This is a genomic window from Pseudomonas sp. 22490 (genome assembly GCF_052044465.1).
In the GTDB taxonomy this organism is placed as follows: domain Bacteria; phylum Pseudomonadota; class Gammaproteobacteria; order Pseudomonadales; family Pseudomonadaceae; genus Pseudomonas; species Pseudomonas aeruginosa.
Genome location: NZ_JBQENS010000047.1, coordinates 1 through 43,504, shown reverse-complemented (window position 1 = coordinate 43,504; position 43,504 = coordinate 1). Strand labels below are relative to the sequence as shown.

Genomic DNA, 43,504 nt, shown 5'->3' with positions numbered 1-43,504 from the left:
TGCATGGCGCGGCCCATGTCGGTGAGCGGTTGCATCAGTACGCGGATCAGCATGCCGAGGAGAAGCATGATGCCGACCACCGCGATTAGCGTGGCGACGATCGCCGAAGTGCGGAATTCGCTGAGCATCGAATAGGCGGTGTCGCGGTCGAGGACCAGGGCGACGTACCAGGTCACGCCGGGCAGTCCCTTCACCGGGGTGAAGGAAACGAACTGGCTGCGACCGTCGAGTTCCACCTCGTGGACCCCGGGGACGATGTTCGGTGCGCCTTTGGGATAGGCTTCGGCGAGGGTCTTCAGGACCAGCCCGGAGTCGGGGTGGAGGAGGATCTTGCCGGCGTCGCTGACCAGGAAGGCGTAGCCGGCACCGTCGAACTTCAGGGAATTGAGGATCGCGGTCAGGGTCTCCAGCTTCATGTCGCCGGCGGCGACGCCCAGCAGTTGACCGGCGTGCCGCACCGGCAGCGACATGGCGAGGATCTGCTCGCCGGTGCCGGCATCGACGAAAGGTTCGGTGACGATCAGCCGGTCGGCCGCCAGCGCGTCCTTGTACCAGGCGCGGGTACGTGGGTCGTAACCTTCCGGCATGGCGTCGTAGGGGCGCATGGTGAAGGTGCCGCTGGCCGCCTCGCCAAGATAGACCGACGCGAAATTGCGGCTGAAGACGGGCTGTTCCAGTTGCCTTGCGATATTCGCCTCGTCGGGCTGGTCGAGCAGCGCCAGTTGCGAGGCCAGGCCTTCCACCAGGTGCATGCGGCCTTCCAGCCAGCTCTGGATGTTGCTGGCGGTCAGGGTGCCGATTTCCCCGAGGTAGTTTTCCGTGTCCGTGCGCACGGCCTCGCGCTGTCGGTAATCGTTGTAGAGGATGAAGCAGCTGAAGGCGAAAACTACCACCAGCGCGGCGGCGAGAAGGATTTTCTTGGCAAACGACAGCGAGCGAAGCATGAGCGATGCGTCCTGGCAAAAGCCTCAAGAAGGGCGGGGAGCCCAGGCCACCAGGTAGGGAGCTTGCGGGGGAAAGCCATGATCCAGCGCCTGAACGGCAGGCTTTGTAGCACAGTGCCATTACAAAGGCAAAATAGTGGCGTCATGAAAATGGCGCCACTATGGGAAGCGACCGGGAAAGCGCTCGCGTCAGTTCGCTGTCGGAGCCAGCCCGCCGACTTTTTCGCCGACTCCGTCGAAGAAGGCTTTCAGCCCGCCGACGATACCACTGTCCGTGGGACTCAATACGGCAATCAGAGCCACCGCGATCAAACCTGCGATAACCGCGTATTCGATGGCATTTGCCCCTTCTTCGTCCGCCAGGAATGCGCGAAGTTTGCAATACACGAGCAGAGTCAGGTTCTTCATTCTTGTTTGCTCCTCGAACGCGGCAATCACCGAGACAGAGCCCTGCCTCCACGCTGAGGCTAGGCCGATGATGGCGTTTTGCAACAACTAAATGGCATTAGTAGGAGTGGATTAGTCGCAAGGTTATATGGCGAGTTACAAGGCTTGGACTACATCTAATGACAAATTGACATTGATTATTCCAAGTCTAGATTCAGGCCTATCGCCGCATGGTCGAAGTTATGAACTTTGGTTCTTGAATAACGACTGTCTCCAGTCGATAACCCAATGTACCTGCCATGGAAAGCCAGTCCCGGAGTATGGCCATGACACGGACAGCAAGACGCCACTTTTTCTTTTTCGTTCATCGGCGATCGCCGGTGATTTTCCGTTCATCGACCTGTCCGGACGCATAGCAGGGGTCTGCCCATGAATAGCAAGGTGCTGATGGCCCTGGCCGGCCTGCTGCTGCTCGGTGCGGTGTTGCTCGGATACCTCGGCGTATCCATCGGCCGCGCGCCATCGAACGCGCACGCTCCATCCGTGGCGCCGGCTTCGGCGACGGTGGACGCTTCGCTGGAAAAGCTCGAACGCAAGCCGGTGCTGGTGGCCAGTCGCGATCTCCCGGCGCTGGCGGTGATCGGCAAGGACGACCTGAGCGTCGAGCTGTTGCGGACCGCACCGGTCGGTAGCTACGACAGGCCCGAGGCGTTGCTCGGCAAGCGGGTCTGGGTCGCGGTGCCGGCCGGCAGCATTCTTTCCGCCGCGGCCCTCGAACCCGGCGGTCCGCTGGCCCGGACCATCCGTCCGGACGAGCGGGCGATGGCGATCGCTGTGGACGAAGTGGTCGGCGGCGGCGGCTTCGTCCTGCCCGGCGACTATGTCGACGTGATGCTCTTCGTGCGTGACGAGCGGGACGGCGAATCGACCCCGCTGGCGCAACTGGTGTTGCCCGGCGTCCGGGTACTGACCTACGGCGAGCGGATCGCCGTGGGCAGCGATGGACAGGACCGCTCGAACCAGGAAAAGGACCCGCGTCCGCCGCGTACCGCGGTGCTGGCGGTACCGGAGGACGGCGTGGCGCGGCTGATGCTGGCGAGCCAGGCCGGTTCGCTGCGCCTGGCCATCCGCAGCAAGGACGAAGAACTCTACCGCAGGGAGCAGGAAGGCGCGCTGCTGCAAGCGTCGCTGGGCGCGCCGAGCGCGGCGCTGAGTCTCGACCAACTGCTGGAGCGCCGCAAACCGACGGCGCCGAGCGTGCGCAGCGCGGCTCCGCGCGTGCCGGTGGCCAACGGGGTCACGGTCTACCGTGGCAGCGCCATGACCCATGAAGTGCCTTGAGGGGAGCCGGCATATGCATCGGAGCACCGGGATAGGCGTGTCGCGCTGGCTGGGAGGGCTGCTGGGGGTGGCGTTGGCGCTGCCGGCACTGGCTTTGCCGCAGGGCTGCATCGAGTTGCTGGCGCAGGCGCCGCGGGTCGACGTCGTCCAGGGACAACAGCGTGACCTGCGCCTGGCGGTGCCGATCGAACGGCTGGCCATCGGCGATCCGAAGATCGCCGACGTACAGTTGCTGGATCGTCGCGGCTTCCTGGTCACCGGTAAGGAACAGGGCTCCACCAGCCTGCTGATCTGGACCGGCTGCAGTCCCGAGCCGTTGCGCAGCCTGGTGGAGGTCGAGGGACGCGGTAGCGTCGATACCCGCGGTGCTCCAGCGTTCACCGTCGGCGCCGCAGAGGAGCTGCCGAACCAGGTGCAGACCGATATCCGCTTCGTCGAGGTCAGCCGCAGCAAGCTGAAGCAGGCCAGCACCTCGTTCGTCCGCCGCGGCGGCAACCTCTGGGTGCTCGGTGCGCCGGGCAGCCTCGGCGACATCAAGGTCAATGCCGACGGCAGCGGCCTGGGCGGCACCTTCGGCACCGGCAGCTCGGGATTCAACCTGATCTTCGGCGGCGGCAAGTGGTTGAGCTTCATGAATGCCCTGGAGGGCAGCGGCTTCGCCTATACCCTGGCGCGCCCGAGCCTGGTGGCGATGAGCGGGCAGAGCGCGTCGTTCCTCGCCGGCGGCGAGTTTCCGATCCCGGTGCCGAACGGCACCAACGACAACGTCACCATCGAATACAAGGAGTTCGGCATCCGCCTGACCCTCACCCCGACGGTGATGAACAACCGCCGCATCGCTCTCAAGGTGGCGCCGGAGGTCAGCGAACTGGACTACAGCGCCGGCATCCAGAGCGGCGGGGTGGCGGTGCCGGCACTGCGCGTCCGGCGCACCGACACCAGCGTGATGCTGGCCGACGGCGAGAGCTTCGTGATCAGCGGGCTGACCAGCAGCAACTCGGTGAGCAACGTCGACAAGTTTCCCTGGCTGGGCGACATCCCGATCCTCGGTGCGTTCTTCCGCTCGACCAAGCTGGACAAGGACGACCGCGAGCTGCTGATGATCGTCACCCCGCACCTGGTCCAGCCGCTGGCCGCCGACGCACAGTTGCCGGACCTGCCCGGCGAGGGCCTGCGGCACTACGATCCGGGGTTCTCGCGCCTGTACTTCCTCGAGCGCGGCGAGTACGACGGCCAGCAGAACGACACCGGTCTGTCGGATTAGGAGGCGCGCATGAACCAGAACTTCGTGGCGCTGACCCAGCATCCCGGCGAACTCGACTGGTTGCAGAACAGCCTGGCGTCCGCCGGCCAGGTGGTTCCGGCAGGCAGCGCCAGCCTGGAGGAGCTGCTGGCGCTGCTCGACGTCACCGCCGCCGGGGTGCTGTTCATCAGCCTCGGCAAAAGCAACCTGGTGTCCCAGGGCGCGCTGGTCGAGGGATTGGTATCGGCGCGGCCGATGCTCTCGGTGGTGGCCATCGGCGACGGCCTGGACAACCAGTTGGTGCTGGCGGCGATGCGCGCCGGCGCGCGCGACTTCATCACCTACGGCGCCCGCGCCAGCGAGCTGACCGGGCTGATCCGGCGCCTCGGCGGACGCCTGCCCAGCGTGCCGGTGAGCGCGGCGCGCCAGGGCGAGCTGCTGACCCTGGTCAGCGCCCGACCGGACGCCGACGGCGCCTTCGTCGCCTTGCACCTGGCCAAGGCGTTGCAGGAGCAGACGCCGAACCAGGTCCTGCTGCTGGACGTCGGCCAGCCCACCGGCGAGGCGCTGGCGATCCTCGGCCTGGACTCGGCCTTCACCTTCAGCGATGCCTTGCGCAACCTGCGGCGCCTCGACCAGACCCTGATCGACAGCGCCTTCACCCGCCTCGACAGCGGCCTGCGGATACTCAGCCTGACCGACGAGCCCGGCGTGCTGGAGCGAGTCACCACCGCCGAACTCTATCTGTTGCTGGGCAACCTGCGCGGGGCGTTCAGCCATGTGGTGGTCAACCTCACCGGGCTGCCCGAGGGCGAGCTGAGCAACCAGCTGCTGGTGCAGGCCAACCGCGTGCTGTGGATGGTCGACCAGAGCGTGCCGTCCTGCAAGAAGGGCCTGGAGCGCCTGCGCCGCCTGCGCGAGCGCAACCTGCCGTTGCCCTCCATCGAGTTGCTGATCGAGCGCTACCTGCCCAATGTGGCGCCGGACCAGCAGGCCCTAAGCCGGATGTTCGACCTCGATCTGTTCGGTGTCCTGCCGTTGTCCCCGGAATCGCGCCTGCGCGCGAAGAACCTCGGCAAGAGCCTGTTCGAGGTGGCGCCGCGCGACCCATTGGCGGCCAAGCTGCGGCAACTGGCGGACAGCCTGTGCGTGACACGCGGCGAGCGCCGTTCGCTGCTGTCCTGGCTCGGCCGGGCCAAGGCGGCGCTGCTATGAGCACGGGATTCGGCGCGCGTCCTGACGGCGGTGCCTTCCACTCCCGCCAGGAGCAGGACATCCAGGCGCTGAAGCTGCGCCTGCACCGCTACATCATCGACGAGATCGACGAAGACGGCATGAACCTGCTGGAGGGCGCGCGCTCCGCCGTGGTCCAGTACGTCTCGGAAAAGGTCTGCGAATACGGCTCGCGCCATCAACTGGCGATCTCCCGCTACGAACTGGACCGCCTGGCCGAAGAGGTGGTCGACGAACTCACCGGCTTCGGCCCGCTGGAGATCCTCCTGCGCGATCCCGGCGTCTCGGAAATCCTCGTCAACGGGCCGGGCCGGGTGTTCGTCGAGCGGGAAGGGCGGCTCTACCAGAGCGACCTGCGCTTCATCGACGACCACCATGTGCTGCGGGTGATCCAGCGTATCCTCGCGCCCCTCGGCCGACGCCTGGACGAGTCCAGCCCGATGGTCGACGCGCGCCTGCCGGACGGCAGCCGGGTCAACGCGATCATTCCCCCGGTGGCGCTGGACGGGCCGTGCATCTCGATCCGCAAGTTCAGCCAGGAGCTGCTGCGCAGTGCCGACCTGCTGGCCTACCAGAGCGTCGACGAAGCCTTGCTCGAGTTCCTCCGCCAGGCGGTCTCGCGCCGCTGCAACATCCTCATCAGTGGCGGCACCGGCACCGGCAAGACCACCTTGCTCAACGTCATCAGCGGCTTCATCGACGAACGCGAGCGGATCGTCACCATCGAGGACACCGCCGAGCTGCAACTCGGCCACGACCACGTGGTGCGCCTGGAGACCCGTCCGCCGAACGCCGAGGGCTACGGCGAGGTGACCGCCCGCGACCTGATCCGCAACGCCCTGCGGATGCGCCCGGACCGGATCATCCTCGGCGAGATCCGCGGCGTCGAGGTACTCGACGTGCTGCAGGCGATGAACACCGGCCACGACGGCTCGATGAGCACGGTGCACGCCAACTCGGCGATGGATTCGCTGCTGCGCATGGAGATGCTGGTCGGCCTGACCGGCAACAGGCTGCCGGAGCAGACCTTGCGCCTGATGATCTGCGCCGCGCTGGACGTGGTGGTGCAGATCACCCGCCTGGCCAGCGGTCGGCGTTGCATCAGCGAAGTGCTGGAGGTGCTGGAGGTGCGCGACGGCGTGTACGTCACCAATACCCTGTTCAGTCTCGACCGGCGCGGTAGCGGGCAGTTCGTCCGCCAGGCCGCGCCGGTCGGGCAGAAATTCCGCCAGGCGCTGCTGTGAACGGCGCGCAACTGCTGGTGCTGTTCAGCGGCGTGCTAGCTTTCGCCGCGCTGGCCCTGGCGTTCATGGGCTGGCGCGCCGGGCGCAACGAACTGGTGGTTGAACGGCTGCTGGGACGCCAGGAGGCGGTCGCGGTGCGGCCGCGCAGCAGTCACTGGCTGGCTCGCCAGATGCGTCGCGCCGGTATCCAGCGCCCGCGCCCGTGGTTGTTCGGGGCGGCAGTGCTCGCGCTGCTGCTGGTCTGGAGCGGATTGGGCCTGTTCGGCACCATCGGCGCGCTAGGCGGCCTGCTACTGGCGGCGCTGTCCTGCCGCGTCGCCCTGGGCATGCTCTACCAGCGCCGCCTGAAGCGAATGATCCGGCAGATGCCGCGTTTCCTCGACCAGGTGGTGCGCAGCCTGCACGCCGGGCGCACGCTGGGCGACGCGCTGATGCAGGCAGTGGAGAATGCCGAGGAGCCGCTGCGCGACATCTTCACCCTGGCGCGCAACCACGTGCTTCTCGGCATCCACCTGCCGGAGGCGTTGCAGGAAGTCGCCGAACTCTACGAGGTTGAGGAGCTGCGCATCCTCGCCCTAGGCGTCTCGGTCAACCACCGTTATGGCGGCAATACCAGCGACCTGCTGGACAGCATCGTCAAGCTCATCCACGAGCGCGAGAAGCTCAGCCGGCAGTTGCACGCGATGACCGGCGAGACACGGATCAGCGCCTATGTCCTGGCCGGCGTGCCGAGCGCCCTGGGCGGCTACATCCTGGCGAGCAACCCGGGCTATCTGCTGAACATGTGGGCCGACGGCACCGGGCGTTTCCTGCTGCTGGCCTCGCTCGGGCTGCAACTGCTCGGCTGCTATGCGCTGTGGCGCATGCTCAAGAGCGTCTAGGAGGTGGCCATGCAGGCACAGTGGCTGATTTTCGCGGCGCTCCTGATGGCGGTCGGCGGTGCCTTGTTGCTGTTGCTCCAGGCGCGCAACGGCAGCCGCGAGCAGCGCCTGATCGAGAGGCGCCTGGGAGCGCTGGCCAACCCTGGCGGCTCGACCAGGTGGCTGGCCGGCATGACCGAGCGGATGGACGACAGCTTCTGGGTGCGGCGCCTGCAACTGATGGACAGCGAGGCCCGCCAGTTGCTGCAACAGGCCGGCTGGCACGAGAGTCGCTACCGGACCCTGTACCTGATCTCGGTGTTCCTCACGCCGCTGCTGTTCGTTCTCCTGGTCTTGCTGGTCAAGCTGCTGCGCGCCGAGAGCGAGGCGTCCTACGCGGTGCCGCTGCTGTTCGCCGCCGGCATCGGTTTCCTCCTGCCCAAGCAGGTGCTCAAGCACTTCGCCAAGGCGCGCCGGGCGCTGATCGCCGACGAGATGATCCTGTTCGTGCAACTGATCCGCATCCTCTTCGACGCCGGCCTGACCGTGGAGCAGACGCTGCGCGTGGTCTGCCTGGAAGGCCGCGGGATCACCCCGCAACTGGCCCGCGAGCTGGACCTGGCGCTGACCCGTGCCGACAACGGCATCGACCTGGCGGAAGAGCTGGAGGCGCTTGCCCGGCGCCTGCAGGTGGACCCGCTGAACGACTGCTGCGGCGTGCTACGGCAGATGTTGCGTCAGGGCGGCAGTGCGCGCAGCACCCTGCTGACGCTCAAGCAACTGTTCGAAGACCGGCGCCTGACCACCTTGCAGGAACGCATCGGCAAGCTGTCGGCGAAGATGAGCCTGGTGATGATGGTGCTGCTGTTCCCGGCGCTGCTGATCGTCCTCGCCGGTCCGGGTGTCATCGCGATCACCAAGGCCTTGGGAGGACTGGGATGAAAGCACTGATCGGCATTGGCCTGTGCGCCGCCCTGCTCGGCGGTTGCGCCGCGCTGCCGGGGCGGGACGGCCCACGGGAGTGTTCGCAGCAGCTCGGCCAGGAGCAGGAACTGCAGATGAACATGGTCCGCGACATGATCCGCGAGGGCCGCCTGCATGCGGCCCTGGCCAACCTGGAAAGCATGCCGCCGGGGTTGCTCGACGTGCGCGAGGAAAGGGCGCTGATCCTGCGCCGGATCGGCGACCCGCGGGCCAGGGCCGAGTACCAGGCGCTGCTGGAAACCTGCAAGGCAGCCGAGGCGCACCACGGCCTCGGCCTGCTCGCCCTGCGCAATGGCGACAGCGCCCGGGCGGTCCTCGAGCTGCGCGAGGCGGCGCGCCTGCGGCCGACCGAGAGCCGCTTCCGCAACGACCTGGGGGTCGCCCTGCTCAAGCGCGGCGACCGTGTCGGCGCGCGCTTCGAATTCATCACTGCGCTGGAGTTGCAGCAGGGTGGCAAGCTGCCGGCGACCAACCTGCTCGGCCTGCTGTACCTGCAAGGCGACCGGGAAGATGCGCAGCGCCTGATCGAGCGTTTGCAGCTGGATGCCCGGGACATCCGCGCGGCCGAGGCGCGGGCGCGCAGCTGGGGTGCCGTACCGACACCTGACGCGGCGCCGGCAAGCGACGACCCGCTGGCGGAACTGCCGGCGGAGGCGAATATGCATACCGCGATGGCCAACGAGGCGCCCTGAGCCGGCGCCGGAGAGGTGAACCATGCACGAGCGAATCCTGTTCGGCGTCTTGCTGCTCCTGTCCGGCCCGGCCTGGGCCGCGGACACGCCGGCGGTCCGTCCTGCCGCGCCAGCGACGGCCGAACCGCAGACCGCCACCCGCGCCTGGCTGGCCATCCAGGCGACCGGCCGGGCCGCCAGCCCGGTTCGGCAAAGCGCGACCGCCGCCGAGCGCCAGCGTGCCTACCAGCGCTACCTGAAAAGCTATGAGCACGAGATTCCCGAGTACCTGCTGGAAGATCGCGGCTTCGGCGAGAGCAAGAACTGACGGTTCCTGGCGGAGGGGCAGGGCATGAACGGATGGCCTGCAAGACAGCGCGGGGCGATCGGCATCCTGGCGGCGACCACCCTGCTGCTGGCCTTGATCTGCCTGTTGCTGGTGGTGGATACCGGGCGGCTCTACCTGGAGCAGCGCAACCTGCAGCGAGTGGCGGACGTGGCGGCGCTGGAGAGTGCCTCCCAGGGAGCCTTGTGCGGCGACCAGAGTTCTGCCCAGGCGACGTCTTTCGCCAAGGCCAGCGCGATGCTCAACGGGTTCGATGCGGACGCCGCCGGCTCCAGCCTGTCGGCGGAGGTCGGCGGCGTGCTGAGTGCCGGCGGCCTGCGCAGTTTCATAGCCAGCGCGTCGAACGCGGCTGCCGCCAACGAGGCGGTGCATGTCGAGGTGACCAAGAGCGTTCCCGGCAGCCTGGTCGCCAACCTCGGGGGACTGTTCGGCGGCGGCAATGCCAACGTCGATCTCCGCGCAGAGGCCGTGGCGCGACGCCTGCCGAACGCCACGATTTCCGCAGGCACGGGGCTGGCGAGCGTGAACAGTGGCCAATCGGCGTTGCTCAACCCCATCCTGAGCGGATTGCTGGGCACCCACATCGATCTCTCGGCGGCGGCCTACAACGGTATCGCCGACGCGAAGCTCAGTGTGCTGGACATTCTCGGCGCGGATGGAATGGGCTTGATCGGGGTCGATACCAGCCTGGGGACCATCGAACAGTTGTTGAATACCAACGTCGGCTTGCAGCAGGTACTCGCCGCCAGCGTGAACGTCCTGGCGAAGAACGGCGTAGCCTCGGTCGAGGTCCTGAGAGCGCAATTGGTGGGGGTAAAGTCGGCCACGTTGAAACTGGGAGACTTGCTGGGGCTGAGCGCCGGCGAGGTGAACAGCATGTCGCAGCTGGATACGGCGATCAATGCGCTGGATCTCATCATGGCGGTTGCCCAGGTCGCCAACAAGAATTCCGCGGTCGCCGTGAACCTGGGTATCCCTGGATTGGCCAATGCACGGCTCACGGTCGTAGAGCCGAAGAGGATCGTCTCCGGGCCGCCAGGGCAGGATGAGAGCGGTGCCTGGCGCACGGAGGTGCGCCAGTCCCAGGTACGACTTACGGCGGACATCGATTCCGGGTTCCTGTCCATTCTCGCCACCACGAAACTGCAACTGGCCATCGAAGGCGCGTCGGGAGCCGTCTGGCTGAAAAGCATGGCCTGTACCCGCCCGGATACCGCGTTGGACTTCGGCTGGAGAAGCAGCGGAGCGACGATAAAGATCGGCAGTCCGGCCAACATCGATCAGGTCGGCTCGATTCTGGTGCTTGGCGGCTTGGTGCGATTGGATCTCAAGCTCGATACCTCGATCGCCGGCAGCTCGGGCGATACGCGATTCAACGTGAAAGCCGACGGTTCCGATCTCGTCCAGAGCCGCAGGTTGCCGGAAAGCGGCTTTCTCGCCAGTACCCTGAAAACCAGCATCAACGTCAATCCCGTGGTGCTCGGACTGTGCTTGCCTTTGCTGTGCGGCTCGACGGCGCTCACCGACCTCATCGTGAATTCCGTGGTGGCACCTCTGGTCGATGGGCTGCTGACGCCGATCCTGAATCTGGTCCTGCCCTTGCTGGGGGTACAACTTGGATACATCGACGCGGAGATTCTGAAGGTCGATGTCGGCAGGGCGGAACTGCTGATCTAGCAGGTCCGCCGGGCCATCGCGCCTGTCAGTGCACCACCGCTCCGCTGCCCTGCTGCATCGCCGCAGGCGACAGGGCCAGCGCCAGCTGTGTGCGGTTGTGCATATGCATCAGGCGCAGCACCTGGGAGACGTACAGCTTCACCGTGTTCTCGGTGATGCCCAGTTCGTAGGCGATCTGGTAGTTGGTCAGGCCCTTGCTCACCAGCCGCGCCACCGCCTGCTGGCGGGGCGACAGCTTGCCGAACAGCGGATTGCTCGGGGACACCTGGCTTTCCGCGACCGACGCCGGCGGCGCGGACGGCTGGCTGTCTTCGCTCTTGAGGGCACTCGGCTGGCTGTTGCCGTGTACCTCGTACTTGATCTTGTGGATGTCGCGGTAGATCGAGTTCAGCGATTCGGCGAGGTATTCCAGGCGCTGGTTGACGTGGCTCAGGCTCAACTGGCTGCGGACGCGCTCGTGCAGGCGGTTCTCCAGGCGTTCGAGGCCATGCAGCAGTTCCTGCGGCGCCACCGGTTTCTGGTAGTAGTCGGCGGCGCCGACCCGCATGGCCTCGATCACTTCCTGGCGGCCATCGTGACCGGTGAGGATGATCGATTCGAAGAACCTGCCGTTGCCGGCGACTTCCTTGAGGCTCTCGATCAGGCGGATACCGTTGTCCTGCCCCAGGTAGAGGTCGCAGATGACCAGGCCGATGTTCGGGTCGGCCTGGAAGCTGGCGATCGCCGACTCCCGGTGGGTGCTGGTTACGCAACGGTAGCCACTGTTTTCCAGCAGTTCGCGGAGTTCCGAGGTCACCTGGGGTTCATCATCGATGATCAAGACGCTGAAATGCCGCGAGGCCGGTTTGTCCATGGTCATACGCTCCATTTGCTTATTTTGTTTTTAACAGGGGACGTGCATTGGAATGCAGCCATACCGAATGGTATTAGCCATAAGCATATAGTCGCTAAGTGAGGTCTTCCGCAAGTTTACTCAGATAATTTTACTGATAATCAGATGTGCCAAAAGGCCGGCGCTCATGGCGAATATAAAAGGGAATGACTTGTTTTTTGACGGTGCCCTTCGAAGGCGAACTTCTTCATTCATTGCGGACTTTTCTACCGAACGTTTGAATAACTTTACGAGGATGAATAGCGCGATGCACAGCAGGCAGCCGAAGGCCAGGCTATAGAGCACCGTAAGTGGGTCGCTGGCCAGCCCCAGTGCGGCCAGATACTTGACGTCGGCAGCGCCGAGCCTGCCGAGAAGGTAGCCGGGAAGGCTGAGGCAGACGCCTATAAAAAGTGCGGTCATTGCCATATTAACCGTAGCACCGGTCAGGCTTGACTCTTTCACATATAAATAAACAAAGGAAATAAGAAATCCGCCCAGGATAAGCCAGTTGGAGACGCGCAAACGTTTGATGTCCTGATATCCGCAAAAGCTTGCCCACAAGGCCAGTGCTAATTGCTCCATCCTGTTCTTCAGCCTTTTTTCGACATCTGGATTAATACCTTTTCAGTAACGTTGGCGGAGCGAATGACGACTAGTATTAAGGATGCGGATCGGGGATGTCAGCTCATGCTCGGAAAAGCTTCCCGGCGACGCCAGCACGGCGCCGTCGCCATCGAATTCACAGCGATCTTCCTGCTGTTTTTCGCGCTGGTCTACGGTCTGATCAGCTACAGCATTCCTTTGCTCATGTTGCAGTCGTTCAACGATGCCGCTGCCGTGGGGGCCCGTGCGGCGATCGCTGTCGATCCCTCCGATGCGGGCTACGAGAGCCTCGCCGAAGCCCGTGCCAGGGACGAGTTGCTCGCACGCCTGGACTGGATGCCGGCGGCCTGGCGAGCGAACCTCCAGCCTTGTGCCGGTAATGGCCAGTACGCCGACTACGTCAGCGCCACGTCGCGGATCGAGGTCTGCGTGCAGTACCCGTACGGCGATCCGGGCAAGGCGATCATCCCCGTGCTGAGCTTCCCCGGCATCGGCGCGATTCCCAACCTGCCGCAGACGCTGAAGGCGAGTGCCAACCTGTTGCTGTGAGGTAGTCGCATGTTCGAATTTTCCCGCTCGTCGTCCGCCGAGGCCGAGAGACCGGAACCCTTTTCGCAGGAAGGCCCCGCCCTCTGGAGCGCTTCGCTGAGGAGTTGGGACCTGTGCTTCGAGATGGACGAACAGGACCGCGTGATCCGGGTCGGCGGGCGGCAGGCGTATCGTCTGCAGTGCGCCCATGGGCTTGGCGAACAGCCGCGGCCTTTCGCCGAGTATCTGGAGCGGCGCGCCCCCGGTGCGCCGACGCTGGCCGGCCTGCGCCGGGGCGAGCGTCTCGACCTGACGCTGCGCAGCGATGCCGCCGCGCCATTGACCTGTCGTTTCCAGCCGATGCAGCCGCTCGACGGCCTGGGACGCTCGCTGCTGCTGGGCATGGACATCTCCGACCTCAACTGGCAGTCCGACAACCAGCAGCACCAGTTGCAGAGCCTGAGCCTAGGCAAGCTGATCCTTTCGCGTCTGCGCCATGTCTCCCACGGACACCTGGCGGAGGCGGTCCAGGAGATTCTCGAATCGCTCTCCGGCGCGTTCCAGATGCAGGCTATCGCCCTGCTGCTGGGCGACGGCAAGGGTTTCTGCACGGTCTTCGCCAGTCATGTGCGGCCTGGCAGCGACAGTTTGCTGCGACCGACCCTGCAACTCGCCGACGACGACCTGCGCGAAGGGGCGGGCGCGCGCTTGCTACGCCGTGGCGAAGGCGCCTCGACGCTGCTCCGGCAGATCGGCGAGGACGCGCTCTACCTGGTGCCGGCGGCGATGCGCGGTGGCCGCCTGGGGGCATTGCTGGTGCGGCCGATGTCGCTGGAGCAGCTCGCCCAGGGGCCCGCGCCGCAGGACTGGCAATACCTCGCGGAACTGCTGGCGAACCAGGTGGCGGACCGCTGCGAACTCCACGAGCAGCACGACAGTTCGCGCAAGCTGGGGCTGTTGCAGGAGATGATCGGCGGCGGCTGGTGGCGTTACTGGGCGGAGCAGGAACTCTTCGAACTGGCGCCGGCCTTGCACGACAGCCTGGGGTTGACCGGCGAGTATCGTCGGGTGCCGTTGGAACACCTGCAGGGCCTGCTGCAACCGGCGGATGCCGACGAGTTCGGCCTGCGCCTGCGTGCCAGCCTGCGCAGCGGCCAGGCGCTGGCCCAGGACCTTTGCCTGCGTCAGCCGGATAGCCGCGGCGAGCGCCGCTGGCTGCGCATCGAGGGCCGGCCGCTGGGACGCGGCAGTGCCCTGGGGCTGTCCGGCGTGCTGCTCGACATCAGCGAAGGCCGGCGCCAGGAGGAACGGGCACAGGCGGCCCACGCGCGGTTGCGCAGCCTGATCGACAGTGCGCCGGTGGTGATCTATGTCCAGCGGGTCGAGCAGGGGCACCTGGTGCCGGAGTTCTACAGCGAAAGCGCGAGCAACCTGCTCGGCCTCGACCTGCAGGGACAGAGTTGGCAGGCGCTCGCCGAGCGGGTGCATCCGGATGATCTGGAGGCCTTTTTCGCCCGCGGCCGCGAGTTGCTTCGCGAGGGCCGGGTGAAGACCCGCTATCGCCTCGCCGATGGCCAGGGCAACTGGCACTGGCTCTACGACGAAGCCAAGCTGCTGCGCGATGCCCAGGGCCTGCCCAGCGAGGCGGTGGGCCTGTGGCTGGACGTGACCGAGCAGCACCTGGCGGCACAGCGTATCGCCGAGAGCGAGGAACGCTACCGGGTCCTGGTGGAGGATTCGCCGGCGCTGATCTGTCGCTATACCGCCGACCTGGTGCTGACCTACGTGAACCGGACCTTCGCCGATAGCCTCGCGACCAGCCCGGAGCGCCTGGTCGGTCGCCGACTCGACGAGTGGCTGGCGGCGGAAGACGCCAGCGCCTTGCGCGCGCGTCTGCTGGGTTCGCCGCGGGAGGGCGCCAGCGAGGTGCCGGAACTGCGCTTCAACCTGCCGGGGCAACGTTTTCTCTGGCTGGTGTGGGCCGAGCGACCGTTGTTCGACGCCCGGGGCGAATTGTGCGAGGTACAGGCGGTGGGACGCGACAACACGCCGGTGCGTCGGGCCCAGCAGCAACTGGCGCAAGGCGCCAAGATGGCCAGCCTGGGGGAGATGGTCAGCGGCCTCGCCCACGAGGTGAAGCAGCCGCTGCACGTGCTGCGCATGACCCTCTTCAACATGCGCCAGCGGATGAACAGCGTCGGCCTCGACGGCGACTACCTGGGCGAGAAACTGGAGCGCATGGATGCCCAGGTCCTGCGCGTCGACCGCCTGGTCAGCCACCTCGGCGTGTTCAGCCGCAAGTCGGCGCTGGAGGCGCTGCCGTTCGACCCCTATACCGCCTTCGAAGGCGCCCTGGGGCTGCTCGGCGAGGGGCTGCGTCAGCACGCCATCGAGGTGGAGTGCCCGGCGCCGACGCAGCGGATGGTGGTACGAGGGCAGGCGGACCAGCTGGAACAGGTGATCATCAACCTGCTCGCCAACGCCCGCGATGCCCTGCTCGGCAATCTTGGCCTGGCCAGCCGGCGCATTCGCCTGGAGCAGGTGGCCTGCCGCGAACCGGGCTGGGTCGAATTGCACGTGCACGACAACGGCGGCGGGATCGAACCGCTCCTGCTGGAGCGGATATTCGAACCCTTCTTCACCACCAAGGTGGAGGGCAAGGGTACCGGCCTGGGTCTCTCGGTCAGCCACGATCTGGTGCGCAACATGGGCGGTAGCCTGACGGCGGCCAACCAGGGGGAGGGCGCGTTGTTCGTGGTTCGCTTGCCGCTGGCGGCGCTGCCCGCCGAGGCGGGCGGATGACGTCGGTGGGAGCGCGGCAAAAAAAACGCCTGCGGACAAGCAGGCGTTTTTTTCAACCGGCGAGGCGGCTCAGATGAATTGCGAGGCCAGCCAGAACAGGCCGGCGGACAGCGCCATCGAAGTCGGCAGGGTGAGCACCCAGGCCATCAGGATGTTGCGCACAGTGCCGCCGTGCAGGCCGCTCTTGTTCGCCACCATGGTCCCGGCCACGCCGGAGGACAGTACATGGGTGGTGGACACCGGCAGGCTGTAGATGTTGGCCATGCCGATGGCGGCGGCGGCGGTGATCTGCGCGCTCATGCCCTGGGCGTAGGTCATGCCCTGCTTGCCGATCTTCTCGCCGACGGTGAGCACTACGCGCTTCCAGCCGACCATGGTGCCGATGCCGAGAGCCAGGGCCACCGCGATGATGACCCAGAACGGCGCGTATTCGGTGGTCGCGGTCAGGTCCTTGCGTAGCTTCTCGAGGTCGGCCTTCTCCCGCGCCGGCAGGTCGGACAGCTTGCCGACCTTCTTCGCGGTGTCGTCCAGGCACAGCAGGTAGCGACGCACCTGCACGCGCTCGTCGGCGTCCAGGTCGTTATAGCTGGGCACGCCCTGTAGGTCGCGGAGCAACGCGTGGATGGTCGGCTCGGTCTGTTTCGGATCGCAGCGATAGAACTGCGGCATCTCGCTGCCATTGCTCTTGCCCAGGGCCAGCATGTCGCCGAGGGTATCGGTGTGGCGCTGGTAGAACTGACTGAGGTGCAGGGCGGCGTCGCGGGTGCGCTCGATCTGGTAGGTGGTGCTGTTCAGGTCGAGGACGAACTTGGCCGGGACGATGCCGATCAGTACCAGCATGATCAGGCCGATACCCTTCTGGCCGTCGTTGGAGCCATGGACGAAGCTTACCGCCATGGCGGAAAGCACCAGCACCAGGCGGTTCCAGAACGGCGGGTGCTTCTTCTCGTCGAGTTCGCGACGGGTTTCTGGGGTCTTGTGCATCTTCGACAGCGGACGCCACCACTTCAGTCCGAGCAGGACCAGCGCGGCGACCATGAAGCCGGCCAGCGGCGAGAAGATCAGCGACAGGCCGATGTCGATCGCCTTCTGCCAGTTGATCCCTTCGGCCAGCGGCACGTCGGTGATCAGCGCATTGGCCAGGCCGACACCGAGGATCGAGCCGATCAGGGTGTGCGAGCTGGAGGCCGGGATGCCGAAGTACCAGGTGCCGAGGTTCCAGGCGATGGCGGCGGCGAGCAGGGAGAAGACCATCGCCAGGCCATGGCCGGTGTTCACGTTGATCAGCAGCTCCACCGGCAGCAGGTGAACGATGGCGTAGGCCACGCCGACACCGCCGAGCAGCACGCCGAGGAAGTTGAACACACCGGAGAGCATCACCGCCCGGTAGGGGGACATCGCTTTGGTGTAGATGACGGTGGCCACCGCGTTGGCAGTGTCGTGGAAGCCGTTGATGAACTCGAAGGTGAGGACGAAGGCCAGGGCCAGCACCAGGCTGATACCCACCCAGGCATCGAGCCCGCTGAAAAGATCGAACATGTGAGAAACCGGTCAGAGACGGGGCGGCGATTATGCCAGATGCGTTTTTATCCGTCTGGAACTCCGGAAGGTTGCCATTGTCGCGGGCAACGCCCCGTCGCATCGGGCTTTGCGGGAAAAACGAAACAGATTGAAACGCTTCGTTATCCGTCGCTCTCCTGTCGGTTGGAGGTAAATGGAATGGGGTTCGCTGCTTCCTGCCCGGCCTTGAGACGCTCTTCTTCGATCTTCTGCAGTTCTCTGTCGAACGCCTGATCCTGAACGGTTGGGCGCTTGCGCCAGGGCTTGCGGTCGGGTTCCGGCTGGGCGGCATAAAGCGTCACTTCGCCGCCGTACACGTCCTTGTAACGCTGTTCCTCGCGCGCCAGCGCGGCACGCAATTCGTCTTTCGTCACGGGTGGTCCTGAGTCCAAAAAGAGCGGGCCCGATAGCGACCAGGCTGGGCGGAAGCGGGGTCCGGCCAGCGCCGGTTGGGAGTCTAGTCGACCGCTACCGGCTGTAAATGGGCGCGGAATTATAACGTGGGCTCCGGGCTTGTCATACGGTGTCGGCCGACGGACGGCAGGACGGAAGTTCTTCGAGCGACCCCTGGAAATGCGGCGAAGCCCCCATGGATCAAGGCCTGGCCGACGCGTCCGGGGTGTTCTCCGCCTTTCGTCGCGGCCTGCGCTAGTCGAATGCCAGCCATTGGCCATACCACTAAGGAACGATGGCGGCGCTTCCGGGGGCGGGCTACAAACCGGACTACAAGTCAAATAAAGAAGCCCCGCCGTCGCCCGTCCGACCCCAGGGTCATGACGCAACGCCCCGGAGGCCGGAGATTTACTCATGCAGCCCGCTCGTTCCCGCATCCTCTTCGTCTGCCTGTTGCAGAGCCTGGCCCTGGTTCTCCTGCTGGTCGGCGCCCGGCATGGCTGGCTGCCGCTGTACCTGGCCCTGCCGCTCGGCGTGGTGCTGCTCTGGTTGCCCTGGCTGCTTCCCGGCAACCGCACGGCGGTGGCGACCGTCGGCGAGCCCGACATCGCCCGGCTGGCTCGCGACCTGTCCCATAACACCAGCCAGAACGCCTTGTCGGCCGCCGGCGTGGCGTTCTCGGTGAAGCGCCTGGCGGAGAAGCTGCAATCCCAGCTCGACGCCGCCGAACAGATCGTCGGCAGCGCCGAAGTGATGATCCACACCGAGCGCGCCACCTCCAATCTGGCGCGCCAGGCCATGGACGCCGCCACCCGGGCGCGCGCCGGCAGCGACGAAGGCCAGGTGCTGCTGGCCTCGACCATCGAGCGCATGCATCGGCTCAGCGAGCGGATGGGCGCCAGCCGCGAGGCGATCGAGGCGCTGAACCAGCGCAGCGAGGACATCCAGCGGGTCACCCTGGTGATCCAGGGCATCGCCAGCCAGACCAACCTGCTGGCCCTCAACGCGGCCATCGAGGCGGCCCGCGCCGGCGAGCATGGGCGCGGCTTCGCGGTGGTTGCCGAAGAGGTGCGCGGCCTGGCCGGACGTACCGCCGAGGCCACCGAGGAAGTCGGCCAGATGGTCGCCGAGATCCAGCGCCAGACCAGCGAGGTGGTCGAGCAGATCCGCCAGCTTTCCGAAGAGTTGGGGGAAGGGGTCGGCCAGGTCGAGCTGACCGGTCGGCAACTGGAAGGCATTGCCGAACTGGCGGCCGGGGTGGAAAGCCAGATTACCGAGATCGCCCAGGGCGCCGAGATCAACCGCAGCCAACTCGCCAGCCTGTTCGCCGCGGTCGAGCAGGTGCGCGGCGACCTCAGCGCCAGCGAGGAACAGACCCTGCGCCTCGGCGAAGCTGCCAGCCAGTTGGAGAACCAGGCCGAGGTGATCAGCGAGCGCCTCGCCGAGGTCAGCCTGGACGCCTACCACCAGTCGGTCTACGACCTCGCCCGGGAGGGCGCGGCGGCTATCGCCGCTCGCTTCGAGGAGGACGTGCGCAGCGGGCGCATCGACCTCGACGACCTGTTCGACCGCAGCTACCAGCCGTTGCCCAATACCCAGCCGACCAAGTACCGGACCCGCTTCGACAGCTACACCGACCAGGTCCTGCCGGGCATCCAGGAGCAGTTGCTGGAGCGCAACCGCAACCTGGTGTTCGCCATCGCCTGTACCCCCGAAGGCTACGTGCCCACCCACAATCGCGCCTTCGCCCATCCGCCCAGCGGCGACCCGCAGACGGACGCGTTGCGCAGCCGCAGCAAGCGCCTGTTCAACGACCGCACCGGGATTCGCTGCGGCAGCCACCAGCAGCCGCTGTTGCTACAGACCTACACCCGTGACACCGGCGAGCTGATGCACGATCTTTCGGTGCCGATCTTCATCCACGGCAAGCACTGGGGCGGCCTGCGCCTCGGCTACCGGCCGGAGGGCGCGGAGCCGGGCAAGGCGGCCGCGCCGGCGGCGCAGGGGCTGAGCCTGGCCTTGAACGGCTAGCCGGCTGCGGCGATCAGGCCGCTGGCCACGGCGCAGGCGAGCACCACTTGCCAGGGCGGCGTCTTCCAGGCGAGCAGGGCCAGCAGGGCGAAGAGCAGCAGGGCGAAGTCGGCGGGGCGCAGGATGCCTTCGGTCCAGAGCGGCTGGTACAGCGCCGCCAGCAGCAGGCCGACCACCGCCGCGTTGACCCCGGCCAGCGTTGCCCGTACCCGCTGTTCGTGGCGCAGGCGTTCCCAGAATGGCAAGGCACCGGCGACCAGCAGGAACGACGGCAGGAAGATCGCCAGCAGGCACAGCAGCGCGCCGCTCCAGCCGTTCGGCGCCGGGCCCGAGGCTGCGCCGAGGAACGCGGCGAAGGTGAAGAGCGGGCCCGGCACCGCCTGGGCGGCCGCGTAGCCGGCGAGGAAGGTATCGCCGTCGACCCAGCCGTTGGGCACCACTTCCGCCTGTAGCAGCGGCAGCACCACATGGCCGCCGCCGAACACCAGCGAGCCGGCCCGGTAGAACGCATCGAGCAGGCGCAGCCAGTGTTCCGGCCAGAGGCGTGCGGCCAGCGGCAGGCAGACCAGCAGCACGGCGAACAGGGCGAGGAGCAGCAGCGCGCCGCGGTAGCCAATGGCGATCGGCAGCCGCTCGTGGCCTTCCCCGGCTTCCGTTTTCAACAGGGCGAGGCCGGCCAGGCCGGCACCGGCGATCACCGCGACCTGGGCCCAGGCAGTGGGCCAGGCCAGCACGCTCGCGCAGGACAGCGCCATCAGCGCCAGGCGCGGGCGATCCGGACACAGGCTGCGGCCCATGCCCCAGACCGCCTGGGCCACCACCGCCACCGCGGCGATCTTCAGGCCATGCAGCACGCCCTCGGGCAACAGCGTGCCCCAGCGTCCCAGGCCGAGAGCGAAGAGTACCAGCAGCAGCGCCGAGGGCAGGGTGAAACCGAGCCAGGCGGCGAGGGCGCCGGGGTAGCCGCAGCGGGCCAGGCCGAGGGCCATGCCGACCTGGCTGCTGGCGGGGCCGGGGAGGAACTGGCAGAGGGCGACCAGGTCGGCGTAGCTGCTTTCGCTCAGCCAGCCGCGGCGGCGGACGAACTCGTCGCGGAAATAGCCGAGGTGGGCGATGGGCCCGCCGAAGGCGCTGCAGCCCAGCTTGAGAAAGGCGAGGAACACCGCGAGGGCAGTGTCGGGATGGCGGCTGGCGGTTGGCATGCGAACTCCGGATGGCGGCTGCTGCGAGCATAGCCGCAACGCATGCACGGCGGGTTACAGCATCGGCATGTCCTGGGCGCGGCTGGCCAGGCGGTATTGTTCCGGCGTGGTGCCGGCCAGCCGGCGGAACATCGAGATGAACGCCGAGGGGCTGCTGTAGCCGAGGTCGAAGGCGATCTGCTGGATCCCCCTGCCGGCTTCCAGCGCCTCGATGGCCGCGAGGAAGCGCAGGCGTTGGCGCCATTCGCCGAAGGTCATGCCCAGTTCGCGCTGGCAGTGTCGGGCCAGGGTTCGCTCGGTGCTGTGCACCTGCTGCGCCCATTGCGCCAGCGAGCGGTTGTCGCCCGGCTCGGCCTGCAGTGCGTCGAGCACCTCGCGCAGCGCCGGGGTACGGCCGTAGGGCAGGTAGTCGTCGTGGGGCTGGGCGCATTCCAGCTGGTCCATGACGACCCGGGCCAGGCGCAGGTCCTGCGCCGAGGTCGGCAGGTTGACCCCGCGCTCGGCGAAGTCCGAGAGGATCGCCTTGAGGATCGCGCTGATCGCCAGGGTGCAGGGTGTCGCCGGCAGGCGTCGTGACAGCTCGGTGGAGAGGTACAGCGAGCGGTAGACGATGGCCTGGCTGTTGTAGCAGCTGTGCACCCGCTCCGGTGGTATCCATACCGCGTATTGCGGAGGCGAGAGGAAGCGCTGGCCGTCGATCTCCAGCTGCATCACGCCATGGGCTGCATAGTTGAGCTGGCCCCAGGCGTGGGTGTGCGGCGGCGAGTGGGTGTCGGCGCCGAACTCGTCATAGCGGAAATAGACGTCGAAAGACTGCCCCTGGAGATCGGGAAGGCGCAGCAGGGTGGTGGTCGACATGTCCGAACCTACGGGTGGTTTGTCTGGAATTCATTATACGTCTGTATTCGGACTGGCTCAGAATGCCCCTGTATTCCTTTTTCATAGTGCGGAACCTCCCATGCAATACCTGTTTCCCCTGCTGGCCGTGTTCATCTGGGCCGGCAACACCGTCGTCAGCAAGCTCGCCGTGGGGATCATCCAGCCCGCCGAGATCGGTTTCTTCCGCTGGCTGTTGGTCGGCCTGGCGCTGACGCCTTTCATGCTTGGCCCGGTGCTGCGCAACCGCCGCTACATCCTCGCCAACCTCGGCAAGTTCGTGGTCCTCGGCCTGCTCGGCATGGCCGTCTACCAGAGCCTGGCCTACTACGCGGCGGCGCTGACCAGCGCCACCAACATGGGCATCATCCTGTCGCTGATGCCCCTGATGTCGCTGGGCCTGGCCAGCAGCATCCTGGCCCACCGGCTGAACGCCGGGGCGCTGCTCGGCGCGCTGGTGTCGCTGGCCGGCGTGGTGCTGGTGATTTCCCAGGGCCATCTCGGCGCTTTGCTGGAGCATGGAGTGAACCTCGGCGACGCGATGATGATCGTCGCCACCCTGGCCTATGCGGTGTACAGCGTGCTGCTGAAGAAATGGAGCCTGAAGCTGCCGGCCATGCAACTGCTCTACCTGCAGGTGCTGGTGGCGATCCTCGCCCTGCTGCCGCTGTACCTGCTGTCGCCGCGCACCGGCCTGAACGCCGCCAACCTGCCGCTGGTGCTGTACGCCGCGCTGTTCGCCTCGATCGTCGCCGCGCTGGCCTGGATGCACGGTGTCGCCCGTCTCGGGCCGAGCCGGATGGCGCTGTTCTTCAACCTGCTGCCGATCATCACCGCCTGCATCGCCACCCTGGTGCTCGGCGAGCGCCTGACCGTCCATCACCTGGTCGGCGGCGCGCTGACCCTGGCCGGGGTCCTTCTGGCCGAGTTCTGGCAGCGCCGCCCGGCCCGCCTGCGCTCGGCAACCTGCTGATTTCCCGGCAACTTCCTCGCGATTACGGCGCACGGAGGCGCCGCTACTGGCTATCATAGGCAGCGCTCCCCGCGTGGGAGCCGAGCCGTGCCAGCCTGGAAGAGGAAGAATCGTGGTCGAAGTGTTTTCCGTGCAGGATGGGCTGGACGCCGAGCGCGCCCTGCTCGACGAGGTGTGTGGCGGTGCCCGCGAGCATGGCCTGTTGCTCTGGCAGCCCTGCGATCGGGCGCTGGTCATGCCGCGCCGGATGGAGCGCCTGGAAGGATTCGCGCCGGCCAGCGCAGCGGTCGCCGAACGCGGCTGGCCGGTGCTGCTGCGCGATACCGGCGGCGAGCCGGTGCCGCAATCGCCGGGCGTGCTGAACATCGCCCTGTCCTATGCGCTGGGGCCCGGCGACAACGAGCAGACCCGTATCGAAACCGCCTACCTGCGGCTGTGCCAGCCGATCTGCGACTGGCTCCGCGAGCGCGGCCTGGACGCCGGCGTGGGCGCCGTGGCCGGTTCCTTCTGCGACGGCCGCTACAATGTCACCCTGGATGGGCGCAAGCTCGCCGGGACCGCGCAACGCTGGCGGCGCAACGGCGCCGGCCGGCCGGTGGTGCTGGCGCACGCGGCGCTGCTGGTCGGCGCCGAGCGCGAGGAGATGGTCGAGGTGGTCAACACCTTCACCCGCCGTTGCGCCAGTGCCCCGGATTGCCAGGCGGACAGCCATCTCGGCCTGAGCGAGCGCTGGAGCGATTTCCGCATGGCCGACAGCCTCGAACTGGAACGACGCTTCGTCGCCGCCCGATCCTGACCTCTTTCGCCAGAGCCTTGCGCCAGGAATAGCCGTACCGATGCCAGAACCCTTGGGAACCACCGCCCTCACGCCTGGATTCATGATCGTCCACGGCAATCGCCTGGACGACCTGCGCGACCTCGCCGTTTCCTGGATGCGCCGCTATCCGCTGGCGCCGCTGGAAAGCGAGCGGGTCCTGGTGCACAGCAACGGCATCGCCCAATGGTTGAAGCTGGCATTGGCCGAAGATCCCCGCGAGGACGGTGGCGGCGGTGGCGGCATCGCCGCGGCGCTGGAGGTGCAGTTGCCGGCGCAGTTCCTCTGGCAGGCCTATCGCGCGGTGCTGGGCCGCGAAAGCATTCCCGAGGTTTCCGAATTGGACAAGGCGCCGCTGACCTGGCGCCTGATGCGTCTGCTTCCCGGATTGCTGGAGCGTCCCGAGTTCCGCACCCTGCAACGTTTCCTCGCCGACGATGCCGACCTGCGCAAGCGTCATCAACTGGCCGAGCGCCTGGCCGACCTGTTCGACCAGTACCAGGTCTATCGCGGCGACTGGCTCGACGACTGGAGCCAGGGCCGCGACCAGTTGCGCACGGCGAACGGGCAGGCGCGCCCGCTCGGTGCCGACGAGCGCTGGCAGGCCGAATTGTGGCGCGCGCTGCTCGCCGACGTCGGTGCCGATAGCCTGGCCCGCAGCCGCTCCGGCGTGCACCGGCGCTTCATCGAGGCGCTGCGCTTCGCCAGCGCGGCGCCGCGCGCGTTGCCGCGACGAGTAGTGGTGTTCGGGATTTCCTCGATGCCGGCGCAGACCCTCGAGGCGCTGGCCGCCCTGGCCAGGTTCAGCCAGGTGCTGCTCTGCGTGCACAACCCCTGTCGCCACCACTGGGCCGACATCGTCGCCGACAAGGACCTGTTGCGCCACGAGTACCGCCGCCAGCAGCGCCGCGCCGGCGTCCCCGCCGACCTCGACGAGGACCGCCAGCACCAGCATGCCCAGCCGTTGCTGGCGGCCTGGGGCAAGCAGGGCCGCGACTACATCAACCTGCTCGACAGCTACGACGACCCGGACAGCTATCGGAATCTGTTCGGCGAGGTCAACGGCGGGCGCATCGACCTGTTCAGCGAGGAGGCCCCGCACGGGCTGCTCGGCCAGTTGCAGGACGATATCCTCGAACTGCGCCCGTTGGCGGAAACCCGCGAGCACTGGCCGCCGGTGGCGCCGCGGAGCGACGCCTCGATCCGCTTCCATGTGGCCCACAGCGCGCAGCGCGAAGTGGAGATCCTCCACGACCAGTTGCTCGCCCGCTTCAACGCCGATCCGAGCCTGAAGCCGCGCGACGTGATCGTCATGGTCCCCGACATCAACGCCTACGCGCCGCACATCGAGGCGGTGTTCGGCCAGGTGCCGCGCGACGACCAGCGCTTCATTCCCTATACCCTGGCCGACCAGGGACAGCGCGGTCGCGAGCCGCTGCTGATCGCCCTGGAGCACCTGCTGAAACTGCCCGACAGCCGTTTCGCCGTGAGCGAGATCCTCGACCTGCTGGACGTCCCGGCATTGCGCCGGCGTTTCGGCGTCGACGAGGCCGACCTGGCGACCCTGCACCGCTGGATCGAAGGCGCCGGCGTGCGCTGGGGGCTGGATGCCGCGCAGCGCGAGCGTCTCGGCCTGCCAGCGGGACTGGAGGGCAACAGTTGGCGCTTCGGTCTGCGGCGCATGCTGCTCGGCTACGCGGTCGGCGAAGGCGCGGCCCTGCAAGGCATCCAGCCCTACGATGAGGTCGGTGGCCTGGACGCCGCCCTGGCAGGCCCGCTGGCTGTGCTGCTGGAGCGCCTCGAGGTGGCCTACGCCGAGCTGGCCGAACCGGCCACCCCGGCGCAGTGGGGCGAGCGCCTGCAAGCCCTGCTCACGGTGTTCTTCGAGGCCCACGACGAGCGCGACGAACTGCTCCTCACCCAGCTCCTGCAACTGCTCGAGCGCTGGCAGGAACACTGCGCCTGTGCGGCCTTCGCCGAGCCGCTGCCGATCAGCGTGATACGCGAGGCCTGGCTCGGCGGCCTGGACCAGGGCGGCCTGAACCAGCGCTTCCTGGCTGGCGCGGTGAGTTTCTGCACGTTGATGCCGATGCGCGCGATCCCGTTCCGGCTGGTCTGCCTGCTTGGCATGAACGATGGCGACTACCCCCGCCAGCAGTCGCCGCTGGATTTCGACCTGATGCGCAACGACTACCGCCCCGGCGACCGCTCGCGGCGCGAGGACGACCGCTACCTGCTGCTCGAGGCGCTGCTCTCGGCGCGCGAGCAGCTCTACGTGAGCTGGGTGGGGCGGAGTATCCGCGACAATGGCGAGCGGCCGCCCTCGGTGCTGATCGGCCAGTTGCGCGATCACCTGGCGGCCGGCTGGCGTCTGGACCCGGACGGCGACGGCGAGGCGCTGCTGCGTGCCCTGACCCAGGAGCATCCGCTGCAGCCGTTCAGCCGTCGGTATTTTCACGATGCGCCGGAGCAGGGCGTCGATGGCCTGTTCACCTACGCCCGCGAGTGGCGCGAGGTCCATAGCGAGGACGACATCGCCGTTCCCGACGCCGAAGCGTCCCTGCCGCCGCTTGAACTGGAGGGCGCACTGGGGCTGCGAGCGCTGGCGGAGTTCCTCGCCAACCCGGTGAATGCGTTCTTCCAGCAGCGGCTCAAGGTGCGTTTCGACGACGAGCAATTGACCGGCAACGACGAAGAACCTTTCGAACTGGACGCGCTGGACAACTGGAAGCTGCAATTCGAGCTGACCGAACGCATGAAGCGCTGGGTCGAGCGGGACTGGGATGCCGAGGGCCTGCCGGCGCAGTTGCAGGCCCAGGTCGAGCGACTGCGGCGACAGGGTCGCCTGCCGCTGGCGGCGTTCGGCGAGTTCTCCGCGCGCCATTTGCTGCAACCGCTGCCCGACCTGCTCTGGCGCTACCGCCAGGAAATCGAGCGCTGGCCGGAGGCGGTCGAGCAGCAGCAGGAGTTGCGCCATCGCCATCCGTCCGGGCTGGAGCTGGAGGACTGGCTCGGCGGCTTGCGTCGCGACGCTTCCGGGCGCCTGGCGCGCCTGCAGTTGCTCAGCGGCAAGCTCCATGAAGGGCGCGGCTTCAAGTGGCACAGCCTGGTGCGCCACTGGTTGCAGCACCTCGCCCTGCAACGTCTCGGCCAGCCGGTGAGCAGCGTGCTGGTGAGCCAGACCGGCACCCTGGAGATTCCGCCGTTGCCGAGCGAGCGTGCCGGCGAGTACCTCGACCAGTTGATCGACGCCTGGCGCCAGGGCATGCGCCAGCCGTTGCCGGTGGCCTGCCGGACCGCTTTCGCCTGGCTCGCCAGTGGTGGCGCCGCAGAGCCCGAGAAAGCCATGCGCGAGGCGCGCAAGCGCTACGAGGGAGGGTTCGGCATGGGGGGCGAGGTGGACGCCTCGCCGACGCTGGCTCGGGTCTATCCGGACTTCGACAGGCTGCTCGCCAGCGGTGAGTTCGCGCACTGGGCCGAGCAGCTCTACGCGCCGCTGCTGGCTGCCCTGGGACGTGGCGCGGAGGAGCAGGCATGAGCCAGCAGCAGATGCCCGTGGCCCTCGATCCGCTGGACTTCCCGTTGCACGGCAGCCGCCTGATCGAGGCCAGCGCCGGTACCGGCAAGACGTTCACCATCGCCCTGCTATACGTACGCCTGGTCCTCGACCATGGCGGCGAGAACGCTTTCGGCCGGCCGCTGAGCCCGCCGGAAATCCTCGTGGTGACCTTCACCGATGCGGCGACCCAGGAACTCCGCGAGCGTATCCGCAGCCGCCTGGGCGAAGCGGCGCGTTGTTTCGCCGAGCCGCAGGAGCGCCACGACGGCCTGCTGGTCGCGTTGCGCCAGCAGTATCCCGCCGAGCGCTGGCCGGGCTGCGCGCGCCTGCTGCGCCTGGCCGCGGAGTGGATGGACGAGGCCGCGGTATCGACCATCCACAGTTGGTGCTACCGGATGCTGCGCGAGCACGCCTTCGACAGCGGCAGCCTGTTCACCCAGAACCTGGAAACCGACCAGAGCGAATTGCTCGCCGAAGTGGTACGGGACTACTGGCGGCGTAACTTCTACGGCCTGACGGCTCCGGCGGCGCAAGCCGTGGCCAGTTGCTACAGCGGGCCGGAGGCGCTGGGCAAGGCCTTGCAGCCGCTGCTGGCGCGGCAGGACGCCGACTTCCGCTACGCCGACCAGGCGCTGAGTGCGCCCGAGTCACTGACAGCCTTGCTGGAGCAGGGCGGCGACTGGTATCGCCAGCTCGACCAACTGGACGCGCAGGCCCGCGCCGCCTGGCGCGCAGCGCGCGTCGAACTGGAAGCGCTGCTGCGCGACCTGCGTCCCTACCTGAACGGCAACAGCTATCGCGGCAAGGACAGCGACGAGACCTTCGACGCCTGGCTGCAAGCGTTGGCGGACTGGAGCGAGGGCGGCGAGCAGCCGGCCAACCTCGGCAAGTTCGGCCAGACCCGGATCAAGCTCACCGCCAAGCGCGTGGCGCCCAAGCATGCCGCGCTAAGGGCCATCGACGCCTGGGCCGCGCATCAGGAAGAGCGTCCCGATCTCGCTCCCCACCTGTTGTTGCACGCGTTGGGCGAAGTCGGGCACGAACTGGAGATCGAGAAGCAGCGGCGTGCCGAGATCGGCTTCGACGACCTGCTCAGCCGCCTCGACCGCGCCTTGCAGGGGCCTGGTGGCGAGCGCCTGGCGCAATTGATCCGCGAGCAGTTCCCGGTGGCGCTGATCGACGAGTTCCAGGATACCGACCCGGTGCAGTACCGGATCTTCGAGCGCATCTACCGGATCGCCGCCGATCCCGACGAGCCCCAGGCGCGGGAAACCGGCCTGTTCATGATCGGCGACCCCAAGCAGGCGATCTACGCCTTCCGCGGTGCCGACATCCATACCTACCTGCGCGCCCGCGAGGCCACTCGCGGGCGGCATTACACCCTTGGCAAGAACTTCCGCTCGACCGCCGCTATGGTGGCGGCCGCCAACCGCTGCTTCGCCTTCGCCGAAGAGCATCCGCGCGGCGCCTTCCGTTTCGCCCGCGAGGGGCTGGAAAACCCGGTGCCGTTCCATGCGGTGGACGCCCAGGGGCGCGCCGAACGTTTGTTGATCGACGGTGCCGAGGCGCCAGCGATGACGTTCTGGAACCTTGATGTCGAAGCCGGCGTGCTCGGCTCCGCGGCGTATCGCCAGGAAATGGCCGAGCGCAGCGCCAGCGCCATCCGCCGCTGGCTGAGCCTGGCCGACCTGGGCCGCGCCGGCTTCGCCGACGAGCAGGGCGGCTGGCGGGCGTTGCGCCCGGCGGATATCGCCATCCTCGTCCGCGGTCGCGCCGAGGCCGAGGCGATCCGCAGCGCGTTGGCGGCGCGACGACTGGCCAGCGTCTACCTGTCCGACCGCGACTCGGTGTTCGACAGCCAGGAGGCCATCGACCTGCTGCACTGGCTGCGCGCCTGCGCCGATCCCGGTGCCGATACGCTGCTGCGGGTCGCCCTGGCTACCCGCAGCCTGCACCTGGACTGGGCGACCCTGGAACGATTGAACCAGGACGAACTGTTCTGGGAACGGATGGTCCTGCGCTTCCGCGACTATCGCCGGTCCTGGCAGGCCCAGGGCGTATTGCCGATGCTGCGGCGCCTGCTCGCCGACTTCGAACTGCCGGCGCGCCTGCTGCGGCATGCCGATGGCGAGCGCAGCCTGACCAACCTGCTGCACCTGGCCGAGTGGCTGCAGCGCGCGGCGGTGGAGCTGGACGGTGAGCACGCGCTGATCCGCCATCTGGCCGAGCAGGTGCAGAGTCCGGGGAGCGAAGAGATCCTCCGCCTGGAAAGCGACGCCGACCTGATCAAGGTGGTGACCATCCACAAGTCCAAGGGGCTGGAATACCCCTTGGTGCTGCTGCCCTTCATCTGCAGCTGGAGGGAGCTGGACGGCAACAGCGGCGCGCCGGCGAGTTTCCACGAGGATGGCGCTGCAGGGCGGGTCATCGAGCTGGCGCGGCGCAAGGAGCAGGCTGCGCGGGCCTACGAGCAGGCCAACGACGAGCGCCTCGGCGAAGACATGCGCCTGCTCTACGTGGCCCTGACCCGCGCCCGCCATTCGGTGTGGCTGGGCATCGCGCCGCTGGTGGCGAGCAACAGCAAGTCGCCGGAGTTGCACAAGGGGGCCCTGGGCTACCTGCTTGCCGGCGGCGCGACCATCGGCAGCGATGGCCTCGGACAATGCCTCGCCGCGTTGCGCGGCGAGTGCCGGGAGATTGTCGTCGAGCCGGCCCCCGAGGCGGACGCCGAACGCTATGTCGCAGGGCGCGGCCAGGGCCTTGGGCAGGCCCGCGAAACCCGCCGCAGCAGCCGCGAGAAGTGGTGGGTCGCCAGCTATTCCGGCCTGCAATTGCAGGCCTCCGCCGGGCTGGACGATGACGAGGTGTTGGAGAGCGACGAATCGCAGGAGCCGATCAGCGCCGAGGAAGCCACCTTCCACGAAGAAGGCCGTTCCGCCGAACAGCCGCCGGTCGCGCACGCCAGCGAGATGCGCGACGACCTGCATCGCTTCCCGCGCGGACCGGCTCCCGGCACCTTCCTCCACGGGCTGCTCGAATGGGCCGGCCGCGAAGGCTTCGAGGTGGCGCGCGCCGATGCCCAGCGGCGCCGCGAACTGGTCGCGCGACGCTGCGATCTGCGTGGCTGGAAGGACTGGGCCGAACCGCTCGACCTGTGGCTGGAGCAGTATCTCGCCGAACCGCTGCGCTGGCCCGGTGGCGAAACCAGCCTGGCCGGGCTGGTCGCCTACCAGGTGGAAATGGAGTTCTGGTTCGCCACCCACCAGGTCCAGGCCGAGGCGATCGACGCCCTGGTCCGGCGCCATACCCTCGGCGGCGCGGCGCGTCCGGCGCTGGCGCCGACCCTGCTGAACGGCATGTTCAAGGGCTTCGTCGACCTGGTCTTCGAGCACCAGGGGCGTTTCTACGTGGCCGACTACAAGTCCAACTGGCTGGGCGCCGACGACGGCGCCTACAGCCCGGAAGCGATGACCGCCGCGGTGCTGGAGAACCGTTATGACCTGCAGTACGTGTTGTACCTGCTGGCCCTGCACCGGCAGTTGAAGGCGCGCCTGCCCGACTACGACTACGACCGCCACATGGGCGGCGCCGTGTACCTGTTCCTCCGCGGCGCCCGCGCGGCGACCCAGGGCCTGCACTTCGAGCGCCCGCCGCGGGAACTGATCGAACGCCTGGACGCGCTGTTCAGCGGCCAGCCGGGAGCCGAGCGATGAATCCGACCCTCAAGCAACTGGCCGGCGAAGTCCGCGATGGCCGCGACGACCAGGTAGCGCAACCGCTGGCGGCACGCCACGACCTGCTGCGCCAGCTCGACCTGTGGGTGGCGCGCGGCTGGCTACGGGCGCTGGACCGGGCGTTCGTCGCCTTCCTCGTCGAGTTGCAGCCGCAGGCCGATCCCCGGGTGCTGCTGGCGGCGGCGCTGACCAGCCACCAACTGGGCCACGGTCACGTCTGCCTGGACCTGGAGGCGACCCTCGGCGCGCCCGACGCGGCACTGTCGCTGCCGCCGGAAGGCGACGAAGGCCGCGATGTGCTGTTGCCGTCGCAACTGCTGCACGGCGTGCGCCTCGACGCCTGGCGCGAGGCCCTGGCGGCGTCACCGCTGGTGGAGGTGGTCGACGAGCGCCCAGGCGATCCCGAGCCGAGCGAGACGGCGACCTCGCCGCTGGTGCTTTGCGCCCAGCGTCTCTACCTGCGTCGTTATTGGCGGCACGAGTTGGAGATCGCCCTGGCCCTGCGCGAGCGCCTGGGTCGGCAGGCGCCCCTGGCCGCAGACCTGGCGCCGCGCCTGGCCGCGCTGTTCGCGCAGGCGCCTACGGAAGACGGCCAGCGCGTCACCGACTGGCAGAAGCTGGCCTGCGCCCTGGCGGCCCGCGGCTATTTCAGCCTGATCACCGGCGGTCCCGGTACCGGCAAGACCACCACCGTGGTGCGCCTGCTCGGTCTGCTCCAGGCACCGGCGGTAGCCGCCGGCCAGCCGCTGCGCATCCGCCTCGCGGCGCCCACCGGCAAGGCCGCGGCGCGTCTCTCCGAATCCATCGGCCAGCAGGTCCGGGCCCTGCCGCTGGCGGAAGACGTGTTGCAGGCGATCCCCGCCGAGGTCACTACCCTGCACCGTCTGCTTGGCAGCCGTCCGGATACCCGGCACTTCCGCCACCACCGGGACAACCCTTTGGCGCTGGACGTGCTGGTGGTGGATGAGGCCTCGATGATCGACCTGGAAATGATGGCCAGCCTGCTCGATGCGCTACCGCCGCAGGCGCGCCTGATCCTGCTCGGCGACAAGGACCAGTTGGCCTCGGTAGAGGCCGGCGCGGTGCTCGGCGATCTCTGCCGGGATGCCGAGGAGGGCTGGTACAGCGCCGAGACCCGCGCCTGGTTGCAGCGGGTCAGCGGCGAAACCTGGCAGGGCTTGCGCGAAGGTTCGGCGCAGGCGCATCCGCTGGCGCAACAGACCGTCATGCTGCGGCATTCCCGGCGCTTCGGCGCGAGCAGCGGGATCGGGCGCCTGGCGCGGTTGGTCAACCGGCAACAGGCCGGCGACGCGCGCGCGCTGCTGGACAGTCCGCCCGCCGACCTCTTCGACCTGCGCCTGCGCGGGGAGCGCGATGCAGCCTTCGCCCGGCTGTTCGTCGACGGTCATCCGCAGGCGCCGGGCACGCCGTACGGCTACCGGCACTACCTGCAACGCCTGGCCGAGGGCCGCCCGGCCGCCGGACTGGCGCTGGAGGATGGCGCCTGGGAGCGCTGGGCGCAGTCGGTACTGACGGCTTTCGACGCCTTCCGCCTGCTCTGCGCGCTGCGCCGCGGCCCATGGGGCGTGGAAGGACTGAACCAGCGGGTAGCGGCAGAACTGCTGCGCCTTGGCCTGATCGAGGCCGATCACGGCTGGTACGAGGGGCGGCCGGTACTGGTGACGCGCAACGACTACAGCCTGGGGCTGATGAACGGCGATATCGGCATCGCCCTGCGCCTGCCCGAGCGCAACGACGACGGCAGCCTGCGCTTCGCGCTGCGCGTGGCCTTCCCGCGCAACGACGGTAGCGGCGGCGTGCGCTTCGTCCTGCCGAGCCGCCTGGTCGAGGTGGACACCGTGTTCGCCATGACCGTGCACAAGTCGCAGGGTTCGGAGTTCGCCCATACCGCGCTGGTCCTGCCGGACGCGCTGAACCCGGTGCTGACCAAGGAGCTGGTGTACACCGGTATCACCCGCGCCCGCGACTGGTTCAGCCTGGTGGAAAGCCTGCCCGGGGTGTTCGAGGAAGCAGTGCGGCGCAAGGTGCGCCGGCTCAGCGGGCTGATGCTGCATCTGCGGCCGGAAAGGGAAGAGCAGCCGCCGCATGCTCCGGGTGAACAGACCGAGCTGCCGTTCTGACGTGCCGCCTGGGCGGTCGGCTCAGCCGACCACCTTCAGGCTGCTCATGCCGTTGCCCTCGCGCTGGACCCGCACCTGGACCGGGATCCGTTCGTGCATTTCCTGGACGTGGGAAATCACCGCCACCTTGCGCCCCTGGGCCTGCAGGTTGTCCAGGGCATCCATCGCCAGTTGCAGGGATTCCGGGTCGAGGCTGCCGAAGCCTTCGTCGATGAACAGCGACTCGATGCGCAGCTTGCTCGATGCCATCGAGGCCAGGCCGAGCGCCAGGGCCAGGGAAATCAGGAAGGTCTCGCCGCCGGAGAGCGAATACACCGAGCGCAGTTCGTCGCCCATCTCGGTGTCCACCACCAGCAGGCCCAGTTCGCTGCCGCCGCGCTGCAGGCGGTAGCGCCGCGCCAACTGGCGCAACTGCACGTTGCTGTGCTGCACCAGCAGGTCGAGGTTGTAGCCCTGGGCGATGCGGCGGAACTTGTCGCCGCTGGACGAACCGATCAGTTCGTTCAGGCGGCCCCATCTGCGGAACTCGGCGCGGGCTCGCTCCAGTTCGGCAAGCAGCGCCTGGCTCTGCTCGCGGCGCTGGTTGTCGGCCTGCAACTGGCTGTAGGTATCCAGGTAGGCCTGTTCGCTGGCGGCCAGGCGTTCGCGCTGTTGCCGCAGGTTGTCTTCCAGCGCCTCGCGGTCGGTTTCCGGCCGCTGCCGGCGATGCTGGAGCAGTTGCGCCTGGCGCTCTGCTTCCAGCGTCTGCTGGCGGGTGATCTCCTCTTGCAGTCGCTGCAATTGCTCCCGCCATTGCGTCGCCTGTTCCTCGGAAAGGCCGAGCAGGGCGTCGAGGCGGCTGTCGTCGAGGTTGTCCTGGCGTTCGCGCCAGGCCTGCCAGTCGGCCTGAAGGCGCTGGAACTCATCCTGTTGGCGCTGCCGTTGCTGCTGCAGGTGTTCCAGGGCTTCGGCGAGTCGCAGTTGTTCCTCGCGCAGCGAATCCAGGGGCGCCTGGAGCGTCTCGACGGCGCTCTGCGCCGCTTGCGCGGCGTGCTCCAGCGATAGCTGCCAGTCCTGGGCGCAGGCGTGCTGGCCCAGGTGAGCGCCGAGGCGTCCGTTCAGTTCGGCGAGTTCCGCCTGGGCCCTTTCCTCTGCCTGACGGGCTTCGTTGCGTTGCTCGTCGCTTTGCTTCAGTTGCCAGCTCGATTCATCGCAGCGCTGCTTGAGCTCCTGCAGACGCTGTTCGATTTGCTGAAGCCGCGCCTGTTGCTGCCGGCGTTGCTCGATGGACTCGCCGAGTGCCTGGAAAGTCCGCAGCGGATCTGCCTGCCAGCGCTGCCAGTGCTCGTCGGAGAGCAATGGACGCAATTGCTGGCTGTCCTCCTCGACCTGCTGCTGCAAATGTTCGTAGCGCTGCCGTTGTTCCGTCAGCGCCTGCTGGCGCTGTTGCAGGATCGTCTCGGCGGCCCGCAGTTCCTGCTGCAATTGCTGGGTCTGGCGCTGGCGGGCGATCAGCCGGTCGAAGTCTCGTTGGCACTGCTGGCGCTGCCCTGCCAGGTCGTCCAGGCGTTGTGCCAGCCACTCCAACTGCGCGGACGGCTGCAGGAGTCGCAGTTCTTCCGGCAGCGTCCATTGGTCCAGTTGCCGATCGAGCGCGGCCAGTTGGCCAGTCAGTTCCTGCTGCTCCTGGCGACTCTGGTTGAGTCTTTCCCGCTGGCTGGAATAGCCCTCGCGCAGACCGACCAGGGTCTGTCGCAGCCGCTCGAGGGACTGCTCGGCGCGGACCTGCTCCTGGTCGTCGTGTTCACCGAGGGCGGCGAGCAGTTGCTCGGAATGGTGATAGGGATGCTCCTGGCTGCCGCAGACCGGACAGGCCTCGCCGTCCACCAGGCCGGCGCGCAGTTGCTCGACGCTGGCGCTGCGGGCCAGACGTTGGCGCTGGAGCAACTCGCGGGTGACCTGCAGGGCCTGCTCCGCCGCCTTCACCTCCTCGGCGCATTGGCTGCCTTGTCGTTTCAGGTCGAGCAATGCCTGCTCCTGCTCGACCATACGCTGGTCGAGTTCGCCCAGGCGTCGAGCCAGGCCGGTGCGTTGGTCGAGGGCCTGTTGCCATTCCTTGTGGAGCGCTTGTTGTCGTTCCAGGCTATCAGTCTGCCGGCGCAATTCGTCCAGGCGTGCCGCCAGGTCGTCCGGCTCGCTGCCATGGAGGGCGGTCCATTGCGCCTGCAAGCGTTCGAGCGGTTCCCCAGCCTGGGCCAGGGATTTTTCCAGCTCGGGGAGCTGCGCCTGGCTTTCGAGCGCGCGCTGGCGACGTTGCACGAAGGCGGCGAGCTGGCCCTGGTGGGTCGCCCAGGCGTCGCCGAGCGCGGCGAGAGCCTGGCTGTCGCGCAATGCCGCCTGCAGTTGCGCCTGTTCCGCGACATGGCGCTGCTGCTCCATATCCAGTTGCCGAGCGGCGTCGCTTTGCTGGGCGTGGCGCTGGTTCGATTGCCGATGGAGTTCCTGTCGCTCGGCCAGCGTTCGCTCCAGGCGCCTGGCCTCGCTCTCCAGCTGGAAAGCCTCGCGCAACGGCGCCTGGGCCTGACGCAGATGGTTGTCGGCCTGGGCCTGGCGCTCGCGCGCCTCCTGCAAGCGGGCCTGCAATCCTTGCAAGCGCTCGGCACCCGCGGCTTGCTGCTCGGTGCGCTGCCGCTGCTGCTGCTCGGAGTGCCGGAGTTCCTGCTCGAGTTGCTTCAGGCGTTCGATCAGACCGCGAACCGGAGCCAGGCGCTCCAGCCATTGCAGGGTTTCCCGCTCCGTCGCCAGGGCGTCCCAGGCCTGCCTGGCCTCGGCCAGTTGACCTTGTGCGTGCTCGCAGGATTGCAGCAGCCGCTGCTCCTCGGTGAACCATTGTTGCTGGCCTTCCAGACGTTGCAGTGCCTGTTGCTCCTGGAGACGCGCCTGGGCGTGGGATTCCAGCGCCGCCTCGAGCCCGGCCCGGGCCTGCTCGGCCAGGGGCAGGCTGCCTTCCAGGCGTTGCTCGAGTTGCTTGCGCTGCTCGTCGGCCTGGCTGGCGCGCTGATAGGCGGCTTTGCTCAATTGGCTGTACAGGCCGGTGTCGGTGAGTTTCTCCAGCAATGCGCCGCGGTCGTTGTCGCTGGCCTTGAGGAAGGCGCTGAATTCGCTCTGGGCCAGCAGCACGGCGCGAGTGAACTGGGCGAAATTGAGGCCGAGCTTCTGCTCCAGCTGTTCGCGGAACTCGCTTTTCTTGTTCGCTGCCAGCATTTGCTGGGTCTCCAGGTCCTGGAGGCTCTGCTGGCTCTTTTGCAAGGCGCCGTCCGCCTTGTCCCGGGAGCGCCGGGTTTCCCAGCGGGCGCGATAGCGGTGGCCGTCGATGCCGACGAAATCCACTTCGGCGTAGCCGCTGGCGCAACCGCGGCGCAGCAGGTTGCGTTCGTCGTTGCTGGACAGCTCGTTCCGGCCATCGGGAACCTTGCTGCTGGCCGAAGTGCTTTCCAGCCGCGGCGTGCTGCCGAACAGGGCCAGGCACAGGGCGTCCAGCACGGTGCTCTTGCCGGCGCCGGTCGGACCGGTGATGGCGAACAGGCCGGCGCTGGACAGCGGTTCGCGGGTGAAGTCGATTTCCTGCTCGCCAGCGAGGGAGGCGAGGTTCTTCAGGCGGATGGCGAGAATCTTCATGGAACGGCTTATTTCCCCGGGGGCTCTTCGGTGGCCAGTTCGACGCTTTGCAGCAGGCTGGCGAAGTCATCCAGCGCCTGCGCATCCGGGCCGGAGCCATAGGCGCTTTCCCAGGCGCGGCTGAACAGTTCCTGGGGGTTGAGTTGGTCGAGCCCGAGCAGCGGCGCCTGCTCTTCGTCGCGGCGCTGGTACTCGCTGGCGATGCGCACCAGACGGCAAGCCTTGCCCAGCAGGGCGCTCTCGACCTGCTGGCGCAGGTCCGGTTGCGGCTGATCCAGCATGACGCGGACTTCCAGCCAGGGCCGCTGTTCGTTCAGCAGGTCGGCCTCGGCCAGTTCGCCGATTCGATCGAGCACCTCGCCAAGAGGCGCGGGGCCGATGCGCAACAGTTCCACCGCGCGTGGCACCGGAAGACTCTGTACATCCTTCAGGCGCTCACCTTCCAGGGTGACGAGGAGGACCTGGTGGCGATAGTTCACTTCGGCGAAGGACAGCGGCAGCGGCGAGCCGCTATAGCGAATGCGCTCCTGTCCGGCGACTTTCTGTGGCTTGTGCAGATGACCGAGGGCTACGTAGGCGATCTGCTCCGGAAACAGGCTGGCGGGCAGCGCTTCGACGTTGCCGATGATCAGGTTTCGCTCGGAGTCTTCGGAAACCGAGCCGCCGGCCATGTGTGCGTGGCTGACGGCGACCAGTGCCTGTCCCGGCGTGCGACGGGCGTGCGCGGCGGCAACCAGGCGTTCGTGCACCTGGCGGATACCGGCCAGGTAATCGTCGCCGAGCCCGCCTCCGGTGACTTCGGCGGGACGCAGGAAGGGCAGGGCCAGGCACCAGGCGGCGACCTGGCCATCCGCGTCGTGCAGGGGCAGCAGCAGGCGATCGCTATCGAGGCTTTCGTCTATCCAGCCGATCCGGCCGATGGCATGGGCGTTCAGTCGTTTCATCAGCGGAGCGGGCAGTTCGATGCGCGCGCCGGAGTCGTGGTTGCCTGCGATCATCACGATCTCCAGCCGCGGCAGCCGCCGATGGGCGCTGACGATGAAGTCGTAGAGGCGCTCCTGGGCTTTGAGCGGTGGATTGATCGTGTCGAAGATATCGCCCGCGATCAGCAGGACATCGGCGCGCTGCTCTTCCAGCTGGCGCAGCAGCCAGTCGAGGAAGCGCGCATGCTCATGATCGCGGTCCTGGCCGTGCAGGGTCTGGCCCAGGTGCCAGTCGGAGGTATGTATGAGGCGCATGGAACACTCGTCGAAAGCGGCGGAGCCGTGGCTCGCATTCCTTATATGAGGCAACAGAAGGAGAGGGCGGGGCAAGCCAGCCTATAAAGGAGGAATGGGGCGTCCTCTGGGCTTCCTGACCTTTGGGTTAAAAAGTTTCAAATAAGTGTTGACGCCAGTTTCTATCTCCCTATAATGCGCACCACTCCCGGCGACGACGAAGAGTAAATGCTTGAAAATCAAGGATTTACGGATTCTCTCCCAGGGGTGGTGAAGCGCTCCGGCAGGTTGTCCGCCGCAGCGGTTCGGTCCCGAAAGGGGTTCGAAACGAAGCTTCACCGAGGTGCTTGACAGCGAATTTGAACGCTGTAGAATGCGCCTCCCGCTGATCGGAAGATGGTTTGAAGGTCGGCGCAAGCGGTTGAGTAGAAAAGAAAATTTTCGAAAATAACGCTTGACGGAACGAGAGGTTGCTGTAGAATGCGCGGCCTCGGTTGAGACGAAAGCCTTGACCAACTGCTCTTTAACAAGTCGAATCAAGCAATTCGTGTGGGTGCTTGTGATGTAAGACTGGTGATCGCAAGATTATCAGCAACGCAAGTAACACTCGTGAATTCGAGAGTTTTATCTCTTTTTAAGAGAATGCGATTGCTGAGCCAAGTTTAGGGTTTTCTCAAAACCCAAGCAGTATTGAACTGAAGAGTTTGATCATGGCTCAGATTGAACGCTGGCGGCAGGCCTAACACATGCAAGTCGAGCGGATGAAGGGAGCTTGCTCCTGGATTCAGCGGCGGACGGGTGAGTAATGCCTAGGAATCTGCCTGGTAGTGGGGGATAACGTCCGGAAACGGGCGCTAATACCGCATACGTCCTGAGGGAGAAAGTGGGGGATCTTCGGACCTCACGCTATCAGATGAGCCTAGGTCGGATTAGCTAGTTGGTGGGGTAAAGGCCTACCAAGGCGACGATCCGTAACTGGTCTGAGAGGATGATCAGTCACACTGGAACTGAGACACGGTCCAGACTCCTACGGGAGGCAGCAGTGGGGAATATTGGACAATGGGCGAAAGCCTGATCCAGCCATGCCGCGTGTGTGAAGAAGGTCTTCGGATTGTAAAGCACTTTAAGTTGGGAGGAAGGGCAGTAAGTTAATACCTTGCTGTTTTGACGTTACCAACAGAATAAGCACCGGCTAACTTCGTGCCAGCAGCCGCGGTAATACGAAGGGTGCAAGCGTTAATCGGAATTACTGGGCGTAAAGCGCGCGTAGGTGGTTCAGCAAGTTGGATGTGAAATCCCCGGGCTCAACCTGGGAACTGCATCCAAAACTACTGAGCTAGAGTACGGTAGAGGGTGGTGGAATTTCCTGTGTAGCGGTGAAATGCGTAGATATAGGAAGGAACACCAGTGGCGAAGGCGACCACCTGGACTGATACTGACACTGAGGTGCGAAAGCGTGGGGAGCAAACAGGATTAGATACCCTGGTAGTCCACGCCGTAAACGATGTCGACTAGCCGTTGGGATCCTTGAGATCTTAGTGGCGCAGCTAACGCGATAAGTCGACCGCCTGGGGAGTACGGCCGCAAGGTTAAAACTCAAATGAATTGACGGGGGCCCGCACAAGCGGTGGAGCATGTGGTTTAATTCGAAGCAACGCGAAGAACCTTACCTGGCCTTGACATGCTGAGAACTTTCCAGAGATGGATTGGTGCCTTCGGGAACTCAGACACAGGTGCTGCATGGCTGTCGTCAGCTCGTGTCGTGAGATGTTGGGTTAAGTCCCGTAACGAGCGCAACCCTTGTCCTTAGTTACCAGCACCTCGGGTGGGCACTCTAAGGAGACTGCCGGTGACAAACCGGAGGAAGGTGGGGATGACGTCAAGTCATCATGGCCCTTACGGCCAGGGCTACACACGTGCTACAATGGTCGGTACAAAGGGTTGCCAAGCCGCGAGGTGGAGCTAATCCCATAAAACCGATCGTAGTCCGGATCGCAGTCTGCAACTCGACTGCGTGAAGTCGGAATCGCTAGTAATCGTGAATCAGAATGTCACGGTGAATACGTTCCCGGGCCTTGTACACACCGCCCGTCACACCATGGGAGTGGGTTGCTCCAGAAGTAGCTAGTCTAACCGCAAGGGGGACGGTTACCACGGAGTGATTCATGACTGGGGTGAAGTCGTAACAAGGTAGCCGTAGGGGAACCTGCGGCTGGATCACCTCCTTAATCGAAGATCTCAGCTTCTTCATAAGCTCCCACACGAATTGCTTGATTCACTGGTTAGACGATTGGGTCTGTAGCTCAGTTGGTTAGAGCGCACCCCTGATAAGGGTGAGGTCGGCAGTTCGAATCTGCCCAGACCCACCAATTGTTGGTGTGCTGCGTGATCCGATACGGGGCCATAGCTCAGCTGGGAGAGCGCCTGCTTTGCACGCAGGAGGTCAGGAGTTCGATCCTCCTTGGCTCCACCATCTAAAACAATCGTCGAAAGCTCAGAAATGAATGTTCGTGAATGAACATTGATTTCTGGTCTTTGCACCAGAACTGTTCTTTAAAAATTCGGGTATGTGATAGAAGTAAGACTGAATGATCTCTTTCACTGGTGATCATTCAAGTCAAGGTAAAATTTGCGAGTTCAAGCGCGAATTTTCGGCGAATGTCGTCTTCACAGTATAACCAGATTGCTTGGGGTTATATGGTCAAGTGAAGAAGCGCATACGGTGGATGCCTTGGCAGTCAGAGGCGATGAAAGACGTGGTAGCCTGCGAAAAGCTTCGGGGAGTCGGCAAACAGACTTTGATCCGGAGATCTCTGAATGGGGGAACCCACCTAGGATAACCTAGGTATCTTGTACTGAATCCATAGGTGCAAGAGGCGAACCAGGGGAACTGAAACATCTAAGTACCCTGAGGAAAAGAAATCAACCGAGATTCCCTTAGTAGTGGCGAGCGAACGGGGATTAGCCCTTAAGCTTCATTGATTTTAGCGGAACGCTCTGGAAAGTGCGGCCATAGTGGGTGATAGCCCCGTACGCGAAAGGATCTTTGAAGTGAAATCGAGTAGGACGGAGCACGAGAAACTTTGTCTGAACATGGGGGGACCATCCTCCAAGGCTAAATACTACTGACTGACCGATAGTGAACCAGTACCGTGAGGGAAAGGCGAAAAGAACCCCGGAGAGGGGAGTGAAATAGAACCTGAAACCGTATGCGTACAAGCAGTGGGAGCCTACTTGTTAGGTGACTGCGTACCTTTTGTATAATGGGTCAGCGACTTATATTCAGTGGCAAGCTTAACCGTATAGGGTAGGCGTAGCGAAAGCGAGTCTTAATAGGGCGTTTAGTCGCTGGGTATAGACCCGAAACCGGGCGATCTATCCATGAGCAGGTTGAAGGTTAGGTAACACTGACTGGAGGACCGAACCCACTCCCGTTGAAAAGGTAGGGGATGACTTGTGGATCGGAGTGAAAGGCTAATCAAGCTCGGAGATAGCTGGTTCTCCTCGAAAGCTATTTAGGTAGCGCCTCATGTATCACTCTGGGGGGTAGAGCACTGTTTCGGCTAGGGGGTCATCCCGACTTACCAAACCGATGCAAACTCCGAATACCCAGAAGTGCCGAGCATGGGAGACACACGGCGGGTGCTAACGTCCGTCGTGAAAAGGGAAACAACCCAGACCGCCAGCTAAGGTCCCAAAGTTGTGGTTAAGTGGTAAACGATGTGGGAAGGCTTAGACAGCTAGGAGGTTGGCTTAGAAGCAGCCATCCTTTAAAGAAAGCGTAATAGCTCACTAGTCGAGTCGGCCTGCGCGGAAGATGTAACGGGGCTCAAACCACACACCGAAGCTGCGGGTGTCACGCAAGTGACGCGGTAGAGGAGCGTTCTGTAAGCCTGTGAAGGTGAGTTGAGAAGCTTGCTGGAGGTATCAGAAGTGCGAATGCTGACATGAGTAACGACAATGGGTGTGAAAAACACCCACGCCGAAAGACCAAGGGTTCCTGCGCAACGTTAATCGACGCAGGGTTAGTCGGTTCCTAAGGCGAGGCTGAAAAGCGTAGTCGATGGGAAACAGGTTAATATTCCTGTACTTCTGGTTACTGCGATGGAGGGACGGAGAAGGCTAGGCCAGCTTGGCGTTGGTTGTCCAAGTTTAAGGTGGTAGGCTGAAATCTTAGGTAAATCCGGGGTTTCAAGGCCGAGAGCTGATGACGAGTCGTCTTTTAGATGACGAAGTGGTTGATGCCATGCTTCCAAGAAAAGCTTCTAAGCTTCAGGTAACCAGGAACCGTACCCCAAACCGACACAGGTGGTCGGGTAGAGAATACCAAGGCGCTTGAGAGAACTCGGGTGAAGGAACTAGGCAAAATGGCACCGTAACTTCGGGAGAAGGTGCGCCGGCTAGGGTGAAGGATTTACTCCGTAAGCTCTGGCTGGTCGAAGATACCAGGCCGCTGCGACTGTTTATTAAAAACACAGCACTCTGCAAACACGAAAGTGGACGTATAGGGTGTGACGCCTGCCCGGTGCCGGAAGGTTAATTGATGGGGTTAGCGCAAGCGAAGCTCTTGATCGAAGCCCCGGTAAACGGCGGCCGTAACTATAACGGTCCTAAGGTAGCGAAATTCCTTGTCGGGTAAGTTCCGACCTGCACGAATGGCGTAACGATGGCGGCGCTGTCTCCACCCGAGACTCAGTGAAATTGAAATCGCTGTGAAGATGCAGTGTATCCGCGGCTAGACGGAAAGACCCCGTGAACCTTTACTGTAGCTTTGCACTGGACTTTGAGCCTGCTTGTGTAGGATAGGTGGGAGGCTTTGAAGCGTGGACGCCAGTTCGCGTGGAGCCATCCTTGAAATACCACCCTGGCATGCTTGAGGTTCTAACTCTGGTCCGTGATCCGGATCGAGGACAGTGTATGGTGGGCAGTTTGACTGGGGCGGTCTCCTCCTAAAGAGTAACGGAGGAGTACGAAGGTGCGCTCAGACCGGTCGGAAATCGGTCGCAGAGTATAAAGGCAAAAGCGCGCTTGACTGCGAGACAGACACGTCGAGCAGGTACGAAAGTAGGTCTTAGTGATCCGGTGGTTCTGTATGGAAGGGCCATCGCTCAACGGATAAAAGGTACTCCGGGGATAACAGGCTGATACCGCCCAAGAGTTCATATCGACGGCGGTGTTTGGCACCTCGATGTCGGCTCATCACATCCTGGGGCTGAAGCCGGTCCCAAGGGTATGGCTGTTCGCCATTTAAAGTGGTACGCGAGCTGGGTTTAGAACGTCGTGAGACAGTTCGGTCCCTATCTGCCGTGGACGTTTGAGATTTGAGAGGGGCTGCTCCTAGTACGAGAGGACCGGAGTGGACGAACCTCTGGTGTTCCGGTTGTCACGCCAGTGGCATTGCCGGGTAGCTATGTTCGGAAAAGATAACCGCTGAAAGCATCTAAGCGGGAAACTTGCCTCAAGATGAGATCTCACTGGGAACTTGATTCCCCTGAAGGGCCGTCGAAGACTACGACGTTGATAGGCTGGGTGTGTAAGCGTTGTGAGGCGTTGAGCTAACCAGTACTAATTGCCCGTGAGGCTTGACCATATAACACCCAAACAATCTGA

At 65.6% G+C, this 43,504-nt stretch carries 26 protein-coding genes, 2 tRNA genes, 2 rRNA genes and 1 pseudogene; 21 read left to right on the top strand and 10 right to left on the bottom strand.

All coding sequences use genetic code 11. From position 1 onward, the window contains the following. Both pctC and flp read right to left on the bottom strand, forming a co-directional pair. Nucleotides 1-944 (bottom strand): annotated as a pseudogene (gene pctC / locus ACTJJX_RS32145) (methyl-accepting chemotaxis protein PctC); the annotation flags it as partial. Nucleotides 945-1,133: 189 nt separating this feature from the next. Next, nucleotides 1,134-1,352, bottom strand: a complete 219-nt coding sequence (flp, locus tag ACTJJX_RS32140; RefSeq protein ID WP_003107380.1) for a type 4b pilus Flp major pilin — start codon at nucleotides 1,350-1,352, stop codon at nucleotides 1,134-1,136. Nucleotides 1,353-1,760: 408 nt separating this feature from the next. Here flp and rcpC point away from each other — a divergent pair, with 408 nt between their 5' ends. From rcpC to tadG, 9 genes are read left to right on the top strand one after another with little or no spacing between them, the layout of a single operon-like run. Then, the gene (rcpC, locus tag ACTJJX_RS32135; protein WP_004352958.1) at nucleotides 1,761-2,672 is read left to right on the top strand and encodes a type 4b pilus Flp biogenesis protein RcpC; all 912 of its coding nucleotides are present in this window, start codon (nucleotides 1,761-1,763) and stop codon (nucleotides 2,670-2,672) included. A gap of 13 nt (nucleotides 2,673-2,685) precedes the next feature. After that, a complete protein-coding gene (rcpA, locus tag ACTJJX_RS32130; protein ID WP_003107384.1) occupies nucleotides 2,686-3,936 on the top strand; it encodes a type 4b pilus Flp secretin RcpA in 1,251 nt (416 codons plus the stop codon). A 9-nt stretch (nucleotides 3,937-3,945) separates the two neighbouring features. Beyond that, nucleotides 3,946-5,130, top strand: a complete 1,185-nt coding sequence (gene tadZ, locus ACTJJX_RS32125; RefSeq protein ID WP_003093855.1) for a type 4b pilus Flp biogenesis protein TadZ — start codon at nucleotides 3,946-3,948, stop codon at nucleotides 5,128-5,130. Continuing rightward, nucleotides 5,127-6,392 carry a type 4b pilus Flp biogenesis ATPase TadA gene (gene tadA / locus ACTJJX_RS32120; RefSeq protein ID WP_003103953.1) on the top strand — a complete coding sequence of 422 codons (1,266 nt, stop codon included), beginning with the start codon at nucleotides 5,127-5,129 and terminating at the stop codon, nucleotides 6,390-6,392. Before tadZ ends, tadA begins: the two co-directional genes overlap by 4 nt. Continuing rightward, on the top strand, nucleotides 6,389-7,273 hold the full coding sequence (gene tadB / locus ACTJJX_RS32115) for a type 4b pilus Flp biogenesis protein TadB (protein ID WP_003114981.1): 885 nt from the start codon (nucleotides 6,389-6,391) through the stop codon (nucleotides 7,271-7,273). The genes tadA and tadB overlap by 4 nt, the downstream gene beginning before the upstream one ends. A 9-nt stretch (nucleotides 7,274-7,282) precedes the next feature. After that, a complete protein-coding gene (gene tadC, locus ACTJJX_RS32110; RefSeq protein WP_003103955.1) occupies nucleotides 7,283-8,194 on the top strand; it encodes a type 4b pilus Flp biogenesis protein TadC in 912 nt (303 codons plus the stop codon). Beyond that, nucleotides 8,191-8,928 carry a type 4b pilus Flp biogenesis protein TadD gene (gene tadD / locus ACTJJX_RS32105; protein ID WP_003103956.1) on the top strand — a complete coding sequence of 246 codons (738 nt, stop codon included), beginning with the start codon at nucleotides 8,191-8,193 and terminating at the stop codon, nucleotides 8,926-8,928. The genes tadC and tadD overlap by 4 nt, the downstream gene beginning before the upstream one ends. A gap of 22 nt (nucleotides 8,929-8,950) precedes the next feature. Continuing rightward, the gene (locus tag ACTJJX_RS32100) at nucleotides 8,951-9,235 is read left to right on the top strand and encodes a DUF3613 domain-containing protein (RefSeq protein ID WP_016852089.1); all 285 of its coding nucleotides are present in this window, start codon (nucleotides 8,951-8,953) and stop codon (nucleotides 9,233-9,235) included. A 24-nt stretch (nucleotides 9,236-9,259) separates the two neighbouring features. Next, nucleotides 9,260-10,930, top strand: coding sequence for a type 4b pilus Flp biogenesis protein TadG (gene tadG, locus ACTJJX_RS32095; RefSeq protein WP_003455263.1), 1,671 nt, complete (start codon nucleotides 9,260-9,262; stop codon nucleotides 10,928-10,930). 25 nt (nucleotides 10,931-10,955) lie between these two features. On the opposite strand, the gene pprB is transcribed toward tadG, so the two are convergent. Both pprB and fppA read right to left on the bottom strand, forming a co-directional pair. Beyond that, on the bottom strand, nucleotides 10,956-11,783 hold the full coding sequence (pprB, locus tag ACTJJX_RS32090; protein ID WP_003103959.1) for a two-component response regulator PprB: 828 nt from the start codon (nucleotides 11,781-11,783) through the stop codon (nucleotides 10,956-10,958). Between the two features lie 120 nt (nucleotides 11,784-11,903). Then, complete coding sequence (gene fppA / locus ACTJJX_RS32085; protein ID WP_016852088.1) at nucleotides 11,904-12,386, bottom strand: type 4b pilus Flp prepilin peptidase; 483 nt, start codon at nucleotides 12,384-12,386, stop codon at nucleotides 11,904-11,906. Nucleotides 12,387-12,449: 63 nt separating this feature from the next. Between fppA and ACTJJX_RS32080 the strand changes: the two genes are divergently transcribed. After that, entirely contained in the window at nucleotides 12,450-12,956 is a 507-nt protein-coding gene (locus ACTJJX_RS32080) for a TadE/TadG family type IV pilus assembly protein (protein WP_003120840.1), read from the top strand. A 9-nt stretch (nucleotides 12,957-12,965) separates the two neighbouring features. Further along, a complete protein-coding gene (gene pprA, locus ACTJJX_RS32075) occupies nucleotides 12,966-15,737 on the top strand; it encodes a two-component system sensor histidine kinase PprA (protein ID WP_016852087.1) in 2,772 nt (923 codons plus the stop codon). Nucleotides 15,738-15,806: 69 nt separating this feature from the next. Here the strand turns inward: pprA and ACTJJX_RS32070 are convergent, their stop codons facing one another. Further along, nucleotides 15,807-17,276: an inorganic phosphate transporter gene (locus tag ACTJJX_RS32070; RefSeq protein WP_016562300.1), complete on the bottom strand. Its 1,470-nt coding sequence runs from the start codon at nucleotides 17,274-17,276 to the stop codon at nucleotides 15,807-15,809. A 143-nt stretch (nucleotides 17,277-17,419) separates the two neighbouring features. Further along, nucleotides 17,420-17,671 carry a hypothetical protein gene (locus ACTJJX_RS32065; RefSeq protein WP_009315976.1) on the bottom strand — a complete coding sequence of 84 codons (252 nt, stop codon included), beginning with the start codon at nucleotides 17,669-17,671 and terminating at the stop codon, nucleotides 17,420-17,422. Between the two features lie 433 nt (nucleotides 17,672-18,104). Between ACTJJX_RS32065 and ACTJJX_RS32060 the strand changes: the two genes are divergently transcribed. After that, nucleotides 18,105-19,721, top strand: coding sequence for a methyl-accepting chemotaxis protein (locus tag ACTJJX_RS32060; RefSeq protein ID WP_004352964.1), 1,617 nt, complete (start codon nucleotides 18,105-18,107; stop codon nucleotides 19,719-19,721). Here ACTJJX_RS32060 and chrA read toward each other — a convergent pair. Both chrA and ACTJJX_RS32050 read right to left on the bottom strand, forming a co-directional pair. After that, on the bottom strand, nucleotides 19,718-20,923 hold the full coding sequence (chrA, locus tag ACTJJX_RS32055; RefSeq protein WP_016852086.1) for a chromate efflux transporter: 1,206 nt from the start codon (nucleotides 20,921-20,923) through the stop codon (nucleotides 19,718-19,720). The genes ACTJJX_RS32060 and chrA overlap by 4 nt on opposite strands. A 54-nt stretch (nucleotides 20,924-20,977) precedes the next feature. Then, complete coding sequence (locus tag ACTJJX_RS32050) at nucleotides 20,978-21,781, bottom strand: AraC family transcriptional regulator (RefSeq protein ID WP_004364263.1); 804 nt, start codon at nucleotides 21,779-21,781, stop codon at nucleotides 20,978-20,980. A 100-nt stretch (nucleotides 21,782-21,881) separates the two neighbouring features. Here ACTJJX_RS32050 and ACTJJX_RS32045 point away from each other — a divergent pair, with 100 nt between their 5' ends. The 5 genes from ACTJJX_RS32045 (at nucleotide 21,882) to recD (ending at nucleotide 33,020) form a co-directional block, all read left to right on the top strand. Then, nucleotides 21,882-22,772 (top strand): DMT family transporter, encoded by an 891-nt coding sequence (locus ACTJJX_RS32045; RefSeq protein WP_016852085.1) that lies wholly within the window; start codon nucleotides 21,882-21,884, stop codon nucleotides 22,770-22,772. A gap of 112 nt (nucleotides 22,773-22,884) precedes the next feature. After that, nucleotides 22,885-23,568, top strand: coding sequence for a lipoate--protein ligase family protein (locus ACTJJX_RS32040; protein ID WP_003110110.1), 684 nt, complete (start codon nucleotides 22,885-22,887; stop codon nucleotides 23,566-23,568). A 40-nt stretch (nucleotides 23,569-23,608) separates the two neighbouring features. Then, on the top strand, nucleotides 23,609-27,124 hold the full coding sequence (gene recC, locus ACTJJX_RS32035; RefSeq protein WP_016852084.1) for an exodeoxyribonuclease V subunit gamma: 3,516 nt from the start codon (nucleotides 23,609-23,611) through the stop codon (nucleotides 27,122-27,124). After that, on the top strand, nucleotides 27,121-30,858 hold the full coding sequence (recB, locus tag ACTJJX_RS32030; protein WP_016852083.1) for an exodeoxyribonuclease V subunit beta: 3,738 nt from the start codon (nucleotides 27,121-27,123) through the stop codon (nucleotides 30,856-30,858). Before recC ends, recB begins: the two co-directional genes overlap by 4 nt. Continuing rightward, complete coding sequence (recD, locus tag ACTJJX_RS32025; RefSeq protein WP_003123252.1) at nucleotides 30,855-33,020, top strand: exodeoxyribonuclease V subunit alpha; 2,166 nt, start codon at nucleotides 30,855-30,857, stop codon at nucleotides 33,018-33,020. The genes recB and recD overlap by 4 nt, the downstream gene beginning before the upstream one ends. Nucleotides 33,021-33,041: 21 nt before the next feature. Here the strand turns inward: recD and ACTJJX_RS32020 are convergent, their stop codons facing one another. Together ACTJJX_RS32020 and ACTJJX_RS32015 are read right to left on the bottom strand one after the other, a co-directional pair. Further along, a complete protein-coding gene (locus ACTJJX_RS32020) occupies nucleotides 33,042-36,677 on the bottom strand; it encodes an AAA family ATPase (protein WP_016852082.1) in 3,636 nt (1,211 codons plus the stop codon). An 8-nt stretch (nucleotides 36,678-36,685) separates the two neighbouring features. Then, the gene (locus tag ACTJJX_RS32015; protein WP_003107018.1) at nucleotides 36,686-37,915 is read right to left on the bottom strand and encodes an exonuclease SbcCD subunit D C-terminal domain-containing protein; all 1,230 of its coding nucleotides are present in this window, start codon (nucleotides 37,913-37,915) and stop codon (nucleotides 36,686-36,688) included. A gap of 671 nt (nucleotides 37,916-38,586) precedes the next feature. Between ACTJJX_RS32015 and ACTJJX_RS32010 the strand changes: the two genes are divergently transcribed. The 4 genes from ACTJJX_RS32010 to ACTJJX_RS31995 all read left to right on the top strand — a co-directional run bounded on the left by ACTJJX_RS32010 (nucleotide 38,587) and on the right by ACTJJX_RS31995 (nucleotide 43,484). After that, a 16S ribosomal RNA gene (locus tag ACTJJX_RS32010) occupies nucleotides 38,587-40,122 on the top strand. 64 nt (nucleotides 40,123-40,186) lie between these two features. Further along, nucleotides 40,187-40,263: transfer RNA gene (locus ACTJJX_RS32005), tRNA-Ile, on the top strand. Between the two features lie 28 nt (nucleotides 40,264-40,291). Further along, nucleotides 40,292-40,367: transfer RNA gene (locus ACTJJX_RS32000), tRNA-Ala, on the top strand. A 226-nt stretch (nucleotides 40,368-40,593) separates the two neighbouring features. Beyond that, nucleotides 40,594-43,484: ribosomal RNA gene (locus ACTJJX_RS31995) — 23S ribosomal RNA — on the top strand. Together the 16S and 23S rRNA genes with 2 tRNA genes alongside form the textbook arrangement of a ribosomal RNA operon. The last annotated feature ends 20 nt before the right edge of the window (nucleotides 43,485-43,504 follow it).

Excerpts from the sequence above, each read along its gene's own strand:
- ACTJJX_RS32020 (WP_016852082.1), bottom strand. The coding sequence starts at position 36,677 with ATGAAGATTCTCGCCATCCGCCTGAAGAACCTCGCCTCCCTCGCTGGC.
- pprA (WP_016852087.1), top strand. The coding sequence starts at position 12,966 with ATGTTCGAATTTTCCCGCTCGTCGTCCGCCGAGGCCGAGAGACCGGAA.
- fppA (WP_016852088.1), bottom strand. The coding sequence starts at position 12,386 with ATGGAGCAATTAGCACTGGCCTTGTGGGCAAGCTTTTGCGGATATCAG.
- rcpC (WP_004352958.1), top strand. The coding sequence starts at position 1,761 with ATGAATAGCAAGGTGCTGATGGCCCTGGCCGGCCTGCTGCTGCTCGGT.
- pprB (WP_003103959.1), bottom strand. The coding sequence starts at position 11,783 with ATGGACAAACCGGCCTCGCGGCATTTCAGCGTCTTGATCATCGATGAT.
- ACTJJX_RS32045 (WP_016852085.1), top strand. The coding sequence starts at position 21,882 with ATGCAATACCTGTTTCCCCTGCTGGCCGTGTTCATCTGGGCCGGCAAC.
- recC (WP_016852084.1), top strand. The coding sequence starts at position 23,609 with ATGCCAGAACCCTTGGGAACCACCGCCCTCACGCCTGGATTCATGATC.
- ACTJJX_RS32100 (WP_016852089.1), top strand. The coding sequence starts at position 8,951 with ATGCACGAGCGAATCCTGTTCGGCGTCTTGCTGCTCCTGTCCGGCCCG.
- tadZ (WP_003093855.1), top strand. The coding sequence starts at position 3,946 with ATGAACCAGAACTTCGTGGCGCTGACCCAGCATCCCGGCGAACTCGAC.
- rcpA (WP_003107384.1), top strand. The coding sequence starts at position 2,686 with ATGCATCGGAGCACCGGGATAGGCGTGTCGCGCTGGCTGGGAGGGCTG.
- chrA (WP_016852086.1), bottom strand. The coding sequence starts at position 20,923 with ATGCCAACCGCCAGCCGCCATCCCGACACTGCCCTCGCGGTGTTCCTC.
- tadG (WP_003455263.1), top strand. The coding sequence starts at position 9,260 with ATGAACGGATGGCCTGCAAGACAGCGCGGGGCGATCGGCATCCTGGCG.
- ACTJJX_RS32070 (WP_016562300.1), bottom strand. The coding sequence starts at position 17,276 with ATGTTCGATCTTTTCAGCGGGCTCGATGCCTGGGTGGGTATCAGCCTG.
- recD (WP_003123252.1), top strand. The coding sequence starts at position 30,855 with ATGAATCCGACCCTCAAGCAACTGGCCGGCGAAGTCCGCGATGGCCGC.
- tadC (WP_003103955.1), top strand. The coding sequence starts at position 7,283 with ATGCAGGCACAGTGGCTGATTTTCGCGGCGCTCCTGATGGCGGTCGGC.
- ACTJJX_RS32080 (WP_003120840.1), top strand. The coding sequence starts at position 12,450 with ATGACGACTAGTATTAAGGATGCGGATCGGGGATGTCAGCTCATGCTC.
- tadA (WP_003103953.1), top strand. The coding sequence starts at position 5,127 with ATGAGCACGGGATTCGGCGCGCGTCCTGACGGCGGTGCCTTCCACTCC.
- ACTJJX_RS32050 (WP_004364263.1), bottom strand. The coding sequence starts at position 21,781 with ATGTCGACCACCACCCTGCTGCGCCTTCCCGATCTCCAGGGGCAGTCT.
- flp (WP_003107380.1), bottom strand. The coding sequence starts at position 1,352 with ATGAAGAACCTGACTCTGCTCGTGTATTGCAAACTTCGCGCATTCCTG.
- ACTJJX_RS32060 (WP_004352964.1), top strand. The coding sequence starts at position 18,105 with ATGCAGCCCGCTCGTTCCCGCATCCTCTTCGTCTGCCTGTTGCAGAGC.
- tadD (WP_003103956.1), top strand. The coding sequence starts at position 8,191 with ATGAAAGCACTGATCGGCATTGGCCTGTGCGCCGCCCTGCTCGGCGGT.
- ACTJJX_RS32015 (WP_003107018.1), bottom strand. The coding sequence starts at position 37,915 with ATGCGCCTCATACATACCTCCGACTGGCACCTGGGCCAGACCCTGCAC.
- recB (WP_016852083.1), top strand. The coding sequence starts at position 27,121 with ATGAGCCAGCAGCAGATGCCCGTGGCCCTCGATCCGCTGGACTTCCCG.